General features: G+C 70.6%; 45 protein-coding genes and 3 rRNA genes (1 of these 48 running past the window's edge). 22 read left to right on the top strand and 26 right to left on the bottom strand.

The genetic code is table 11. The features are described 5' to 3' along the window. Both BMG523DRAFT_RS13465 and BMG523DRAFT_RS13460 read left to right on the top strand, forming a co-directional pair. Window positions 1-399: the 3' portion of a DUF3043 domain-containing protein gene (locus tag BMG523DRAFT_RS13465; protein WP_011437508.1), read on the top strand. The gene continues 231 nt to the left of window position 1, outside the view; only the last 399 of its 630 coding nucleotides appear in the window; its start codon lies beyond the left edge, outside the window; the stop codon is at window positions 397-399. Window positions 400-432: 33 nt separating this feature from the next. Then, window positions 433-1,398: an aldo/keto reductase family protein gene (locus BMG523DRAFT_RS13460; protein ID WP_011437509.1), complete on the top strand. Its 966-nt coding sequence runs from the start codon at window positions 433-435 to the stop codon at window positions 1,396-1,398. An 88-nt stretch (window positions 1,399-1,486) separates the two neighbouring features. On the opposite strand, the gene BMG523DRAFT_RS13455 is transcribed toward BMG523DRAFT_RS13460, so the two are convergent. From BMG523DRAFT_RS13455 to BMG523DRAFT_RS13445, 3 genes are all read right to left on the bottom strand, one after another. After that, on the bottom strand, window positions 1,487-2,095 hold the full coding sequence (locus tag BMG523DRAFT_RS13455) for a TetR/AcrR family transcriptional regulator (RefSeq protein WP_043591310.1): 609 nt from the start codon (window positions 2,093-2,095) through the stop codon (window positions 1,487-1,489). A 68-nt stretch (window positions 2,096-2,163) separates the two neighbouring features. Next, window positions 2,164-2,643, bottom strand: a complete 480-nt coding sequence (locus tag BMG523DRAFT_RS13450; RefSeq protein WP_011437511.1) for a nitroreductase family deazaflavin-dependent oxidoreductase — start codon at window positions 2,641-2,643, stop codon at window positions 2,164-2,166. 205 nt (window positions 2,644-2,848) lie between these two features. Then, window positions 2,849-3,061, bottom strand: a complete 213-nt coding sequence (locus BMG523DRAFT_RS13445) for a hypothetical protein (RefSeq protein ID WP_011437512.1) — start codon at window positions 3,059-3,061, stop codon at window positions 2,849-2,851. A gap of 426 nt (window positions 3,062-3,487) precedes the next feature. Here BMG523DRAFT_RS13445 and BMG523DRAFT_RS26500 point away from each other — a divergent pair, with 426 nt between their 5' ends. Then, entirely contained in the window at window positions 3,488-3,661 is a 174-nt protein-coding gene (locus BMG523DRAFT_RS26500) for a hypothetical protein (protein WP_011437513.1), read from the top strand. Window positions 3,662-3,757: 96 nt separating this feature from the next. Next, window positions 3,758-5,281 carry a bifunctional adenosylcobinamide kinase/adenosylcobinamide-phosphate guanylyltransferase gene (locus BMG523DRAFT_RS13435; RefSeq protein WP_011437514.1) on the top strand — a complete coding sequence of 508 codons (1,524 nt, stop codon included), beginning with the start codon at window positions 3,758-3,760 and terminating at the stop codon, window positions 5,279-5,281. Between the two features lie 5 nt (window positions 5,282-5,286). On the opposite strand, the gene BMG523DRAFT_RS13430 is transcribed toward BMG523DRAFT_RS13435, so the two are convergent. Next, window positions 5,287-5,478, bottom strand: a complete 192-nt coding sequence (locus BMG523DRAFT_RS13430) for a hypothetical protein (RefSeq protein ID WP_035731705.1) — start codon at window positions 5,476-5,478, stop codon at window positions 5,287-5,289. Window positions 5,479-5,596: 118 nt separating this feature from the next. Between BMG523DRAFT_RS13430 and cobT the strand changes: the two genes are divergently transcribed. After that, on the top strand, window positions 5,597-6,730 hold the full coding sequence (gene cobT, locus BMG523DRAFT_RS13425; RefSeq protein WP_023842026.1) for a nicotinate-nucleotide--dimethylbenzimidazole phosphoribosyltransferase: 1,134 nt from the start codon (window positions 5,597-5,599) through the stop codon (window positions 6,728-6,730). After that, on the top strand, window positions 6,730-7,563 hold the full coding sequence (locus BMG523DRAFT_RS13420) for an adenosylcobinamide-GDP ribazoletransferase (RefSeq protein ID WP_023842025.1): 834 nt from the start codon (window positions 6,730-6,732) through the stop codon (window positions 7,561-7,563). Before cobT ends, BMG523DRAFT_RS13420 begins: the two co-directional genes overlap by 1 nt. 70 nt (window positions 7,564-7,633) lie before the next feature. Here BMG523DRAFT_RS13420 and gcvT read toward each other — a convergent pair whose 3' ends face one another. Next, a complete protein-coding gene (gene gcvT / locus BMG523DRAFT_RS13415; RefSeq protein WP_011437517.1) occupies window positions 7,634-8,749 on the bottom strand; it encodes a glycine cleavage system aminomethyltransferase GcvT in 1,116 nt (371 codons plus the stop codon). A gap of 120 nt (window positions 8,750-8,869) precedes the next feature. On the opposite strand from gcvT, the gene BMG523DRAFT_RS13410 reads away from it, so the two are divergent. From BMG523DRAFT_RS13410 to sucB, 3 genes are all read left to right on the top strand, one after another. After that, the gene (locus BMG523DRAFT_RS13410; protein WP_023842024.1) at window positions 8,870-10,480 is read left to right on the top strand and encodes a leucyl aminopeptidase; all 1,611 of its coding nucleotides are present in this window, start codon (window positions 8,870-8,872) and stop codon (window positions 10,478-10,480) included. Window positions 10,481-10,776: 296 nt separating this feature from the next. Continuing rightward, a complete protein-coding gene (lpdA, locus tag BMG523DRAFT_RS13405) occupies window positions 10,777-12,159 on the top strand; it encodes a dihydrolipoyl dehydrogenase (protein WP_011437519.1) in 1,383 nt (460 codons plus the stop codon). Window positions 12,160-12,301: 142 nt separating this feature from the next. Continuing rightward, window positions 12,302-13,765, top strand: a complete 1,464-nt coding sequence (gene sucB / locus BMG523DRAFT_RS13400) for a 2-oxoglutarate dehydrogenase, E2 component, dihydrolipoamide succinyltransferase (protein ID WP_011437520.1) — start codon at window positions 12,302-12,304, stop codon at window positions 13,763-13,765. Window positions 13,766-13,792: 27 nt separating this feature from the next. On the opposite strand, the gene BMG523DRAFT_RS13395 is transcribed toward sucB, so the two are convergent. Then, window positions 13,793-15,586, bottom strand: coding sequence for a protein kinase (locus BMG523DRAFT_RS13395; protein WP_235463132.1), 1,794 nt, complete (start codon window positions 15,584-15,586; stop codon window positions 13,793-13,795). A gap of 135 nt (window positions 15,587-15,721) precedes the next feature. Between BMG523DRAFT_RS13395 and BMG523DRAFT_RS13390 the strand changes: the two genes are divergently transcribed. The 4 genes from BMG523DRAFT_RS13390 (at window position 15,722) to BMG523DRAFT_RS13375 (ending at window position 18,960) form a co-directional block, all read left to right on the top strand. Then, window positions 15,722-16,456 (top strand): peptidase E, encoded by a 735-nt coding sequence (locus BMG523DRAFT_RS13390; protein ID WP_023841807.1) that lies wholly within the window; start codon window positions 15,722-15,724, stop codon window positions 16,454-16,456. A 158-nt stretch (window positions 16,457-16,614) separates the two neighbouring features. Continuing rightward, window positions 16,615-17,616, top strand: coding sequence for a lipoyl synthase (gene lipA, locus BMG523DRAFT_RS13385; protein WP_011437523.1), 1,002 nt, complete (start codon window positions 16,615-16,617; stop codon window positions 17,614-17,616). Between the two features lie 117 nt (window positions 17,617-17,733). Next, complete coding sequence (locus BMG523DRAFT_RS13380) at window positions 17,734-17,991, top strand: hypothetical protein (RefSeq protein WP_023841806.1); 258 nt, start codon at window positions 17,734-17,736, stop codon at window positions 17,989-17,991. Window positions 17,992-18,093: 102 nt separating this feature from the next. Next, window positions 18,094-18,960, top strand: coding sequence for a DUF4191 domain-containing protein (locus BMG523DRAFT_RS13375; RefSeq protein ID WP_011437525.1), 867 nt, complete (start codon window positions 18,094-18,096; stop codon window positions 18,958-18,960). A gap of 75 nt (window positions 18,961-19,035) precedes the next feature. On the opposite strand, the gene BMG523DRAFT_RS13370 is transcribed toward BMG523DRAFT_RS13375, so the two are convergent. Then, window positions 19,036-19,515: an RDD family protein gene (locus BMG523DRAFT_RS13370; RefSeq protein ID WP_082456814.1), complete on the bottom strand. Its 480-nt coding sequence runs from the start codon at window positions 19,513-19,515 to the stop codon at window positions 19,036-19,038. Window positions 19,516-19,697: 182 nt separating this feature from the next. On the opposite strand from BMG523DRAFT_RS13370, the gene glnA reads away from it, so the two are divergent. Both glnA and glnII read left to right on the top strand, forming a co-directional pair. After that, complete coding sequence (glnA, locus tag BMG523DRAFT_RS13365) at window positions 19,698-21,122, top strand: type I glutamate--ammonia ligase (protein WP_011437527.1); 1,425 nt, start codon at window positions 19,698-19,700, stop codon at window positions 21,120-21,122. Window positions 21,123-21,850: 728 nt separating this feature from the next. Then, complete coding sequence (glnII, locus tag BMG523DRAFT_RS13360) at window positions 21,851-22,912, top strand: glutamine synthetase GlnII (protein WP_011437528.1); 1,062 nt, start codon at window positions 21,851-21,853, stop codon at window positions 22,910-22,912. Between the two features lie 107 nt (window positions 22,913-23,019). On the opposite strand, the gene BMG523DRAFT_RS13355 is transcribed toward glnII, so the two are convergent. Beyond that, entirely contained in the window at window positions 23,020-26,223 is a 3,204-nt protein-coding gene (locus BMG523DRAFT_RS13355) for a bifunctional [glutamine synthetase] adenylyltransferase/[glutamine synthetase]-adenylyl-L-tyrosine phosphorylase (protein WP_011437529.1), read from the bottom strand. Next, window positions 26,220-27,578 (bottom strand): glutamine synthetase family protein, encoded by a 1,359-nt coding sequence (locus tag BMG523DRAFT_RS13350; protein ID WP_011437530.1) that lies wholly within the window; start codon window positions 27,576-27,578, stop codon window positions 26,220-26,222. The genes BMG523DRAFT_RS13355 and BMG523DRAFT_RS13350 overlap by 4 nt, the downstream gene beginning before the upstream one ends. Before the next feature lie 187 nt (window positions 27,579-27,765). On the opposite strand from BMG523DRAFT_RS13350, the gene BMG523DRAFT_RS13345 reads away from it, so the two are divergent. Further along, complete coding sequence (locus BMG523DRAFT_RS13345; RefSeq protein ID WP_043591308.1) at window positions 27,766-29,601, top strand: NAD+ synthase; 1,836 nt, start codon at window positions 27,766-27,768, stop codon at window positions 29,599-29,601. 32 nt (window positions 29,602-29,633) lie between these two features. Here BMG523DRAFT_RS13345 and thrS read toward each other — a convergent pair whose 3' ends face one another. Further along, on the bottom strand, window positions 29,634-31,616 hold the full coding sequence (gene thrS, locus BMG523DRAFT_RS13340; protein ID WP_023841802.1) for a threonine--tRNA ligase: 1,983 nt from the start codon (window positions 31,614-31,616) through the stop codon (window positions 29,634-29,636). 190 nt (window positions 31,617-31,806) lie between these two features. Beyond that, entirely contained in the window at window positions 31,807-32,502 is a 696-nt protein-coding gene (locus tag BMG523DRAFT_RS13335) for a TetR/AcrR family transcriptional regulator (protein WP_023841801.1), read from the bottom strand. A gap of 350 nt (window positions 32,503-32,852) precedes the next feature. On the opposite strand from BMG523DRAFT_RS13335, the gene panB reads away from it, so the two are divergent. After that, window positions 32,853-33,743, top strand: a complete 891-nt coding sequence (gene panB / locus BMG523DRAFT_RS13330) for a 3-methyl-2-oxobutanoate hydroxymethyltransferase (protein ID WP_011437534.1) — start codon at window positions 32,853-32,855, stop codon at window positions 33,741-33,743. A 33-nt stretch (window positions 33,744-33,776) separates the two neighbouring features. Here panB and BMG523DRAFT_RS13325 read toward each other — a convergent pair whose 3' ends face one another. Continuing rightward, window positions 33,777-34,574, bottom strand: a complete 798-nt coding sequence (locus tag BMG523DRAFT_RS13325) for a helical backbone metal receptor (protein ID WP_235463130.1) — start codon at window positions 34,572-34,574, stop codon at window positions 33,777-33,779. Window positions 34,575-34,641: 67 nt separating this feature from the next. Continuing rightward, window positions 34,642-35,325, bottom strand: a complete 684-nt coding sequence (npdG, locus tag BMG523DRAFT_RS13320) for an NADPH-dependent F420 reductase (protein ID WP_023841798.1) — start codon at window positions 35,323-35,325, stop codon at window positions 34,642-34,644. Window positions 35,326-35,765: 440 nt separating this feature from the next. On the opposite strand from npdG, the gene BMG523DRAFT_RS13315 reads away from it, so the two are divergent. Further along, on the top strand, window positions 35,766-35,984 hold the full coding sequence (locus BMG523DRAFT_RS13315; protein WP_023841797.1) for a hypothetical protein: 219 nt from the start codon (window positions 35,766-35,768) through the stop codon (window positions 35,982-35,984). A 142-nt stretch (window positions 35,985-36,126) separates the two neighbouring features. On the opposite strand, the gene BMG523DRAFT_RS13310 is transcribed toward BMG523DRAFT_RS13315, so the two are convergent. Next, window positions 36,127-37,404, bottom strand: a complete 1,278-nt coding sequence (locus tag BMG523DRAFT_RS13310) for a site-specific tyrosine recombinase XerD (protein ID WP_043591307.1) — start codon at window positions 37,402-37,404, stop codon at window positions 36,127-36,129. Window positions 37,405-37,488: 84 nt separating this feature from the next. On the opposite strand from BMG523DRAFT_RS13310, the gene BMG523DRAFT_RS13305 reads away from it, so the two are divergent. Together BMG523DRAFT_RS13305 and BMG523DRAFT_RS13300 are read left to right on the top strand one after the other, a co-directional pair. Next, window positions 37,489-38,094 carry a hypothetical protein gene (locus tag BMG523DRAFT_RS13305; RefSeq protein ID WP_023841795.1) on the top strand — a complete coding sequence of 202 codons (606 nt, stop codon included), beginning with the start codon at window positions 37,489-37,491 and terminating at the stop codon, window positions 38,092-38,094. After that, window positions 38,091-39,062, top strand: coding sequence for a PKD domain-containing protein (locus tag BMG523DRAFT_RS13300; RefSeq protein ID WP_043591305.1), 972 nt, complete (start codon window positions 38,091-38,093; stop codon window positions 39,060-39,062). Before BMG523DRAFT_RS13305 ends, BMG523DRAFT_RS13300 begins: the two co-directional genes overlap by 4 nt. Window positions 39,063-39,119: 57 nt before the next feature. Here BMG523DRAFT_RS13300 and BMG523DRAFT_RS13295 read toward each other — a convergent pair whose 3' ends face one another. From BMG523DRAFT_RS13295 to BMG523DRAFT_RS13270, 6 genes are all read right to left on the bottom strand, one after another. Continuing rightward, window positions 39,120-39,743, bottom strand: a complete 624-nt coding sequence (locus tag BMG523DRAFT_RS13295) for an NUDIX domain-containing protein (RefSeq protein WP_011437541.1) — start codon at window positions 39,741-39,743, stop codon at window positions 39,120-39,122. Then, window positions 39,740-41,566: a CTP synthase gene (locus tag BMG523DRAFT_RS13290; protein WP_011437542.1), complete on the bottom strand. Its 1,827-nt coding sequence runs from the start codon at window positions 41,564-41,566 to the stop codon at window positions 39,740-39,742. Before BMG523DRAFT_RS13290 ends, BMG523DRAFT_RS13295 begins: the two co-directional genes overlap by 4 nt. Window positions 41,567-41,759: 193 nt before the next feature. Beyond that, complete coding sequence (gene recN / locus BMG523DRAFT_RS13285) at window positions 41,760-43,514, bottom strand: DNA repair protein RecN (protein ID WP_011437543.1); 1,755 nt, start codon at window positions 43,512-43,514, stop codon at window positions 41,760-41,762. Window positions 43,515-43,696: 182 nt separating this feature from the next. Further along, window positions 43,697-44,596, bottom strand: coding sequence for an NAD kinase (locus BMG523DRAFT_RS13280; protein ID WP_011437544.1), 900 nt, complete (start codon window positions 44,594-44,596; stop codon window positions 43,697-43,699). Further along, window positions 44,593-45,468: a TlyA family RNA methyltransferase gene (locus tag BMG523DRAFT_RS13275; protein WP_011437545.1), complete on the bottom strand. Its 876-nt coding sequence runs from the start codon at window positions 45,466-45,468 to the stop codon at window positions 44,593-44,595. The genes BMG523DRAFT_RS13280 and BMG523DRAFT_RS13275 overlap by 4 nt, the downstream gene beginning before the upstream one ends. Before the next feature lie 17 nt (window positions 45,469-45,485). Beyond that, window positions 45,486-45,773, bottom strand: a complete 288-nt coding sequence (locus BMG523DRAFT_RS13270) for a hypothetical protein (protein ID WP_011437546.1) — start codon at window positions 45,771-45,773, stop codon at window positions 45,486-45,488. 358 nt (window positions 45,774-46,131) lie between these two features. Between BMG523DRAFT_RS13270 and BMG523DRAFT_RS13265 the strand changes: the two genes are divergently transcribed. Then, window positions 46,132-46,470, top strand: coding sequence for an alkyl sulfatase C-terminal domain-containing protein (locus tag BMG523DRAFT_RS13265; RefSeq protein WP_011437547.1), 339 nt, complete (start codon window positions 46,132-46,134; stop codon window positions 46,468-46,470). A gap of 41 nt (window positions 46,471-46,511) precedes the next feature. Here the strand turns inward: BMG523DRAFT_RS13265 and BMG523DRAFT_RS13260 are convergent, their stop codons facing one another. After that, window positions 46,512-47,861 (bottom strand): HAD-IIA family hydrolase, encoded by a 1,350-nt coding sequence (locus BMG523DRAFT_RS13260; protein WP_043591304.1) that lies wholly within the window; start codon window positions 47,859-47,861, stop codon window positions 46,512-46,514. Then, window positions 47,858-48,376 carry a tetratricopeptide repeat protein gene (locus BMG523DRAFT_RS13255; protein ID WP_308726852.1) on the bottom strand — a complete coding sequence of 173 codons (519 nt, stop codon included), beginning with the start codon at window positions 48,374-48,376 and terminating at the stop codon, window positions 47,858-47,860. Before BMG523DRAFT_RS13255 ends, BMG523DRAFT_RS13260 begins: the two co-directional genes overlap by 4 nt. A gap of 448 nt (window positions 48,377-48,824) precedes the next feature. On the opposite strand from BMG523DRAFT_RS13255, the gene BMG523DRAFT_RS13250 reads away from it, so the two are divergent. Continuing rightward, a complete protein-coding gene (locus tag BMG523DRAFT_RS13250; protein ID WP_011437550.1) occupies window positions 48,825-50,156 on the top strand; it encodes a DUF1015 family protein in 1,332 nt (443 codons plus the stop codon). Between the two features lie 101 nt (window positions 50,157-50,257). Here BMG523DRAFT_RS13250 and BMG523DRAFT_RS13245 read toward each other — a convergent pair whose 3' ends face one another. The 4 genes from BMG523DRAFT_RS13245 to BMG523DRAFT_RS13230 form a co-directional block, all read right to left on the bottom strand. Then, a complete protein-coding gene (locus tag BMG523DRAFT_RS13245; protein WP_023842160.1) occupies window positions 50,258-51,121 on the bottom strand; it encodes a tetratricopeptide repeat protein in 864 nt (287 codons plus the stop codon). A gap of 1,437 nt (window positions 51,122-52,558) precedes the next feature. Continuing rightward, window positions 52,559-52,675, bottom strand: a 5S ribosomal RNA gene (gene rrf / locus BMG523DRAFT_RS13240). A 70-nt stretch (window positions 52,676-52,745) separates the two neighbouring features. Beyond that, window positions 52,746-55,850, bottom strand: a 23S ribosomal RNA gene (locus BMG523DRAFT_RS13235). A 413-nt stretch (window positions 55,851-56,263) separates the two neighbouring features. Then, window positions 56,264-57,671, bottom strand: a 16S ribosomal RNA gene (locus tag BMG523DRAFT_RS13230); the annotation flags it as partial.

The raw sequence follows: 57,671 nt of genomic DNA, 5'->3' as shown, positions 1-57,671 counted from the left end.
CGCAGGCAGAGCCAGGAGTACCGCGCGGCGATGATGTCCGGCGACGTCAGCCGGCTGCCAGCGCGTGAACGCGCGCCCGAGCGCGTACTGACCCGCGACTTCGTGGACACGCGGATCAACGTCGGATCGTTCTTCTTGCCGATCGCCGTCGTCTACTTCGTCGGCGGACTGGTCCCGAACGCATCGATCAGGCTGGCCGCGACCCTGCTGATGCTGCTCGGGATCGTCGCGGTCGTCATCGACTCGATCCTGCTCTCCTGGCAGGTGAGCCGGCGCGTCGCGGAGAAGTACCCGGACTCCCGGGTGCGGGTGCGGGCCTACGCCGCGCAGCGCGCGCTACTGCCGCGGCGCTGGCGACTCCCCCGCCCGCGGGTCTCCCGCTCCGACCCGCGCCCCTGATCGACGGTCAGGGCCGACGGCTAAGGTCGTCACGTGAAGCATCGACGTCTTGGGCGCAGCGGCCTGTCGGTCAGTGAGATCTCCTACGGCAACTGGATCACCCATGGTGACCAGATCGAGGCGGACGCGGCGACCGCCTGTGTGCGTGCCGCCCTCGACGAGGGCATCACCACATTCGACACCGCGGACGTCTACGCCGGTACCCGCGCCGAGAGCGTCCTGGGCGAAGCGCTGCAGGGCGTGCGCCGGGAGTCCTACGAGCTGTTCACCAAGGTCTACTGGCCCACCGGCCCGGGGGAGAACGACAAGGGCCTCGGTCGCAAGCACATCATCGAGTCCGCGCACGCCTCGCTGCGCCGTCTGCGCACCGACCATCTCGACCTCTACCAGGCACACCGGTACGACCCGACGGTGCCGATCGAAGAGACCCTGCGGGCCTTCGACGACCTCGTCCGCGCCGGCAAAGTGCTCTACGTCGGCGTGTCCGAGTGGAGCGCCGCGCAGATCAGCGACGCCGTCCGGCTGGCCAGCGAGCTGGGGCTGGACCGCATCATCTCCAACCAGCCGCAGTACTCGATGCTGTGGCGGACCATCGAGGCCGACATCGTGCCCGTCAGCCGGAAGGCCGGGATCTCCCAGATCGTCTGGTCGCCGATCGCCCAAGGCGTGCTCACCGGCAAGTACCCGCCCGGTCAGCCACCGCCGGCCGGCAGCCGGGCCACCGGTGAAACCGGTTCCACCTTCATCTCCCGGCTGCTGCGCGACGACGTGCTGACCGCGGTGCAGGAGCTGCGGCCGATCGCCGCGGACGCCGGGCTGTCGATGGCGCAGCTCGCCGTCGCCTGGGTGCTGCAGAACGACAACGTCGCCTCAGCGATCATCGGCGCGTCCCGGCCGGAGCAGGTACGGGAGAACGTCAAGGCTGCCGGCGTGACGCTCGACACGGCGCTGCTTGATCGGATCGACGACGTGCTCGCCGAGGTCGTCACCCGGGCCTGACCCGGGCCTGCCTCCAGGCCTGGCCCCGGGCCCGCCGGCTACCCCGAACCGAATCAGATCTGATCTGATCTGATCAGATCAGATCAGATCAGCCAGGATGGTCGCCAGCCGGGTCGGTTCGGCGGAAAGCGGAGGCCAGCGCCTGCCAGGTCCGGTCGAGATCGGATCCTGGCAGATAGCGGCCGTCCAGTTCGAGGATCATCGTGCCGTGCGCGGCGGCCCACAGGGCCTGCGCACGATAGGGTTCCCCGGCCGCCCGGTAGAATGGCTCCCCCGCCCAGTCCTCGACGTCGGCGCTCAGTAGCCGACGGTTCAGCGAACCGGCGGTGACCAGGCGGTAGAGGTTCGGATGGGCTTGGGCATAGCCCCGGTACGCGGCCAGCAGGGCCGGGACCACCTCCGCGGCACCGCCGCGGTCGACCACGTCGTGGAGCAGGTCCCCGATCTCCATGAGCATGGTCTCGATCAGCTTGGCCTCGAGCTGCGGCTTACCCGCGAGATGCTTGTACAGCGACGGCGCCCGGATACCGAGGAGATCACCGATCCGGCGCATCGTCAGCGCCCCCGCCCCCTCGGTCTCCAGCACCCCCCGCGCGACCGTGATGATCTCGGTGACCCGCGGCGAGACGAGGCCTAGGACCGGGCGGGGCGCGATCCTGGGCAATGGCGGCTCGCCGACCGGCCGCGCCTGCGCCACCGACCGTGCTCCCCGCACCGGCGCCGGCCCGGATTCCGCCCGCACCGGTGAGGTCGCCGCCCCCGTGTTCACGCCGGTGTGATCACGAAGACGGGGTGGCGGGGCGCGATCCGACGGATCTCCTCATCGGGCGAGTCCGGCCCGACCCCGTCGAAGAAGGCGCCGACCTCGGCCTTCCACCGCCGCAGGTAGGCCCGCAGCACGGCGACGCTCGCCGCCGGATCCAGCTCGGTCGCGGAGTAACGCGTGCGCGACCGGCCACGCAGCAGGCATAGCTCGCCTTGGGCCGCGCGCAGATTACGCACCCACTGGCCGTGCCCTCGCGCCGAGACCAGGTACTGCTGCCCGTCGAAGATGAGCAGGTTCACCGGGGTCCGGCGCGGCTCGCCGCTGATCCGGCCGCGTACCTCGAGGATCCGACTGCCCAGGAGGCTGATCCCCGCCCGGGTCAACGCCGCGACGGCGCGGTTGGCCACGTTACGGGTGAACCATCCGGGGGCGAGGTAATGCGCTTCGGCCGGAGTGGACGGGTTGTTGTGCTCGGTCAAGATCTGCACCCTCTCTGTCGACCGGAACGGCCCGGCGCCGGCCTGAGCGATCTCGATGGTTCGGCCGGCCGGACCACACCGGACAGGCCAACGTCGTCAGCCAACGCTGCCAGCTAACATCGTTAGCCGACCTCTCGTCAAGAGGCGGTTCGGTCGGCGCGAATCGGGACCGGCACCGGTCGGGACCGGCACGGGCGGAGGCGGCTCAGGTCACCGGGCGCAGGCTCATCGGCCCGTAGACGCGACGGCCGGCATCGAGGAGCGTCACCTGCGCCACCCCCGCATCGAGCAGGTCACGCCAGGTCTCCCCGAGCCACGTCTCAGCGTCTCCCTGGCTGGTGAACGACTCAGAGGTCGAGTCCCCGCCGACCATCGTGATCGTGCCGTCATCGCCTTCGTAGCGCCAGGTCCAGGTCATGAGTGTGTCCTTCCCACCCGGGCGGCCCGCGCTGGAGCCGCCGGCCGTGATCGGCCAGTGCGCCGGCCGGTCGTCCCATCCAACCGCGTGCACCCCGCCGACGCGGGACTCCCGGCCCCACGCCAGGGCCGATGATCCATCGTGGCACTGGTCGACCGGCCCGCGGGCCCGGGTCTGGTCGGCCCGTGCTACTGGCGCGGTCGGCGATACCCGCGCCAGGATGTCGTGAACGTCGGTAACGTCAGTTCCGGTGGATGCCCGGACAGCATCGCGACCACCACGATCGCGAAGCCGGCGTCACCGGTCATCGCCGGTCGTGCGAGCCGGCGGCATGTCCGCACGGTGAGCACAGCCGCGTCGAAGGCAGGTCCGCACGACAGGCACGTCTGCGTGAGCAGTACGTCGGTACAAGGAGGAAGAACCCGCGTGGGAACGACCGTCTACAACGCAGCGGCCATCGTGGCCGAGTCCGTGGAACACGAGGACGCTCCCCTGACCTGGTGGGCCGCCGCGCTCGTCACCTTCGCGGCAATCTTCCTGCTGGCGGTGGTGCTCACCCTCATGACCCTGTGGGAGCGCAAGCGCCACCCGCACGTCTGAGGTTCCGCGGGCCACGGAGCCTGGCAGGCTTGAGAACCCGGAGAGGCGGGATCCGGGGGGATCCGGGGCGCAACGGGATCCGGGAGACGGAACACGATGAAGGTGACGCTGCTCGGCACCGGCTCGGCGGACGGCTGGCCCAACCCGTGGTGCGACTGCGCATCCTGTGCCTGGGCCAGGGAACACGAAGTACGCGGGCAGACGGCCGTTCTGATCGACGACGCCCTGCTGATCGACTGTGGTCCCGACGTGCCCCGGACCGCTGCCCGGCTCGGAGTACGCCTATCGGGGCTGCGTCATCTGCTGATCAGTCACGCCCATCCCGATCATCTGGGGCCCGAGAGCCTGATGTGGCGCTCGTGGTCGACAGCCGCGGGACGGCCCCTCGACGTGGTCGGTCCGCCGGCGGCGCTGGCGGCGTGCCGGGAGTTCCTGGCTCGCTGGGAGCGCTCCGATCCGGACCGGGACGGCTCGCCGCTGCGGCTGATCGCCGTGGTGCCCGGGGGCACGCCGACGACACCCGGACCCCTGCGCCTCGGCGCGGACGATCGGCAGGCCGCGGAGGACCGGGGATCCCCGGAGGATCAGGAGTCCCCGAGCGATCGGGGTTATCTCGTTCGACCGGTCGCCGCCCAGCACGGTGACGCGAGCATCGGGCCGGCCGTGCTCTACGACGTGACGGCGCCGGACGGTGGACGTCTGCTGTACGGCTGCGACACCGCGGCGCCGCTGCCGGCGGAGACGCTCGAGGCGGTCACCGGCCGCGCCTACGACGTCGTGCTGCTGGAGGAGAACAACGGCGACCGGCCGGGGTTCGGCGAGCACCTTGACCTCGACACCTTCGGTCAGCTCGTGGCCGAGCTGCGCCGCCGCGGCGCCGTGGTGCCGAGCACCCTGGTACTGGCCGTCCATCTGAGTCACCGCAACCCGCCCGGCGACGAACTGGCCCGCCGGCTCCACCTCGTCGGCGCGCTGGCACCGGCGGACGGGACCGTCTATGACATCGTCCCGGCCGCCCGGCGGCAGCCATCACAGCCGTCGCAGCCGTCGCAGCCACCACGGGCACCAGGGCGGTGGCAGAGTCCGGTGCTCCCGGCACCACACCGGGTCCTGATCACGGGGGGTGCTCGGTCGGGGAAGTCGGCCGAGGCCGAACGCCGGCTGCTCGCCGAACCGGAGGTGGTCTACGTCGCGACGTCGGCGCCGCCTGATCCGGCCGACGCCGAGTGGTCCGAGCGGATCGCCGCACACCGGCGGCGGCGCCCGGCCGCCTGGACGACCGTGGAGACGGTCGACCTGGTTCCCCTGTTGCGCTCTCCCGGACCACCGCTGCTCATCGACGGTCTGGGGCTGTGGGTCGGCGCCTGGCTGGACCGTCCGGACGAGTTGCGCATCCGCGCGGAGGAGCTCGTTGACGCCTGGCGGGCCACCGGCCGTCGGGTCGTCGCGGTCACGGACGAGGTCGGTTCCGGGGTCGTTCCCCCGGCCGAGGCCGGCCGCCGGTTCCGCGACGTGCTCGGCCGTCTCAACGCCGATCTCGCGGCCGAGGCCGACGAGGTGTGGCAGGTGGTCGCGGGCATCCCCCTCCGGCTGCGACCGTTCCCGCACGAGCGGTCATAGCGTCCTCACGGGACGAATCCTCCCGTGACGAAGTCGTAGCGGTAGAGCCCGGCCGAGCAGGCCACGATGAGACCGGCCGGTTCGGTCGCGGGAAGCCACCGGCAGGACCGGGCCGCGCCGTCGCTCACCCGCCAGACCCGCACGGTGCGGTCATTGCCGCCCGAGGCCAGCCACCTGCCGGCCGGGCCGGCCGGCAAGGACCAACCGTCCCGGCCGCGCCGATCGGCACAATCATGCGGTACGGGGACCACTGGGAGATACCTTCGCGGGGATGTGGTGCGTTGCCGACCGAGCGGATCAGGTAGTAAGGATCCCGTGGATCCCGATGCGTCAGGCAGCGCCGTTCCCGCCGTTCCCCCGTTGGACTCCGACGCGATGGCGGCGGCTCGCCAGCGGCAGACCGAACTGACCAAGCCACCCGGGGCGCTGGGCCGGCTCGAGGATCTGTCCATCTGGCTCGCCGGCGCACAGGCGACCTGCCCACCCCGTCCCTTCGCCCGGATCCGGGCGGTCGTGATCGCCGGCGACCACGGTGTCGCCCAGGCCGGGGTGTCCGCCTTCCCCAGCGACGTGACCGCCCAGATGGTCTCGAACTTCGCCGCGGGCGGCGCGGCGGTCAACGTGCTGGCCCGCCAGGTCGGGGCCGCCGTGCGCGTGGTGGACGTGTCCGTGGACACCGCGCGGCCCCTCACGCCGGGCGGGGTGGATGGATCGGCCGCACCGGAGCGCTATCGGGTGCGACGGTCGAGCGGACGGATCGACCGCACCGACGCGCTGTCGGTCGCGGAGGCGGACGCCGCGTTCGCCGTCGGCCGACTCATCGCGGACGAGGAGATCGACGCGGGCGCGGACCTGCTTGTTCCCGGCGAGATGGGGATCGGCAACACAACCCCCGCAGCCACCATCGTGGCGCTGCTGTGCGACCGGGAGCCGATCGAGGTAGTCGGCCGCGGGACGGGGATCGACGACCAACGTTGGATGCTCAAGACGGCCGCGATCCGGGACGCGATGCGGCGCGGCCGGCCGTTCACCGGCGACGCGCATTCGGTGCTGCGGATCGTCGGTGGAGCCGATCTGCTCGCCCTGGCCGGGCTGCTGGCGCAGTCCGCCGTGCGACGGACGCCGGTCATCCTCGACGGTGTGATCGTCTGCGCGGCGGCACTGGCCGCAGAGCGGATCGCCCCAGGAGCAAGCCAGTGGTGGGTGGCCGGCACCCGGTCCACCGAGCCCGCCCAGGGAATCGCACTGGACGCACTCGGTCTGACCCCCCTGGTCGACGCCGGCCTGCGTCTCGGGGAGGGCACCGGTGCGCTCCTCGCCGTTCCGTTCCTGCGGGCGGCCCAGGCCACGCTGGCCGAGATGGCGACGTTCGACCAGGCCGGTGTCAGCGGGAAAGCCGAGGTCGGCGGCGGCCAAGGGGACTCGGGCCCCGCGGCCGGTGCCCCGTGATGCTCGAGGCAAGAACAGCATTCACGCTGCTCACCGTCCTGCCGCTGCGGGGCCCGGAGCACACCGACCGGCGGCTCGCGGGCCGGGCGATGGCCCTGGCGCCCTTCGTCGGCCTGGCCCTGGGGCTGCTCGCCGGCAGTGCGGTGTTCGCCACCCGGATCGTCACGGCGGTTCCCGGTCAGCGCGCCCAGACCCTGCTGCCGGCCGTCGTCGGCGTCACGGTGCTCGCTCTGGTCACCCGGGGCCTGCATCTCGACGGGCTGGCCGATCTCGGGGACGGGCTCGGCGCCTGGCGAGCGCGGGGCAGGGATCGCGCCTTGGAGATCATGCGCGAGTCGACCATCGGGGCCTTCGGAGCGATCATCGTCCTGTTCGTGGTGCTGCTCCAGGTCGGGGCCCTGAGCACGACGATCTCGGCGCACCGCGGCACGCTGTCGATTCTGGTCGCCGCGATGACCAGCAGGCTCGCGGCCACCCTGGCCTGTACCGGCGCCGTCCCGCCGGCTCGGCCGGATGGCCTCGGTGCGCTGGTCGCGGGAACCGTGCGGACCCGGGACGCGGCGCTGTCCTTCCTGGCAGTCTGCGCCGTCGCGGCGCTGGCCGGACTGCTGGACTTCGACGGCGGCGGCCCCGGCCGGGCGCTGCGAGCGGTCCTCGCGGTCTGGGTCGGGACAGGCGTCTCGTTTCTGCTCCGGCGGTATCTGCTCACGCGCTTCGGCGGGATCACCGGAGACATCCTCGGCGGACTCATCGAGATCACCGCGGCGGCGACCCTGCTCGTCATGGCCATGACGATCCCGACGCCCGTCCTGCACACCCTCGGCCTGCACTGACAGCGCGGCGGACGCCGCCCGCTGGCGTCCGCCCGGCGGGCCCGCCGGACAGGCCCGTCCGGCGGCTGGGCTACTTGGGCGAGGACCTGACGAACGGCGGCCGGACAACCGTCATGGGACTCGGACGGCCCCGGACGTCGACGTTCACCGTGTCGCCCCCCTGCACGGACCGGTCCAGCAGGGCGAGCCCGATCCCCTGGCGCAGCGTCGGAGAGAACGTGCCGCTGGTGACCTCACCGACCGTGGCACCAGCCGCGGAGGCCACGGTCATGTGCGGACGGGGAATCACCCGGCCGGTGGACCGCAGCCCCCACAGCAGGCGGGAGGCGCCGGCGGACCGCTCCGCGAGCAGGGCGTCGCGTCCCCAGAAGCGATCCTTGTCCCAGCCGACGGCCCACCCGGAGCGAGCCTGGACCGGCGTGATCGACAAAGAGAGGTCCTGGCCATGCAGCGGATACCCCATCTCGGTCCGCAGCGTGTCGCGGGCACCGAGGCCGACCGGCACGACGCCGAGCGGCCCACCCGCCGCGAACAGCGCATCCCACAGCGCAGGGGTGTCGTCCCAACGGGGCAACAGCTCGTAGCCTCGCTCTCCGGTGTAGCCCGACCGGCACACGATCACCGGGTGGCCCTTCCACTCCGCGTCGACGAAACTCATATACGTCCCGCCGGTGGGCAGGCCGAGGGCGCCGAGCAGGTCGGCGCAGGCCGGTCCCTGGACCGCTACCACGCCGTACCCGGTGTGCAGGTCGGTGACGGACACGCCCGCCGGCGCCGCCGCGGCGAGGCGAGCGACGACCTGTGCGGTGTTCGCGGCGTTCGGGACGAGGAAGACCTCCTCGTCGGAGTACAGGTAGGCGATCAGATCGTCGACGACCCCGCCGGTCTCCTCGCAGCACAAGGTGTACTGCGCCTGGCCGGGGCCGATCCGGCGCAGGTCGTTGGTCAGGCAGGCGTTGACGAAGGCGGCGGCGCCGGGGCCGGCGATCCTGGCCTTGCCGAGATGGCTGACGTCGAAGATCCCGACCGCGCCGCGGACCGCCTGGTGCTCGGCGAGCACCCCGCGGCCGGTGTACTCGATCGGCATCTCCCAGCCACCGAACCCGGCCATCTTCGCGCCCAGTTCGACGTGCCGGTCGTACAGCGGGGATCGACGCAGCTCTGGGGATCGACGCAGCTCTGCCATGGCCAGCAGCCTAGTGTCCGGCCGGCAGCGGTCGAAACGACCGCGGGCCTGGCCTCCGGCCACCCGCCGGTGGGGTCCGGCTCCCCGTCGGGAAGACCTCCCGTTCAATACGCTCACCGCATGACCACCATCGTGCCCAGTACCGCCGCTCTCGCCGATCTCGATGTGGACGCGGTGGTGATCGCCACCGCCACCGGCGACGAGGGGCTCCTCGTAGCCGGTGGCGCGGCGGACCTGGACGCCGCGCTCGGCGGCAGGCTGACGCAGGTGCTTGCCTCGCTGGGCGCGACCGGCAAGGCCGGCGAGACGGTCCGCTTCGCCACCCTCGGTACCGTGCCCTGCGCGACGGTTCTCGCGGTCGGGCTGGGCCCCCTCGCCACGTCGTCCACGCCGATGTCCTCCACGCCGATGTCGTCCACGCCGATCGGCACCGAGGCACTACGCCGGGCGGCCGGGGTCGCGGTGCGCTCCCTCGCCGGGACCGCGCGGGTGGCCGTCGCTCTGGCGGCCGCGCCGGGCGCGGTCACGTCGGAGTCGGTGCGGGCCGTGGCCGAAGGCGCGTTGCTCGGCACCTACTCCTACGACGGGCTGCGCACCACGTCGGCGAACGGCCGCCCCCGCCCCGTCGAGGAGCTGACGGTGCTCGTCGACGAGCAGAGCCTCCCGACAGCGGAAGAGGAACTGCGCCGGGCCACCGTCGTCACGGATGCGGTCACCCTGGTCCGCGATCTGGTGAACACGCCGCCGAGCCATCTGTCCCCCGCCCTGCTCGCCGACATCGCCGTCGAGCGGGCCACCGCCGCCGGCGTGACGGTCGAGGTCCTCGACGAGGTGACGCTCGCCGAGGGCGGCTTCGGAGGCCTGCTCGGTGTCGGCCAGGGATCCGCGAATCCACCGCGGCTGGTGCGGCTGGAATGGCGCGGCGGTGGATCCGAGCGGCCGGCGCTGGCGCTGGTCGGCAAGGGCATCACCTTCGATTCCGGGGGGTTGTCCCTGAAGCCGTCGACCTCCATGGAATGGATGAAGACCGACATGGCGGGCGCGGCCGCGGTGCTCGGCACCGTCATCGCCGCGGCCCGGCTCAAGCTCCCGATCACTCTCACCGGCTGGATGCCCTGCGCGGAGAACATGCCCTCGGGCGACGCGATCCGCCCCTCCGACGTTCTCACCCTGCGCGGCGGCACCCGGGTGGAGGTGCTCAACACCGACGCCGAGGGCCGGCTGGTGCTCGCCGACGCCCTCGTCCGCGCCAACGAGGAGTCACCGGACCTGATCGTGGACGTGGCCACCCTGACCGGCGCACAGATCGTCGCCCTCGGCCACCGGACGAGCGGACTGATGGGTCGTGCGGCCGCGGTGGACGCGGTCGCGTCGGCGGCGGCCGCCGCCGACGAGAGCGTCTGGCCGATGCCCCTTCCGCCCGATCTGCGCAAGGGACTGGACTCGACGGTGGCCGACATCGCCAACGTGCCACCGGGAGGCAACCGAGACGGCGGCATGCTGGTCGCCGCGCACTTCCTCGCCTCGTTCGTCCCCGAGAAGGTGTCCTGGGCGCACATCGACATCGCCGGTCCCTCCTGGAACGGTGGAGAGCCCTACGGCCACACCCCCAAGGGAGGCACCGGCATGATCGTACGCACGCTCGTCCAGCTGGCGCAGGACCGCGCGACGACGACGGCCTCCCCCGGTTCGGCCACCGGTTCCCCGGCTGAGTCCCCGGCCGAGGGCTGACCTGCGGGGGAAGGTAGGTACACAATGGTTGCTGGCGCCTCGCGCAATGCAGCACAGTCACGCCCATCCGAGCGGCAGTGGGCTCACGACGTGAAAGACTGGCATCCGGTTGCCGTGGCTAGGCGAGCCGTGGCCTGACGCTCCTGCTTCGGCTGCCGCGCTCAGCGGTGGGAACGCCGTCGGGGGCGGCGGCCAACCGCGTCACCGGCTTTGTCACTCGACGTAGCAGACGCTACTAGTAACGCTCTCGGCACCACCGGCAAGACCACAGGATTCAACGAGAAGGGACCCCTGGCGTGGCGAATTCAGCGGCCGGTCCCGTCGACCTGGTCATCCTCGGTGGCGGCAGCGGCGGATACGCCGCCGCGCTGCGCGCCGCGGAACTCGACCTGAGCGTCGTTCTGATCGAGAAGGACAAGCTCGGCGGCACCTGCCTGCACCGAGGTTGCATCCCGACCAAGGCGCTGCTGCATTCGGCGGAGATCGTTGACAACATCAACGAAAGCGAGGCCTTCGGGGTTCGCTCGACCCTCGACGGCATCGACATGGCCGCGGTCAACTCCTACAAGGACTCGGTCATCGCCGGGCTCTTCAAGGGGTTGACCGGCCTGATCAAGTCCCGGGGGATCGAGGTCGTCGAGGGATTCGGCCGGCTGGTCTCCCCGACCGCCGTGGCCGTCGGCGACCGGGTCATCGAGGGTCGGCACGTCCTGCTCGCGACCGGTTCCTATTCCAAGACCCTGCCCGGCCTGGACATCGACCACGACAAGGTCATCACCAGCGATGACGCCCTGACCCTCGACCATGTGCCGGCCTCCGCGGTGGTACTGGGCGCCGGGGCCATCGGATGCGAGTTCGCCTCCGTCTGGCGGTCCTACGGGGCCGAGGTGACCATCGTCGAGGCGCTGCCGCACCTCGTCCCGCTCGAGGACGAGTCCAGCTCCAAGCTGCTGGAGCGTGCCTTCCGCAAGCGCGGCATCAAGCAGCATCTCGGCGCGCGGTTCTCCGGGGTGAAGTCCACCGACCAGGGCGTGACGGTGTCCCTCGAGAACGGGACCACCATCGAGGCCGAACTGCTGCTCGTCGCGGTCGGTCGTGGACCGGTCTCGGAAGGTCTCGGCTACGAGGAGGTCGGCATCGCGACCGACCGCGGCTATGTGCTGGTCGACCGTCAGCTACGCACGAACATTCCGACCGTGTCCGCGCTGGGCGACCTGCGGCCCGGGCTCCAGCTCGCCCACGTCGGCTTCGCCGAGGGCATCTTCGTCGCCGAGCAGCTTGCCGGGCTGGGCCCGGTGCCGGTCGACTACGACAACGTTCCGCGGGTCACCTACTCCCACCCGGAGGTGGCCTCGGTCGGCCTGACCGCCGCGGTCGCCAGGGAGCGGTACGGCGAGATCAAGACGGTCACCTACAACCTGGCGGGCAACGGCAAGTCCCAGATCCTCAGGACCTCCGGTGCGGTCACTGTGATCGCGGTCCCCGATGGTCCGGTGGTGGGCGTGCACATGGTCGGCGACCGGGTCGGCGAGCTCATCGCCGAGGCTCAGCTCATCACCAACTGGGAGGCGTTCCCCGCCGAGGTCGCCCAGCTCATCCACCCGCATCCCACGCTGTCCGAGGCTCTCGGCGAGGCGCATCTGGCGCTGGCCGGCAAGCCCCTTCACGTCCACGGTTAGCGGGCACCGCCCTGGATCGTGCCTGCCCGTGCCACCCCCGCGGCCCGATCCGCCCAGGATTCAGGCCACGCCAAGCATGAGCGCCTCCGGCCGGCCGCCCGCGCGGTGCAGATGCCGGACGCGACAAAGGAGTCGTTCCAGCATGTCTGTATCTGTCACAATGCCCCGGCTCGGGGAGAGTGTCTCCGAGGGAACCGTCACGCGGTGGCTGAAGCAGGAGGGTGAACGCGTCGAGGCCGACGAGCCACTGCTCGAAGTCAGCACCGACAAGGTCGACACCGAGATCCCCGCCCCCGCCTCCGGTGTCGTCAGCTCGATCAAGGTCGCCGAGGATGAGACCGTCGAGGTCGGCGTCGAGCTCGCGGTGATCGACGACGGGTCCGCGGGTGGCGGCACCGCACCGGCGCAGGCCACGCAGGCGCCCGCCGCGCCGGAGCCGGAACCCGAACCGGCGCCGGAACCCGTGAAGCCGGCTGCCGCGGCACCGCCGCCTCCGCCCACTCCGACGCCCGCACCCGCGCCGACGCCCGCACCCGCGCCGACGCCCGCACCCGCGCCGACGCCCGCGCCGGCACCGGCGTTCGCTCGTCAGCCGGAGCTCACCCCGGTCCCGGCCCAGACCCCGGCCGCCGCCAACGGGAACGGCGGCGGCATCGGTCGCTACGTCACCCCGCTGGTGCGCAAGATGGCCGCCGAGCTCGGCGTGGACCTGGGAACCGTGGCGGGAACCGGGCCGGGTGGACGCGTCACCAAGCAGGACATCCAGGACGCCGCGCGGCCGCGGGACGCGGCTCCCGCGGCGCAGGAGACTCCCGCGACCCCCCCCACAGCCCCGACAGCCCCAGCCGTGGCGCCGACCGTGGCGCCGACCGGCGCTGCCCCCGTCCGCGGCCAGACCGAGAAGCTCTCCCGCCTGCGGGCGTTGGTCGCTCGCCGCATGGTCGAGTCGCTGCAGATCAGCGCGCAGCTCACCACCGTGGTGGAGGCCGACGTCACCCGGATCGCGCGGCTGCGGGACCGGGCGAAGAGCGGCTTCCAGGCTCGGGAGGGCATCAAGCTGTCATTCCTGCCGTTCTTCGCCTTGGCGACCTGTGCGGCGCTGCGTGAGTTCCCGCAGCTCAACTCCAGCATCGACGTCGAGGCGGGCACGGTCACCTACCACGGAGAGGAGAACCTCGGCATCGCCGTGGACTCCGAGCGTGGTCTGGTCGTGCCCGTCATCCACAACGCCGGCGATCTCAACCTCATCGGGCTGGCCCGCAAGATCGACGACCTGGCGAGCCGCACCCGGGCCAACCGAATCTCGCCCGACGAGCTCGGCGGCGGCACCTTCACCCTGACGAACACCGGCAGTCGAGGCGCCCTGTTCGACACGCCGATCATCAACCAGCCGCAGGTGGGCATCCTCGGCACCGGCATCGTGACGAAGAAGCCGGCCGTCGTCGACGATCCGGAGCTGGGCGAGATCATCGCGGTTCGTTCGACGGTGTACCTGTCCCTCACCTACGACCACCGCATCGTCGACGGTGCCGACGCGGCTCGCTTCCTGGCCTTCACCAAGCACCGGCTGGAAAACGGAGCCTTCGAAGCCGAACTCGGCCTGTAGCCCGGTCACGGCCGGCTGACCGTCCGGTCAGCCGGCCGTGACCGGGACGTTCTCCGAGACCCGCCAACCGGAGCCGGTACGGATCAGGGTGAGGTCACGCCGTTCCGGCGACTTCGCCGCCTGATGCGCCAGCACCTTCCCCCCGGCGTCGAGGAAGTCGTAGGCGTTCAGGCGTTGGGTGACCCGCAGCACGGTGCGGTCCGGTTCCTCGACCCGGACCTTGAGATCGAGGATGTCGCTGCGCAGTGCCGAGGCATGCGCCCCCCTCGCGACCACCTGCCTCATCAGCGCGATATCCGAAGCGTGCAACTCACTACCCGCGGCATCAGACTCCGTCAGGAGGCTCTCGTCAGCCCGCTCGAACGCACGGCTGCGCGCGGTGTTCAACTCGGCGAGTACCGAACGCCAGACCTGCTCGGGCGACTGATTGGCGACCGGCGACGCCGTCGGTCCCCGCCCGGCCGCGGAGGCTGCACCGGTTGGTGGCACGGACGTCCCGGCCGCGCCGGGTGCATCGTCCTTCTCCGGGCTGGCCAGCAGCAACGCGACGGCCGCCACGACCACCAGCAGGCCCAGCCCGGCGGTCACCGGGAACAGCAAGCGCTGGCGGCGGGCTCCCACCCGACGCGGTCGGCGCGCGGAGGTCGGCCGGGTGCTCCGGCCCGGGGAGCCGAGGCCCCCCGGGGGCCTCGCGGGACCCGGGGAGCCCGAGGCGGTCGTGTGCCCGCGCGGACCTCGCTGCGTCCCCTGGCCGCTTCCGGTGGATCCGCCGGAACGCGGTGACCGCGGCCCCGGAGCAGCCGCACCCGGGGTGGCCGACCCCTTGCCCCCGGAGCCCCGACCGCCACCGCGGGCGGCCTTCCGAGGGTTGGTCGTCGCACGGGTCGATCGTCGGGGCGGTGGCGGCAACGAGTCGAGCAGCTCCGCGGCGTTGACGGCCGTCGCTCCGGTGATGGCCCGGTCGGGCGGGGCCGGATCGTCGGGCGGGTCCACCCAGGGGATCGCCGGCAGGGTGTCGGTCGGCGAGGGACCGCGCCGCGCCGCGCCACCCGGCTCGCCGCCGCCCACCTCGCCGCCGCCCGCCAGGCGGACCGGGAGCGGAGTCGCGCTGCGGGCCAGCGACGCGGCGAGTTCCAGGGCGCTCGGTCGCCGACGCGGGTCGTCGATCATGGCGGTCGCCACCGCCACCGCCACCGCGGCCGCGTCTGGCCCGGTGGCCTCACGCATCGCCCCGAGCAGCAGAGTGGCCAGGTCATGGACGTCCGCGGACGCGGCCTCGGGTGGAATCGGATCCGGTCTGGCGGCGTCGGCCAGCGCCGCGACCCCGAGCCCGATCAGAACCGGACGACCGTTCGGCTCCAACAGGATGTCCGCACGCTCGAGCCGGCCATGCACGACGCCGACGGCGTGCGCGGCGGCCAGGGCCTGCGCGATCGGCAGACCGATCGTGACGACCTCACCGGGGTCCAGGTCCCCGCGGGCGGCGAGCAGCCGCGCGAGGCTGACACCGCCGACGACCGGCTCGGTGATCAACGCCAGGCCCTCCGCGGTCGGCAACACCGCCACGACCGGCACCAGATGGGGATGCTCCAGGTCCACGAGGGCCCGGGCCGCGATGACCGCCGCGGAACGCAGCACCGGGTCCGGCGCCAACCGCACCCGCCGCACCACGCACTCGATTCCGGACTGGTCGAACTGACCCGACCAGAGCTCTCCAGAGCCGGCGTCCCGCAGGCGGGAACGCATGCTCACCCCCGGGACCTCGGGTACGCCGCCGACGCGCCGGGCCGGCCTGTCCGCGGAATCGTCGGTGAAGGTCACAAGAAGCGACGCTAGGCTCAAACCGGTCCGGTCTGCCTACCTCTTCGTCCGGTTGTGGATAACTTTTTACGATCCACCGCGGGGTATGCGATCGACGACCGTCACATGCGACAGCCTTCAGAGAGCGACGAACCCGTGCAGATCCTCGCCACCAGCGGTGGCTTCCTTCCGGACGGCCGCTACGGAGCCAAGGTCGGTCCCATCCTCCATCACGCCATCAGTCTGTCCGCGGCGGGCGCACGGCCCCGGGTCTGCCTGCTGCAGACCGCCCTGGGCGACGACCAGGCCGCCTACGCCCGCGGGTACGCGGCGTTCAACCGCGACCGGCCCGACGTGCTGCTCTCCCATCTCACGCTGTTCCCGATGCCGAACATCGCCGACATCCGCGCCCATCTGCTGGCGCAGGACGTCGTCTGGGTCGGCGGGGGCAGCGTCGCCAACCTGCTCGCGGTCTGGGCCGTGCACGGGCTCGGTGAGATCTTCCGAGAGGCGTGGGAGGCGGGGGTCGTGCTCGGTGGAGTCTCCGCCGGTTCACTGTGCTGGCATGTGGGCGGCACCACCGACTCCTTCGGCCCGGCTCTCCGCCCGGTGACGAACGGCCTCGGCCTGCTGCCCTTCAGCAACACCCCGCACTACGACTCGGAGGCCAGCCGGCGGCCGCTGTTCCAGCGGCTGGTCGCCGAGGGCACGCTGCCGGCCGGATGGGCGACCGACGACGGAGTGGGTCTGCACTTCCACGGCACCGATCTCGTCGAGGCGGTGGCCGACCGGCCCGGGGTGCACGCCTGGCGGGTCGAACGCGGTCCGGACGGCACCGCCGTGGAGACCGCGGTGGTGCCCCGCCTGCTACCCGCGGTGCCCCGCGACTGAGCCGGCAGGCTTATGATTGTGGATGTTCTCGGCTTTCCGCGGCCTCCCACCGCGAAGCATGGGACAGACAGCGCTTCCTCGCCAAAATCCGCTTGGCCGCGGAGCCTCCCCTCCTTCGAACCGGTCGCCGAGCAAGCTGAGCAGATGGAGCTGGTGGTATGACCGCCGTCGCCCCCGAGGGTCGCCCGCTGCTGCGCATCGAGGCCCGTAATGCGCAGACGCCGATCGAACGCAAGCCATCGTGGATCAGGACTCGGCTGCGCACCGGTCCGCAGTACCAGGACGTCAAGGGGCTGGTCCAATCGGCCGGGCTGCACACGGTGTGCGAGGAAGCCGGCTGTCCCAACATCTACGAATGCTGGGAGGACCGCGAGGCGACCTTCCTGATCGGCGGGGAGGTCTGCACCCGCCGCTGCGACTTCTGCCAGATCGACTCCGGGCGGCCTGCCCCGCTCGACCATGACGAGCCGCGCCGGGTGGCGGAGTCCGTCGCCACCATGGGCCTGCGGTACGCGACGGTCACCGGAGTCGCTCGGGACGACCTCGCGGACGGCGGCTCGTGGCTGTACGCGGAGACGGTCCGCCAGATCCACGCACGCTCGGCCGATACCGGCGTGGAGGTCCTGATCCCGGACTTCGGCGGCCGGCCCGACCAGTTGGGCGAGGTGTTCGAGGCGGCGCCCGAGGTACTCGCCCACAACCTCGAAACCGTACCCCGGATCTTCAGGCGGATCCGGCCGGCGTTCCGGTACGAGCGCTCACTCGACGTGCTGCGCCAGGCCCGCCAGGCCGGGCTGGTCACGAAGTCGAACCTCATCCTGGGTCTGGGTGAGACGGCGGAGGAGATCCACACGGCCCTGCGGGATCTGCGGTCGGCGGGGTGTGAGCTGCTCACCGTGACCCAGTACCTGCGCCCGACGCCGCGGCACCATCCGGTCGAGCGGTGGGTGCGGCCGGAGGAGTTCCTCGACTGGGGACGTGTCGGCGCGGAGCTCGGGTTCTCCGGGGTGATGTCCGGTCCGCTCGTCCGGTCTTCCTACCGGGCCAGCCGCCTCTACCAGCAAGCGATGACGGCACGTGACCAGGACCGCAGCGAAATGTCCGTTCCCCCGGAAAGTGTGTCGGAGAACTCTCACGGGCAACGGCCGAGTCCGTGGTGACCATTCCTCGAAGCGGCTAGAATTAGCTTAGCGTTACCCCCTCGTTACATGGGGGTCATCCTCTTCGCCCATCATCGAGGTGTGTGCCCACGACCGTGCCGGGAGGTCGTTCCCATCGTGCTCCGTTCACTGCTCAGCGTTCTCGAAGAAGTGACCCTGCTGCTGCTGCCGCACGGAGGTCAGAAGACCGCGCGTCGTAACGCCTGGCGGGCGGCCACCGATCTGCACGTGACGACCGGCTATCGATGGATGGATACCACCGTGCCGCTTTCGGTCACGTCGGTCACGCCCGCGCCACCCCGAGTCACCACCCCGGGCCGCCGCCCCGCGTCCGCGCGCGGTCGCCGCCCAGCCCTGATCCGCGTCACGCCCTGATCACGCCCGACAGTCAGATCCGCCGGACTTCCCGCCGGCCAACGGCGATCAGCGGGCGCGGGACGAGCATGCCGCTGGCCAGGAGGCCGTAGGCTCGCGGTCATGGCACTGAAGAAGAAGCCGACGGACGCCCCGGGGCCGGCGGCCCCTGGGGCGGCGGGGAAGGACCAGTCGGCGGGCGCAGCCGACAAGAACGGCGCGGCTGGCAGACGCGGCACCAATCCTGGCGCCGCGGGGAAGACCCCCGGTGCGGCCGGCAAGGGTGGCGCGGCCGGTCGGAACGGCCGCAGCGGCGAGGCGGGACCGGGAAAGGGATTCACCACTCGGGTCGCCCAACTCCGGATGATCTACAAGGTCACCCGGCAACGCGATCCCCGGGCGCTCTGGATCACCCTGGCGGGCTTCCTCGCTCCGGTCGCCGTCGGCATTGTGCCCGCAATCTTCGTCGGTCCGCTGTACCTGTGGATTCCGATCGCCCTTCTGCTCGGGGTGGTCGTCTCCCTGAACCTGTTCAGCCGGCGGGTGCAGCGGACCGCCTACGCCGAGATGGAAGGCAAACCGGGCGCCGCCGCCGGAGTGATCGAACGGATGCGGGGAGAGTGGCGCCTCACCCCCGCCGTCGGCGTCAACCGGCATCAGGATGTGGTGCACCGTGTCGTCTGCCGGGCCGGGGTCGTGATCATCGCGGAGGGTCACGGGCGTGGCCCGCGGGAACTGCTCGCCGCCGAGAAGCGCCGGATCCGCAAGGCGGTCGGCGACACGCCGGTGACCGACATCATCATCGGTACCAGTGAGGGGGAGACTCCCCTACCCAAGCTGCAGAGCACCCTGATGCGGCTGCGGCGCACCCTGCGCCGCAGCGAGGTCGATGCCCTTGACCGTCGCCTGCGGGCGATGGGCGGCGCGGCGCTGCCGATCCCGAAGGGACCGATCCCCCGCAACATCCCGCGCGGCGGCCGCATCCGATAGCGCCGCCGCCAGGCGTGGTCCGCTGTGCGGCCCACGGTGGCCCACCCCGAAGCCCCGAAGTGGAGGGGATCCGCGCTACTTCTCGGGGCCGGGCTTCTCGGGGTCGCGCACCACCACGGTCCCGGCGGCGCGATCGTGAAGGCCGCGTAGGTCACGGTCCCAGATGAACACCGGGATGAACAGGCCCAGCAGAACGGTACGCACGACGATCCACGGCCAGGACTGCCGACCGCAGTCACGCAGCCGGATCACGCGGATGCCGGCCAGCCGCATGCCGATCGTCTGACCGGCCGTACCGACGAGGATCAGCTCCTCGAGCAGGAAGAGCGCGTAGATCGCGAGGCCACGCGCGTCTGCGGCGTAGCTCAGTCCGACGATGTACAGCACGCCGACGATCAGGTTCGCGACGACCGCGTCCACGAGGTAGGCCAGCAGACGCGGGCCGAACCCGACCACGGATCCTCGGCCGTCCCGCGGCAACCCGAGGCGTACCCCGGGCGGGGTGTCCCGTGGCAGACCTGGCCCGTCAAGCCAGCCTCCAAGTGCTCGTCCCACGACGCAAGCTTATGTGGCACCGCAACATGCACCCAACTCATCACGTTGAGTGATGAAGTGGGTTTCGGTAACGCTACGGAAACCATCCCGTGATGTCGTACACCGATGACCTGGTGACCGGAGACACGCCAACATGGCGTAACCTGTGGGCCTAAGAAGCGTGACGCGATGCTGGAGGACGAATGTTCACAAAAGCAGAAGACGTGCTTCGCTATATCCGGGACGAAGACGTTCAGTTCATCGATGTCAGGTTCTGCGATCTTCCCGGGATCATGCAGCACTTCACCATCCCGACCCAGGTCTTCGCGGAGTCGGTGTTCACCGAAGGCCTGATGTTCGACGGCTCGTCGATCCGCGGCTTCCAGGCCATCCACGAGTCCGACATGCTGCTGCTACCGGACCCGCACACCGCTTTCGTGGACCCCTTCCGCGAGCACAAGACCCTCGCCATGACGTTCTTCATCCATGACCCGATCACCAAGGAACAGTACTCCCGGGACCCGCGCAACATCGCCAAGAAGGCGGAGGCCTATCTCCGGGGCACCGGCGTCGCGGACACCGCGTATTTCGGTCCGGAGGCGGAGTTCTACATCTTCGACGATGTCCGTTATGACTACAACCCCTACGGGTCGATGCACCAGGTCGACTCGGTCGAGGCCGCCTGGAACACCGCCCGGAAGGAAGAGGGCGGAAACCTCGGGTACAAGCCGAGGTTCAAGGGCGGCTACTTCCCGGTGCCGCCCACGGACCACTTCACCGACCTGCGTTCCGAGATGACCCGGGTGCTCTACGAGACGGGTATCACCGTCGAGATGCAGCACCACGAGGTCGGCACCGCGGGCCAGGCGGAGATCGACATCAGGTACGACACGCTCCTGAAGACCGCCGACAACCTGATGCTCTACAAGTACGTCATCCGCAACGTCGCCCGCGGCCGCGGCAAGACCGTCACCTTCATGCCGAAGCCGCTGTTCGAGGACAACGGATCCGGTATGCACGTCCACTCCAGCCTGTGGAAGGACGGGGAGCCACTCTTCTACAGCCCGAACGGGTACGGCGGTCTCTCGGACACCGCCCGCTACTACATCGGGGGGCTGCTGCACCACGCCCCGGCGCTGCTGGCCTTCACCAACCCCACCACGAACTCCTACCGTCGGCTCGTGCCCGGCTACGAGGCACCCGTCAACCTGGTCTACTCGGCCCGCAACCGGTCAGCGTGCTGCCGCATCCCGCTCAGCGGTGACTCGCCGAAGGCCAAGCGGGTCGAGTTCCGCGTGCCGGATCCGAGCTGCAACCCGTATCTCGCCTTCGCCGCGATTCTGATGGCGGGACTCGACGGCGTGCGGAACAAGATTGATCCGCCGGACCCGATCGACAAGGATCTCTACGACCTCCCGCCGGACGAGTTGGCCGCGGTTCCCCAGGTCCCGGGTTCGCTGGAGAAGGTGCTCGATGCGCTGGAGGCGGACAACGAGTTCCTGCGGGAGGGCGACGTCTTCACCGCGGATCTGATCGAGACCTGGCTGGACTACAAGCGGGTCAACGAGGTCGACGCCATCCGCCTGCGGCCGCATCCATACGAGTTCACCCTCTACTACGACATCTGACGCCCAGCCGTAAGGTTCCGGCCATTGACCCATCGCCGGGCCTCGGGCGATCCGGCGGGCACCGAGGCGGTGACCGCGACCGGGTCCCGGACAGGTGCGGCACCGGTGAACCGCGGGGGTCGGTCACGCTCTTGAGGCGGGGAGCCCTGATTGACCCCTGCGGTTCGTCTGGGCCTTCGCCGCGGCGCCAGAAGGCCTCTTCGAGCCGGGGACGCGTGCGGAAACCAGGTCCCGCCGCCACCTCCGGGCGGAGACCGGCCGAAGGTCCGCCGCTGTCCACCAAGCGCCGGCGAGCGCCGGAAAGATCGCGAACAGGAGATGCCCGGACCCTTTCCCGGGATACCAGGCGAAACCCCGAACCCACATTGAAAATTAGTATACCAATTCCCCGAGGCCCTACTTCGACGACGTCGGAGGCGGGCCTCACGTATATGCGGAACGGCGCGGTCCAGAATACCGGCCATCTCCCTCCGCCGCCCGCCGGGACACCACGACACAAAAGCGGAGTCGGGGACCCCGAAAATCCCGGACGGCAGCCGGCCCCGATCGCCCAGAGCCAGCCTTTCGTGACATAGCAGAGACCAAAAATTAACAATCGCGGAACAGGAAGGTAACTGGGCACGACAAGGCTCCGGTCGAACCCTCCCGTCATTCGCGGCCTGGGTCGGCTGGCCAGGCCGATCACGAAGTCGCTCCGTAACGTGCAGGATCAACCACGGGGAGTATGAGTGAGTTATCAGGCCGAGTACATCTGGATCGACGGCACCGAGCCCGAGCCGCTGATGCGCAGCAAGACCCGCATCATCAGGGACGGTAAGGAACCGGAGATCTGGGGCTTCGACGGCTCGAGCACCAACCAGGCGCCCGGATCGAACTCGGACTGCGTGCTGCGGCCCGTCTTCGTCACGCCCGACCCGCTGCGGGGTGGCGACAACCTCCTGGTGCTCTGCGAGGTCGAGCTGACCGACTTCACGCCGCACCCGACGAACACCCGGGCCGCCGCCCGGACCGTCGCCGAGAAGTACGCCGACATGACGCCGATGTTCGGCATCGAGCAGGAGTACACCTTCTTCAAGGACGGCCGTCCCTACGGCTGGCCGGAGGTCGGCTACCCCGCGCCGCAGGGACCGTACTACTGTGGCGTCGGCGGCTCGAAGATGCCCGGCCGCCAGATCGTCGAGAGGCACGCGCAGGCCTGCCTCGACGCCGGTCTCGCCATCGAGGGCACCAACGCCGAGGTCATGATGGGCCAGTGGGAGTTCCAGATCGGCGTGCTCCCCGCCCCGGCGATCGGCGACCAGATCTGGTTGGGCCGCTGGCTGCTCCACCGGATCGCCGAGGACTACGGCGTCGAGGTGTCGTTCGCCGCCAAGCCGATCCCGGGCGACTGGAACGGCGCCGGCGCGCACACCAACTTCTCCACCAGGCAGACGATGGAGGGCTGGGACGCCATCGTCGCCTGCTGCGAGGCGCTCGGCACCCGGGTGCTGGAGCACGTGACCCACTACGGTCACGGCATCCAGGACCGGCTGACCGGTAAGCACGAGACAGCTCCGTGGAACAAGTTCTCCTGGGGCGCCTCCGACCGCGGCGCGTCGATCCGCATTCCGTGGGCTGTCGAGAAGGCCAAGAAGGGCTGGCTGGAAGACCGCCGCCCGAACGCGAACATGGACCCGTACCTGGTCTCCGCGCTCATGATCGACACCTGCTGCAGCGCCTTGGCCGGCGACAAGCCGACGCTGTTCGTGCCGTCCCAGACCACCCCGACCCCGGCCGAGGCGACCGTCTGACGAACGGTCACCATCCCGGAGTACAGGCGGCCGTGGCGGTGCTCCCGACGACACGACCGCCTGCCGCCCGGTCTTACGGTGGCGCGGTTCCGGCACCACCGGACGTACTAGCCGAAATCCGCGGTCCGCTCGCGCGCGAACACCTCCTCGACGACGGCGCGGGCCAGCGCCGCCGACCGGCGGTGCTCGGCGACGAGCTCGCCGGCCCGGTCGGAGGGGTATCCCGCCGCGCTCGCCATCGCCTCCAGACCGGGCGGGCGGTCGGGGACGACGTCCGGACGCGGCCAGCCGGCCAGCGTGCTCGCGTTGCGGATGCGGGAGGCGGACATCCAGGCCGCGCGCAGGATCTCCGCCTCGCTCGCGTCGAGCAGACCGGCGACGACCGCGGCCCCCAGGCCTTCGAGCGTCGACGTCGTGCGCAGCGTGGGAATCTGCCGGCCGTGGCGCAACTGGAGGATCTGCACCGCCCATTCCACGTCGGTCAGCCCCCCGGGGCCGAACTTCAGGTGCAGCGTACGATCGACTCCCCGTGGGATCCGTTCCCGCTCCATCCGCCCGCGCAGGCGGATGATCTCGTCCAGGGCGCCCGCGGGAAGCGTGGTCGGGTAACGCACCATGTCCGCCAGCCGGCAGAACCGGTAGGCGAGCCCGGGATCACCGGCCAGGGGCTCCGCCCGCAGCAGCGCCTGCGACTCCCACTCCTGCGACCACCGTTGGTAGTAGGCCGCGTACGCCTCCAGCGTGCGCGAGGCCGGGCCGCTGCGCCCCTCCGGACGCAGCGCCGTGTCCAGGCGCAGCGCCGGATCGGGTCCGGGAACGGCCAGCAGCCGGTGCAGCTCACCGACCACCTCGGCGACGGCCCTGCTCGCCCGGTCCGCCGACGCTCCTGGCCTGGCCTCGTGCACGAACAGCACGTCGGCGTCGCTGCCGTAGGACATCTCCGCGCCGCCGAGCCGGCCCATCGCGATCATCGAGATCCGCGCCGGCAACGACTCCGGGTCACCTCCGGCGACCCTGCGCTCGGCGACGAGCAGGGACGCGGCAATGGTGGCGGCCGCGGCGTCCGCCAGCGCCCGGCCCACGGCTGCGACGTCCTGCAGGCCGAGCAGGTCCGCGCAGGCGACCCGGACCAGTTCGACGCGGCGCACCGCCCGGGCCCGCCCGACGGCCTCCTCCCAGTCGGGGTTGCGGTGGGCGATCGCCACCATGGTCCGGACCAGTGCCTCCCGCGGCACCGGGACGAGATCGTCCTCGGTGCGCAGCAGCCGCACCGACTCCGGCGCACGGGCCATCAGGTCCGCCACGTACCGGCTGGTCGCGAGCACCCGGGCGAGCCGGTACGCGGCGCCGGCAGAGTCCCGCAGCAGCCGCATATACCACGGGGTACGCCCGAGTGCCTCGCTGACCCGCCGATAGGCCAGCAGCCCGGCGTCGGGATCGGGGGCGTCGGCGAAGGTGGGCAGCATCGTCGGCAACAGGTGGCGTTGGATCGCGGCCGTCCGGCTCACCCCGCTGGTCAGCGCCTCGATATGGCGCAACGACCGGTCCGGCGCGGCGAAGCCGAGCGCGGCCAGCCGGTCGGCCGCCTCCTGGGGGGTGAGGCGGATCTCCTCCGTCGACAGGCGGGCGACCGCCTCCAGCAACGGCTGGTAGAAGAGCTTCTCGTGCAGCGATCGGACGGATCGGACCACCCGAGCGTGGGCCTCCTCGAACGCCTCCGCCGTGCGCAACCCCATCGACCGGGCCAGCCAGCGCAGCTCGGTGGAATCCCGGGGCAGCGTGTGCACCCGGCGCAGCCGTTGCAGCTGAAGGCGGTGCTCGGCGTTACGGAGAAAACGGTAGGCGTCGGCGAGCCCGGCCGCGTCGCGCCGACCGACGTAGCCGCCGCGGGCCAGACCGTCGATGGCGCCCAGGGTGGAGGCGACCCGCAGCTTGGCATCCACCCGGCCGTGGACGAGTTGCAGCAGCTGGACGGCGAACTCGACGTCGCGCAGGCCGCCCGGGCCCAGCTTGAGATTGCGCTCCGCCTCCGCGCGGGACAGTGTCGACTCCACCCTGCGCCGCATCGCCCGCACGTCGGCCACGAAGCCGGGACGGGAGGCCGCCGTCCACACCATGGGCGCGACCATCGCGCAGAACTCGGCGCCCAACGCCAGGTCTCCCGCGATCGGGCGGGCCTTGAGTAACGCCTGGAACTCCCAGGTCCGGGCCCAGCGACGGTAGTAGGCGTGGTGGCTGGCGAGCGTGCGGACCAGGGCACCGTCCCGGCCCTCCGGGCGAAGCCCCACATCGACCTGGAACAGCGCACCGGCAGCGGTGACGGTGCCGGCGGCCCGGACCAGCCCCTCCGCCAGCCGCGTCGCCGCCGTCAGTACCGCCGGCCCGGCCGGTTCCGCCCCGCTCTTCCCCCCGTTCGCCGTACCGTTCGCCGCATCGCGCGGTGCCGTCGGCTCGGCGACGAACACAACATCGACGTCGCTGACGTAGTTCAGTTCCCGTCCGCCGCACTTGCCCATGCCGATCACGGCGAGCCGGACCGGGGGCAGCCGCGGGTCGAGCCCGGCACGGGCGACCGCCAGCGCCGCGTCCAGCGCGAATCCTGCCAGATCGGCGAGTTCGGCCGTGGCCTCGTCGAGTGGCACCGCGCCGGTCAGGTCCCGCGCCGCGAGGACCAGCAGCGCCCTGCGGTACGCGATCCGCAGGGCGTCGAGGATCTGGGGACCGTCGCCCGCCGCCCGGGGCGCCGGATCGTCCTGATCCGCGCCGACCGCGCGCAGCAGACCCGCCCGCACGCTCGCCGCATCCGGCGGGGTGGTGACCACCTCGTCGGCTTCCAGGATGCGCCAGTCCGCCGGATGGCGGGCAAGATGATCGCCAAGCGCGATGCTCGCGCCGAGCACGGCGGCGAGCCGGTCCCGCAGCCCCTCGTGGCGGGCCAGCGCGCCGACGAGGGCCGCGCCCCCGGCCGGGCCGAGGGCGTCCACGAGCCGGTCCAGCGCGGCGAGAGCCCGGTCCGGATCGGCCGCGGCCGCCAGCGAGCCGGCCACGACATTGGCCTCGAGCCGTTCCTCGCGCACGATTCCCACGGTGGCGGGACCGGGCAGGACATCCCTGCCGGCGGTGGGCGGCTGGACGGCCGGAGTGAGCAGGCCGAGGCGGCGCATCGTCGTCTCGACCCGGTCGACGTCGGTGAAGCCGAGCCGCGCGAGCTGCGCGGCGACCGAACTCCCCCGCGGATGGGCCGGGACCGATCCCGCCCCGACTGGTCCCGGCCCGACCGTGGGGGGCCGGGTGCCGGTCCGCCCGGTCATAGCACCGGCAGGTACCGGTCGATCTCGAACGGGGTCACCTGCCGACGGTATTCCAGCCACTCGGCCCGCTTGTTCCGCAGGAAGAAGTCGAACAACTCGTCGCCGAGGGTCTCCCGCACAAGCGCGGAATGCTCCATCACCTTGACCGCCTCGGCGAGCGAGCCGGGCAGGGCGGTGATCCCGCGCTCACGGCGCTGCGTGTCGGTGAGCGTCCAGACATCGTCCGCCGAAGCCGGTGGCAGCTCATAACCGCCCTGGACACCCCGCAGGCCGGCTGCCAGCACCAGGGCGAAGGTGAGATACGGGTTGCACGCGCTGTCCGGCAGCCGGAACTCCACCCGGGTGGCGTTGGATTTGTGGAGCTTGTAGAGCGGAACCCGCACGAGCGCCGAACGGTTGTTGTGGCCCCAGCACACATAGGCCGGCGCCTCCAGCACCTCGCCGACCCGCTGGTCGCCGATGAGCCGCTTGTAGGAGTTCACCCACTGGTTGGTCACCGCGGTGATTTCGGCGGCGTGCGCGAGGAGCCCGGCGATGAAGGCCTTCGCCACCTTGGACAGCTGATAGTCGTCGGTCGGGTCGTGAAAGGCGTTACGGTCGCCCTCGAAAAGGCTCAGATGGGTGTGCATCCCCGACCCGGCCTGGTTACCGAACGGCTTGGGCATGAAGGTGGCGTAAATACCCTGCCGCAACGCCACCTCCCTGACCACCTGGCGGAAGGTCATGATGTTGTCGGCGATGGTGAGGGCGTCGGCGTAGCGAAGATCGATCTCCTGCTGGCCGGGGGCCACCTCGTGGTGGCTGAACTCCACCGAGATGCCCAGCCGTTCGAGCATGCTGATGGCCTGTTGCCGGAAATCATGGCTGATGTCATTGGGGGTCAGGTCGAAGTAGCCTGATTCGTCCACCGGCGGGGGCACCGGGCCACCCCGCTTCGGCGGCTCCCTGAGCAGGAAGAACTCGATCTCCGGATGGGTGTAGAACGTGAACCCCGCGTCGGCCGCCCTGGCCAGCGCGCTCCGCAGCACCCAGCGCGAGTCGGCGGCGGCGGGCGTGCCGTCCGGCATCACGAGGTCGCAGAACATCCGGGCCGTAAGCGGATGTTCACCGCGCCAGGGAAGCACCTGGAAGGTGGAGGGGTCGGGCCGGGCCAGCATGTCGGCCTCGTGTACCCGCGCAAAGCCCTCAATGGCGGATCCGTCGAAACCGATACCCTCCGCCAGCGCCCCCTCCAGCTCCGCGGGGGCGATCTCCACCGACTTCAGGTACCCGAGTACGTCGGTGAACCAGAGCCGAACGAAGCGGATGTCCCGCTCCTCCAGAGTCCGGAGAACGAACTCCTGCTGTTTGTCCATAGTGCCTCCGCGCTGAGGATGTGGACTCGACGATACGGGCCACCCGATGTGCTTATCCCGACCCTAGCGACTACATCCGTTCATCGCCGTGATGTTGCCTGGTAGCAACCCGTCCGCCAACGGCGTGTTACCTACCCTCCCGACACGGGACCTAACGGCCCACGCCGCGACCACCTACGCTGCAACCATGGCCCAGCTGCGGATCGCCCTCGCCCAGGTGGACACGACCGTCGGGGACCTCGCCGGTAACGCCGACCTGGTCAGCACCTGGACGAAACGGGCCGTCGCCGACGGCGCTCATCTGATCGCCTTCGGTGAACTCACGTTGACCGGCTATCCGCCGGAGGACCTCGTCCTGCGCCGCTCCTTCGTCGCCGCGAGCCAGCGGGCGCTGGTAGCTCTGGCCCGCCGGCTGGCCGAGGAGGGGTGTGGCGAGATCGCCGTCGTCGTCGGCTACCTCGACGCATCCGCGCAACCCGCGCCGAATGTGGGACGCCCGGCCGGTGAACCGCAGAACGCCGCCGCGGTGCTCTGGGGCGGCGAGGTCGTCGCACGTTACGCCAAGCATCACCTGCCGAACTACGGCGTCTTCGACGAGTTCCGCTACTTCGTGCCCGGCATGGCCTTTCCGGTGCTGCGGCTGCACGGGATCGACGTGGGCCTGACGATCTGCGAGGACCTGTGGCAGCAGGGCGGGCCGATCACCGTGGCCCGCCGGTCCGGGGTCGGCCTCGTCCTGTGCATCAACGGCTCCCCTTACGAGCAGGGGAAGTCCTTCCAGCGCGACGCCCTGTGTGCCGAGCGCGCCCGGGAGGCCGCGGCCGCCCTGGCCTACGTCAACCTTGTCGGCGGGCAGGACGAGCTGGTCTTCGACGGGGACTCCCTCGTCGTCGACGCCGCGGGGGAACTCGTCGCGCGGGCGCCGGTCTTCAGCGAGGCGCTGCTGATCACCGACCTGGACCTGCCCGCGGCCGGTTCCGGCCCGGCGCGGGCGGTGTCCGGGGCCGTTGACGCCGGGGCCGTTGACGCCGGGGCCGTTGACGCCGGGGCCGTTGACGCCGAGGACGGCACGACGATGACGGTGACGCGCACGGTACTGGCCGCCGAGCCGCTGGCACCGTTCGCCCCCCTGCCGCCGGTCGTCGCCGACCGCCCCGAGCCCGCCGGGGAGCTGTACACCGCGCTGGTCACCGCCACCCGCGACTACATCCGTAAGAACGGCTTCTCCTCGGTGGCGCTCGGGCTGTCCGGCGGTATCGACTCCGCGCTCGTCGCGACCATCGCGGTCGACGCGATCGGCGCCGACGCCGTCCACACTGTCGCCCTGCCCTCGGGCTACTCGTCGGGGCATTCGGTGACCGACGCCGCCGAACTCGCCCGCCGCCAGGGCACGCGGCACGCCGTGGTGCCCATCGAGCCGATCGCCGCCGCGTTCCGCGCCGCCGCCGCCGCCCTCGGCGGGTTGCACGGCCTCGCGGACGAGAACCTGCAGGCCCGGGTACGCGGAACGCTGCTCATGGCGTTGTCGAACCAGCATGGGCACCTGATCCTCACCACCGGCAACAAAAGCGAGCTGGCAACGGGGTTCTCCACCCTCTACGGAGACAGCGCCGGCGGCTACGCCCCCATCAAGGACGTCTCGAAGACCCGCGTCTGGGGGCTGGCGCGCTGGCGCAACGCCGCCGCGGAGAAGCGTGGCGAGGTGCCACCCATTCCCGAGGAGATCATCGTCAAGGCGCCGTCCGCCGAGCTCGCCCCGGGTCAGCTCGACTCCGACCGGCTGCCCGACTACGGCATCCTCGATCCCGTCCTGGACGACTACGTCAGCCACGACCGGGGCCGGGCCGAGCTGATCGCGGCCGGGCACGATCCGGCCGTGGTGGACAAGGTGATCCGGCTCGTCGACCTCGCCGAGTACAAGCGCCGCCAGAACCCGCCCGGGCCGAAGGTGACCTCCAAGGCGTTCGGCCGCGACCGCCGACTGCCGATCACCTCCCGCTGGCGCGAGAACCCGCCGGCCTGACCAGCCGCGCGGGCCGGGGCCAGCCGCGCGGCTCAGACCTGGCGGCGGCGCTCCACCGCGTCGAGGATCTCCGCGACGGCCTCGTCCACCGGCACGCCATTACGCTGCGTCCCGTCTCGAAAACGGAACGACACCGCACCCTGGGCGACATCGGAATCTCCGGCCAGCAGCATGAACGGCACCTTCTGCTTCTGCGCCGTACGGATCTTCTTCTGCATCCGGTCGTCGGAGGAGTCGACCTCCACCCGAAGGCCGTGTGCGGCGAGCCGCCGGGCGACCTCGTCCAGGTACGGCACGTGCTCGTCGGTGATCGGGATGCCGACCACCTGCACCGGCGCGAGCCACGGCGGCAGTGCCCCGGCATAGTGCTCCAGCAGGATGGCGAAGAACCGCTCGATGGTGCCGAACAACGCCCGATGGATCATGAACGGCCGCTGCCGGGTCCCGTCCGCGGCCTGGTACTCCAGGCCGAAGCGCCGCGGCAGCTGGAAGTCCACCTGGATGGTGGACAGCTGCCAGGTCCGGCCGATGGCGTCACGGGCCTGCACGGAGATCTTCGGCCCGTAGAAGGCACCGCCGCCCGGGTCCATCACCAGTTCCAGGTCCTGCTTCTGCGCGGCCTCCCGCAGCAGTTCGGTGGCCTGCGCCCACTCCTCGTCGGTGCCGACGGCCTTGCCCGCCGGCCGGGTCGACAGCTCCAGGTAGAAGTCGGTCAGCCCGAAGTCGCGCAGCAGCCCGAGCACGAACGTCAGCACGCTGTCGAGCTCGGTGGGTAGCTGCTCGCGGGCGCAGAACAGGTGCGCGTCGTCCTGGGTGAGCCCGCGCACCCGGGTCAGGCCATGGACCACGCCGGACTTCTCGTAGCGGTAGACCGTGCCGAACTCGAACAGCCGCAGCGGCAGCTCCCGGTACGACCGGCCCCGCGACCGGAAGATCAGGATATGCATCGGGCAGTTCATCGGCTTGAGGTAGTAGTCGGTGCCGCCGTCGAGCTGCATGGGCGGGTACATGCCCTCGGCGAACCAGTCCAGGTGCCCGGAGATCTGGTAGAGCTCCGACTTGGTGATGTGCGGGGTGTTGACGAACGAGTACCCGGCCTCGATGTGCCGGCGCCGCGAGTAGTCCTCCATCGCGGTGCGGATCGCGCCGCCCCTGGGGTGGAAGACCGCCAGCCCCGGGCCGATCTCGGTCGGGAACGAGAACAGGTCAAGCTCCGCGCCGAGCTTGCGGTGATCGCGCTTCTCGGCCTCGGCCAGCCTGGTCTGGTAGGCCTTGAGCGCGTCGCGCGACTCCCACGCGGTGCCGTAGATGCGCTGCAGCTGCGGGTTCTTCTCGCTCCCCCGCCAGTAGGCCGCGGCGGAACGCAGGATCGCGAAGGCCGGGATGGCCCGGGTGGTGGGCACGTGCGGCCCGCGGCAGAGGTCCTTCCAGCACAGCTCGCCGGTCTTCGCGTCGAGGTTGTCGTAGATGGTCAGCTCGCCCGCCCCGACCTCGACACTCGCCTCGGCGTCGTCGGCCGCCGTGTCACTCGACTTCAGCCCGATCAACTCGATCTTGTACGGTTCGTCAGCGAGCTCCGCGCGGGCCTCGGGCTCGGTGACGACCCGCCGGGAGAAGCGCTGGCCGGCCCTGATGATCGCCTGCGCCCTCTTCTCGATGGCCCTGAGGTCGTCCGGGGTGAACGGGGACTCGACGTCGAAGTCGTAGTAGAAACCGTCGTCGATGGGCGGCCCGATGCCCAGGCGTGCCTTCGGGAAGAGCTCCTGGACCGCCTGGGCGACGACGTGCGCGGTGGAGTGCCGGACGATCGCCCGCCCGGCCGGCGAGTCGATCATGATCGGCTCGACGACGACCCCGTCGGCGAGAACATGAGCGAGATCACGCTGCTGACCGTCAACCAGAGCCGCGATCACGTTCCGGTCGTCGGCGAACAGCTCGGCGGCCGTCGTCCCGGTCGGCACCACCCGCGGATCGCTGCGCTGGGCGTGCTGAACGGTAACGCGGACGTCGGACACCGAATCTCTCCTGTTGCGCTGGGAACACGGATGCGGGGATCGCGTCGCCGGTGCGTCGCCGGCCGGCAGGCGGCCCCGCGGCGGGCCTTCCTGGCCCGTTCGCGATGCTACTCGCGGACGCATGGTGCCCCCGGCGAGCGGGATGCTCAGCGTGACGGGTGCGGCTCAGCGTGACGAGCGTGGCTCAGCGTCACGCGGGCGCCTCCGCCGTCGGCCGCGCACCCTGCCGGCAGCGGATGCCACCGAGGATGGTGTCGACGATCTTCGCGATCCGCGTTCCGCTCACCTCGCAGTCACCACTCATGTACTGCCGATAGGCGACCGGCCCGACCAGCATGTCGACGACGAGGTCGACGTCGACGTCCGCGGCGAGTTCCCCCGATTCGATGCCGCGCCGGAGCATGGCGGCCGCTTTCTCCCGCGACGGCTCGATCACCTTCTGCGAGTAGGTGGCGAACAACTCCGGGTGCGTGCTCCGCTCGGCGACGAGCTTCGGCATGATCCGCCCGGACAACGACTGGAGGTTGTGCCGGCGCAGCGCGTTCAGCCAGGCCACCAGGTCGTCGCGCAGGGAGCCGGTCTCGACCGCGTCGAGGCTGTCGGCCAGGGTGTCCAACGCGTCCCCGATCAGGGCGTCCTTCGTTGGCCACCGGCGATAGACCGTCGCCTTGCCGACCCCGGCGCTGGTCGCCACCGCCTCCATCGACAGGCTCGCGAAGCCGACCGTCGCGAGCTCGTGCAGCGCGGCATCGATGATCGCCTCATCGCAGCGGGTGTCCCTCGGACGACCGGGAGCGCGGGAGACGCGGACCCCGGAGGGCACCCGGTCGGACGGTCGCCGAGGATGCGCAGCGCGCACGTCCCGGGTGGCCATCAGGCGGGACACCGGCCTGATCCCCCGCCCGCTCCGTCGCCGCCGTGCCGATGCATCCGCATGGAAAGGCCACCCGCCACCTTGATCGCGCCGCACGTTCTCGCCGCACTTCAAGATCAGCATACGTCCCAGCCGGTCAAGACGCATCCGTTTGCCATGGCAGCGGCGTGGCGTGCGTCGCGTTCCACCCCGATCGGGCCACGGTCCACCACGAAACCACCGCCCGAACGCCCCAGCCCGAACAGCCACCTCGGGGCTGGGTGGATCTGCTCCACCACGGGCTCTCCGCGTGGCGGCCGTTGGTGGCAGCATGAGGGGGACGCCGGGACGCCCAGCGCCCGGACGGACGTACAGGAGCGCTCATGGATGCTTCAGACACACCCACCCACCCGGCGCCCCACCCGGCGGACCCGGCGGCGACGCCCTACGGCGCGCCGACCACGCCGCCGCGGCCGCTCCGGTCCCGTTTCACAGTGCGCGACGTCGCCGCGGCGAAGAACCGGGGCGAGAAGTGGTCGATGCTGACCGCGTACGACGCCACCACCGCCGCCGTCTTCGACGAGGCGGAGATCCCCGTCCTGCTGGTCGGGGACTCGGCCGCCAACGTCGTCTACGGCTACGACACGACCGTGCCGATCACCGTCGATGAGCTGCTGCCGCTGGTCCGGGCGGTGGTCCGCGGAGCACCGCACGCGATGGTCGTCGCCGATCTGCCCTTCGGGTCGTACCAGGGGGGGCCTGCCGAGGCACTGGCGAGCGCTACCCGCTTCCTCAAGGAGGGCGGGGCGCACGCGGTGAAACTCGAGGGCGGTTCCCGGGTGGTCCGGGCGGTGGACGCCCTGGTCGGCGCCGGCATCCCCGTTATCGGGCATCTGGGGCTGACCCCGCAGAGCATCCACACCATCGGGGGCTACCGGGTCCAGGGCCGCGACGAGGCCGGCGAGATCCTGCTGGCCGACGCGCTGGCGCTCGAGGCGGCCGGCGCGTTCGCGGTCGTGCTCGAGGTGGTTCCCGCCGATCTGGCCACCCGGGTGACGAAGGAGTTGCGCATCGCCACCGTAGGTATCGGAGCCGGCTCGGGATGCGATGCCCAGGTGCTGGTCTGGCAGGACATGGCCGGGCTGAGCGGCGGCCGCACGCCACGGTTCGTCAAGCGGTACGCGGATCTGCGCACGATTCTCGCGGACGCCGCCCGAGCCTACCGCGCGGACGTCCGGGACGGCAGGTACCCGACGATCGAGCACAGCTACTGATCAGTCACCCGGCCGGCGGTGCCGGCGGCGCTGTCACCCCGGTCCATCGCCGGTCCGGGCCAGCGCCGCCGCGAGCACGGACCACGCATCGACCAGGGACGGGCCGTACCAGGTCAGCAGGCGGCCGGACACGCAGACCGCGGGCGCGCTGAAGGTCTCGGGCCCGTCCGACGGGCTGAAGGGGTACGGCTCGTCGGGCAGGACCACCAGGTCATGGGGCGGGACGGCCGCGGGATCGATCCGAGGGTAGCGGTCCGGCGAGTCCGCCAGCACGTTGTCGACCCCCAGTCGGCGCAGCACGTCGCCGGTGAAGGTGTCCCGGCCGACCGCCATCCACGGCCGGCGCCAGATCGGCACCAACGCCCGCCGTCGCGGTCCGGCGGCCGGCACGGCCCAGGCCTGCCGGGCGACGTCGAGCCAGCCGGGACGAGCCAACCCGCAGGCCAGGCGCAGCATCCGGTCCAGGCTCACCAGAGCCTGATCGACCGTGGTGGGGGCGGTGACCCACACGGCGAACCCGGCCCGGCGCAGCGCGGCGAGGTCGGGTTCCCTGTTCTCCTCGGCGTTCGCGCAGACCAGGTCCGGGGCCAGGGAGACGATGGTGTCGAGGTCGGGGTTCTTCGTCCCCCGGACCCGAGCGACGGCCAGCCCCGCGGGATGGCTGCACCAGTCGGTGGCACCCACCAGCAGACCGGGCGCGGTGACGGCGATCGACTCGGTGAGGCTGGGAACGAGCGAGACGATCCGTTCCACCCGCGCCGGAACCGCCACCGGGTGGCCCAGGTCGTCCCGGGGGGCCGTCCCCGCCTCTCCTTCCCGCCCATTCGCCACCGCGGCCACATCCAAACGGGCCACATCCAAACGGGCCACGTCCGGACGTAGCCCGTCCGGACGCCGCTCAGACATCGGTGACCCGCAGGCCGGCGTGTGACTTGTACCGGCGATTGACCGAGATCAGGTTCGCGGTCAACGCCTCGACCTGACCGGCGTTGCGCAACGCGCCGGCGTAGATGCCCCGCATGCCGGGAATGCGCTCGGCGAGCGCGGCCACCAGATCGGTGGCGGCCCGATCGTCGCCGAGGACCAGGACGTCCGTGTCGATCTTCGTGACCGCGTCATCGGCCAGCAGCACCGCGGAGACGTGGTGGAAGGCCGCCACGATGGTGCTGTCCGGCAGGACGGCGGCCGCCTGCTGCGCGGCGCTGCCCTCGGGCACCGCGAGCGCGAAGGCACCCCCCTTGTCGAAGCCGAGGGGGTTGACGCAGTCGATCACGATCTTCCCGGCCAATGGCTCCCGCAGGGCGGCCAGGGTCTGGCGATGGCCCTCCCAGGGAACCGCGATGATGACGACATCGGCGCGCTCGGCGACCGTGGCGTTGCCCGCGCCCTCGATGCGCAGGCCGGGGCGCGCGAGCGCGGCCGCGGCCTGCTGGCCGCGTTCGGTCGAGCGGGACCCGATCAGTACGAGATGGCCGGCGGCGGCGAACCGCAGGCCGAGGCCCCCGCCCTGCGGACCCGAGCCGCCGAGGATACCGATGGTCAGCGCGGGGACGTCCGGCCGGACGCGGTCAGTCGAAGCCACCCTGCCATCCTGCCCGATCCGGGCTTTGGCCGCCCGGCTGCGTGACACCCGTGAAAGCGTTCCCAGAACGGTGGGAACCAACCCGTTCACCCTCCGACATGACGATGCATGACAAGTACACCCCCTTGCGGACAGCTCCTTGCAATGAGGGACTATGCAGAGACAACGGGACAGCTACGTGCCCGATTTTTCCGAGCTCGCCCCCCGCGGGGAGATCCGGATCGACCGGGTCCATACACGTCGCCACCGGCAGAGGAGCAGCCCACGTGACTGACAGCTACAGCTCTTGGACCGCGACACTTGGTGAGCGAGTAGACACGAAAAGCGAAACCGCCGGTACTTCCAGGAACCCCGCGCGCGCATTGGTCTCAGATGGGCCGTACCGTTCCGTTTCACACACATCGAGCAGATCTTCGGAGTCAGGCGAGAGAGGTCGAGCAATGGCGGACGTGTCGGTTCGCTTCGCGATGACAAACGACAGCGAAGTGGTGCTGAACCTGTCGCTGCCGCAGGCACTGCGCCTGATGGAAGCGATCGCCCGCAAGGTGGGCGAAACCCTGGCCGAGCGCAGCACGCAGACGGTCGGCGGTGTCGGCGGTGTTCCCGCCTCGGCCCCTTCCAACGGGATGCCCAGCCTGGGGCCGTACACCCCATCCTGAGCATCCACGTGCCGCGCCGGTCCACCTGTCCCCACGCGACGGCATCGCGCCACTTGGCGCGTTCTCACGGGGACAGTCCCGGGTGGACATCCGCCCGGGACACCGACCATCGCTCAGAACCGGGGCGGTGCCCCGGCGAAACTCACGGGTCCGTCATGCACGGGCCCGTCACGCACCGGTCCGTCCGCGGGCCCCAGGTCCGGGAGTGGTGACCGATCGAGCCCAGGGCCGCGCCCAAGGCGCGTGGATGCGAGGCCGCGTACACCTCGCGAAGCCGGTCCACCGTCACCAGGGTGTAGATCTGGGTGGTACTGACCGAGGCGTGTCCCAGCAGCTCCTGCACCACCCGGACGTCGGCGCCGCCGTCGAGCAGGTGGGTGGCGAAGGAATGGCGCAGCACATGGGGTGAGACCCCCTCCACACCGGCCGCGAGCGCCGCCGTACGCAGCACCGACCACGCGCTCTGCCGGGACAGGCGATTACCGCGGCGGGACAGGAAGACCGCGGGCCCCGAGCGGGGGGCGACCAGCGTCGGCCGCCCCACCCGCAGGTAGTCGGCCACCGCGGCGATGGCGTACCGACCGAGCGGGACGATCCGGTCACGTCCGCCCTTGCCATGCAGGCGCACGGAGGCGGCCTCCAGATCGAGATCGTCGACGTCGAGACCGACGGCCTCCGAGATCCGGGCCCCGGTGCCGTAGAGAAGCTCCAGCAACGCGGTCGCTCGCAGACGACGGACGGCCTCGGCCGGTTCCACCGGCTGCGGTCTCCCGGACGGCGGCGGGGATCCCGGCGGGGGCGCACCCGCGGCCGCGGCGAGGACGGCCACCACCTGGTCGATGCTCAGGGCCTTCGGTAGCCGCCGGGGAGGCGTCGGCGGTCGAACCGGCCGGGACACGTCCTCGGGGACGTCACCCTCGTCGGCCGCGAAGCGGTGCAGCGACCGGACGGCGACCAGCATCCTCGCGACCGACGCCGCGGCAAGCGGCGGGTGCGTGTCGTCACCGGTGCGCAGCACGGCGGCGAATCCGGCAACCTCCGCCTCACCGACCGCGTCCAACGAGGGCAGACCGCATGCGGAGAGATGATCACAATAGCGGCGCAGGTCGCGACGGTAGGCGAGTACCGAGTTGCGCGCGAGTCCGCGTTCGCCCTCCAGATGGTGGAGATAGCGCTCGATGACGCCGGCAGGCGTGCCACGCAGCTGGGACAGCTGGGACCCGGCTCGATGATCCGCAGGCCGGGGCGGGTCGTCCGGGCCAGCCAGGTCGTCCGGGCCAGCCAGGTCGTCCGGCCCAGCCAGGTCGTCCGGGCCGGGCCGAGGTGCCGACGGACGATGATCCGAGGACCCGCCGACGCCGGATGCCGAGGCCGCGGGGGGGCGCAGCCGGAATACCCGGTCGCCGTCGGTGACTCCCATCATCGAACTGATAGTAGGACCTGCCCCCCGTTCTCCGTTGGTGCCTATCCACATACCGCGTTTCCGCGGCTATCCTGGCGACTTGTGCGGGCGGGCAACGGGTCGTCACGGTACGCCGCACGGCTGGGGGTCGTCATCGCCATGCTCGTCATCCTCACGGGCGCGGGCTGCGGCGGCGACCAGCACGAGCCGTCCGGGGCCGCGATCCCGGCCCGCCCCGGTTCCCAGAACCGGGGCACGGCCGTCTCCGGCGGCCCTTCCGTCTCCGGTTCGGCCCCCGGTTCGGTCGATGACACGCCCGCAGCCGCCACCCGCACGGTCGAGGGCTACTTTCACGAGATCAACGAGGCCGCGCGGGCCGGTCGGGTCGCGGTTATCGCGCCGACGGCGCTCGGTGGCTGCCAGCCCTGCGCCCTCGACGTCGGGGTGACCCGCTCGCTCCAGCAGCGGGGGCTGCGCGCGGACGGGCCGGCCTATCAGCTGAGCGACGTGCTCGCCCGGCCGCGGGTCGGGCTCGTCACCGAGGTGGACTTCACCGTGCGGACCCGGGCGGTGGGGCTGCTGGACCCGGCGGGCCGGCGGGTCTCCGACGCCCCGGCCGTGCCGACCCGGGTCGGCACGGCCGAGCTGTCGCTCACCGACCACGGCTGGCGTATCCAGACCCTGCGCTACGCCCCGGCCCAGGCATGACCACCGGCCCGGGGACGACCGGCCCGCACGCGACCACCGCCGCCCGCACGACCACCGCCGCCCGCACGACCACCGCCGCCCGCACGACCACCGCCGCCCGGCGCCGCACGATCCCGCGCCCGGCGCTGATCGCGGTCGGCGCGCTGCTACTGGTCGGCCTGACCGGCCTCGCCGGCGGCGCGACGCCCGCCGCCGCGGCGCCCGGACGCACCGTCCCGGTGCCCTGCGTCGGCGCGCTGTGGGGTACCTGTGACACTCGGGCCACGGACAACGGCTACCAGTACCGCTACCACGACGGAGCGCTGGAGCGCGTCGGGATCCCGACCGGCTCGGGGGCCCGGCGGAGCGCGGCCTGCGGCCAGGACTGTCCGGACGACCCGGCGGCCGTCTGTGACCTGCTGACCGCGGTCGGGCCGGATCCGGCGATGGACGCGCAGGCGCGGGCCCAGTACGACCAGGCGGTGGCGGGCTGCTTCAACTACCTGCTGCCCGCCGGCGCGGTGCCGATCGCCCAGGTGCAGGCCGCGCTCGCCAACTACCTGCGCGAGAGACTCCTGCCGAAGCCGTCCATCGTCATTGCGCCGTCCGGCCGCAGCTTCGCGAACCTGGCCACGATCCTCTACACCCCGGTGCCCGACTCGTTCACGTTCAACGTCGACCAGCCGGTCGTGGCGACCATCAGTGCCGTTCCCCACTATCACTGGGAGTTCGGCGACGGCGAGACCGGCCCGGACGCTCCCGGCCGGCCCTACGACCCGGCGATCTCACCGCGCGATCATCCCGAGGCCTACGTGGCGCACGGCTACGCCCGGCCGGGCCGGTACCAGGTGACCCTCGCGGTGACCTGGGATGGCACGTTCACCGTTCCCGGGGTCGCGCAGGCGTTCCCGATCGCCGCGGTGACCCTCGCCGCCGCGGCGGGCCTCGTCGTCGACGAGGCCGCCGGCGTGCTGGTCCACAACGACTGACGCCACCGCGGGACCGACGCCACCGCGGAGAAACGGGGGCCGCGGCGCGGCGGTGGCTCAGCCGCGGTGGGCGGGACGAGCGGGCCAGGGTGCGTCGGGTGGGCGCAGACCGGCGTAGTTCTCGGCGCGTGCCCGGGCCGTGGCCAGCAGCCCGATGACCGCCATCGCGTTGGTGATCTCACCGCGCAGGACCCGTTCGACGGCGTCGGTGAAGTCGATGCGGGCGAGACCCATCTCGGCCTCCTCGTGCACCGGCACGTACCGCTCGGCGGCCGGGATCTCGTGCAGCCCGCGGGCCAGGAAGAGGCGGTAGGCCTCGTCGGTCATCCCTGGCGAGGCCCACACGTCAACCAGCAGATCGTAGCGGTCGGCGCGCAGCCCGGCCTCCTCGGCCAGCTCCCGCGCGGCGGCCGAGGACGCCGGCTCGCCCGGCACGTCGAGAATGCCGGCGGGCAGCTCCCACAGCGGACCACCGACGGGATGACGGTACTGATGGACCATCACCACCCGATCGGCCTCGTCGAGGGCGACCACCCCCACGGCGCCGGGATGCACCACCACATCACGCTGCGAGATGTCGCCATCCGGCATCCGCACCTGATCGCGGCGGACGGAGATGACCCTCCCCTGGTAGGCCAGGGTGCTCTCGGTGACCTCGTACCGGTGCGGGGTCGCCGTCACGGGGACACCAGCGCGGCGGTGCCGTTGGAGCTGACGCTCGGCCGGGACGCGCTCGCGCCCCGGCGGATACTCCCGCCGGATCGACCAGCCGTGACGCCGCGGGTCTGCGCGGCGCCGTTCTCCGGGACGCCGTTCTCCGGGGTGGGGGCGTCCTCGCTCGGCAGGTCCACCGGCAGCATCCCGCGGCGGCGGTCCGCATGCGCGACCGCCGCGGCGACGAGACCCCGGAACAACGGATGGGCCCGGGTCGGCCGGGACCGGAACTCCGGATGTGCCTGGGTGCCGACGTAGTACGGATGCACATCGGCGGGCAGTTCGACCACCTCGACCAGGCGGCCGTCCGGTGACGTCCCGGAGAAGACCAGCCCGGCGGCGGCCAGCCGGTGCCGATAGTCGTTGTTCACCTCGTACCGGTGCCGGTGGCGCTCGGCGACCTCGGCGGCGCCGTATTCACGCTGGGCGAGCGTGCCGGGCGCCAGCACGCACGAGTACAGGCCCAGTCTCATCGTGCCGCCCATGTCCCGGGTGCCGGCCACCACCTCGTGCTGGTCGGCCATCGTGGAGATCACCGGGTGGGGGGTCTCGGGGACGAACTCGGTGGAGTTCGCCGCCTCCAGGCCGGCGAGACTGCGGGCCGCCTCGATGACCATGCACTGCAGGCCGAGGCAGATACCGAGGGTCGGAATGCCGTTCTCGCGGGCGTGCCGCAGCGCGGTGAGCTTGCCCTCGATGCCCCGCACCCCGAAACCACCGGGAACGATGACCCCGTCGATCCCGTCGAGCAGGGTGGCCGTCGCATCCGGGGAAGAGCACTCGTCCGAGGTGACCCACCGCAGGTCCACCCGGGTGTCGGTGGCGAAGGCGCCGGCGCGCAGGGCCTCGGTCACCGAGAGGTAGGCGTCGGGGAGATCCACGTACTTGCCGACGATCGCGATCGTCGCCGTGTTGGCCGGGTGGTGCACCCGCCGCAGCAACGTGTCCCACTCCGTCCAGTCGACGTCGCGGAAGGACAGCCCGAGCCGACGCACCACGTAGGCGTCGAGGCCCTCGCGGTGCAGCACCCGGGGGATGTCGTAGATGGAACTCGCGTCCGGCGCCCCGACGACGGCCTCGTCATCGACGTCGCACATCATCGCGATCTTCTTCTTGAGCGAATCGGGCAGCGGCCGGTCGGACCGGCAGACCACGGCGTCGGGCTGCAGGCCGATGCTGCGCAACGCCGCGACCGAATGCTGGGTCGGCTTGGTCTTCAACTCTCCGGAGGGGGCGAGGTAGGGGACCAGGCTCACGTGCACCGTCAGGGCGTTGTCCCGACCGACCTCGTGGCGTACCTGACGGATCGCCTCCAGGTAGGGCAGCGATTCGATGTCCCCGACGGTCCCGCCGACCTCAGTGATCACCACGTCGACGGAGTCATCGGCCAGCCGCCGGATCCGGTCCTTGATTTCGTCGGTGATGTGCGGGACGACCTGGACGGTCTGGCCCAGATAGCCGCCGCGGCGTTCCCTGGCGATGACGGCCGAGTAGACCTGACCCGTCGTCACGTTGGCGCTGCCGTCGAGGCTGACGTCGAGGAACCGCTCGTAGTGGCCGATGTCGAGGTCGGTCTCGGCCCCGTCGTCGGTCACGAACACCTCACCGTGCTGAAACGGGTTCATCGTTCCCGGGTCCACGTTGAGGTAGGGGTCGAGCTTCTGCATCGTGACACGAAGTCCACGAGCCTTGAGTAGTCGACCAAGGCTCGACGCGGTCAGTCCCTTGCCGAGACTGGACGCAACCCCGCCGGTGACGAAGATGTGTTTGGTGATATGCGCCTGACCCACCCGAAGCTCCCGTGGTTACGCCGCCGGTCCGGCCCCGGCGCCTCCACGGGACTTCACGGTAACAGCTCCCCCGCGCGACGCCTCCAGCGCAATGCGGGGACTCTGCCATAAGGGTGAGTCATGGCCCTCGGTTATCACCTTCGGTGACTGCCTGGACCACCGCAGGATGTCCGACCTCCCGACCGCGGTGGCACTACGGCAGCGCCTTGTCGGCCTCCGCGGCGGCGAGCAGCTCCTCGGCGTGCCCACGGGCCAGCGGGCTCTCCTCCTGGCCGGCGAGCATCCGGGAGAGCTCCCGCACCCGGCCGGCGTCGTCGAGCGTGACGATCCCGCTACGGGTGACCGATCCGTCGTCGGCCTTGTGGACCACCAGATGACGGTCCGCGAAGGCGGCGACCTGCGGCAGATGAGTGATACAGATCACCTGATGGGTGCGGGCGAGGCGGGCGAGGCGCCGGCCGATCTCCACCGCGGCCCGGCCGCCGACCCCGGCGTCCACTTCGTCGAAGACCATGGTCGAACCGGTGTCGGCGGCGGCGAGGACGACCTCGATCGCGAGCATGACCCGGGACAGCTCACCGCCCGACGCGCCTTTCTGGACCGGCCGCGGCGGCGCCCCGGGATGCGGTATCAGCCGCAGCTCCACGTCGTCGACGCCGAACGGTCCGAACGCGACGACCCGCAGGCCGACCGGCAGACCGGCTGGATCGTCGCGCTGCGACACGGCGGCCTCCACCCGGGCCCGGGGCATCGCGAGCCCGGCGAGCTCGGCGGCGACCGCCGCACCGAACCGGGCCGCCGCCTTGGTCCGGGCCTCGCTGACCTCCTCGGCGAGCCGGGCCAGCTCGGCGGTCAGGCTGTCCCGCCGGGCGGTGAGCGCCTCGACGCTGTCCCCGGCGCCGTCGAGTTCCAGCAACCGGCGCCCGGCCTGGTCCGCCCAGGCCAGCACGCCGTCAATGCCGGTGCCGTGCGCCCGGGTCAGGCTGGTGAGGGCGGCCTTGCGCGCCTGGGCGTCGGCGAGGCGCACCGGGTCGGCATCGATGCCCTCCGCGTAGGAGGCGAGGTCCGCGGCGACGTCGGTGAGCAGCATCCCCACCTCCGTGAGCCGCGTGCCGAGGGCAGCGAGCTCGGCGTCAAGGGCGGACTCGCCGGCGATGACCCGCTGGGCCGCGGCCACCAGATCGACCGCACCGGGCTCGTCCGACCCGGTGGCCGGATCGCTCATCAGCGCGGCGTGCGCGGTCCGCGCCGCCCGCACCAGGGTCTCCGCGTGCTCCAGCTTGGTCAGCTCGGCGTCGAGGGTGACGTCCTCACCGGGGCTGGGGGCGATCCGTTCCACCTCGTCCAGGCCGATGCGCAGCAGCTCCGCCTCCTGCTCGCGTTCACGCACCCGGTCGGTGATCTCGGCGAGCTGCCGACTGACCCGGGTCAGCTCCCGGTACACACCGCCGTAGCGGGCCAACGGCCCGGCGACGGCGGAACCGGCGAACCGGTCCAACGCGTCACGCTGGGTGGACGGCTTGAGCAGGCGCTGCGCCTCGGACTGGCCGTGCACGGCGATCAGCTCCTCGGCGATCTCGGCGAGGACACTCGCCGGAACCGAGCGGCCCGCGACCTGCGCCCGGGACCGGCCCTCCGCGGTCAGGGTCCGACCGACGACGAGGACGGCGCCCCCCGGATCCTCGTCGAGGTCGCCGCCGACTTCGCGGACCCGGGCCGCGACAGCCGACTCGGCACCGATGACGAGCCGACCCTCGACAAAGGCGCGATCGACCCCGGGCCGGACCAGACCGTAATCCGCCCGCCCGCCGGTGAGCAGTCCCAGCCCCTGGACAATCATGGTCTTGCCGGCTCCGGTCTCGCCACTCACCACGGTGAGGCCGGGAGCGAGGTCGAGGGCGGCATCGTCGATGACCCCGAGGCCGCGGATGCGAATCTCCTCGAGCACGCCCCGAACTCTAGCGTCACCAGGACGGAGGCCGATATCGCAGAGGCGGAAGATCCGACATCGCTGTCCCCGCGTCGCGGCGAAGCCCCCCGACAATCACCCCAGGAAGCTCGCCGAAGGCGAGCTGACGGAAACCCCGAACGGCGCCCAGGGCCAGGGGTCCCCGCGTCGCGGCGAAGCCGCTACGCGGGGGAGGCACGCTGGTTGCGTCCCCGCCAACCTTCCACCGGAAGGCCGAACTTGGCAACAAGACGATCAGTGAACGGCAGCGGGTGCACCACGGCGAGCCGCACCGGTCGGCGGCCGCGGACCACCTCGACCCGCGACTCGGGGGGCACCTCGACGGACCGCCGGCCGTCACAGTAGAGGACCGCGGGCACCGGCGGCAGGATCTCCACGGCGACCGCGGAGGTCGGCGCCAGCACGAGCGGCCGGGCGAACAGCGCGTGCGCGCTGATCGGGGCGACCAGCAGGGCCTCGACGCCCGGCCACATCACCGGACCACCGACCGAGAAGGCGTAGGCGGTGGATCCGGTGGGCGTCGAACAGATCACCCCGTCGCAGCCCCACCGGGACAGCGGACGCCCGTCAATCTCCAACACGCATTCCAGCATCCGAGCGCGCTCGGCCTTCTCCAGGGACATCTCGTTGAGCGCCCAGCCGGTATAGGTGACCTCGCCACGCCGCCGGACCGTGACGTCTACCGTCATGCGTTCCTCGACCGTGTAGTCCTTGCGGACGACGTGCTCGATGGTGGATTCCAGCGCGTCGGGTTCGGCCTCGGCGAGGAACCCGACATGCCCGAGGTTCACGCCCAGCAGCGGGGCGTCAGCGGTGCGGGCCAGCTCCGCGCCGCGCAGCAGGCTGCCGTCGCCGCCGAGGACCAGCACCAGTTCCACCCCGACGGCCGCGTCGGCGTCGTGCGGCACGCTGTTGGCGGCGGTCAGGTCGAGCATCTCCGCCTCGTCCCGCAGCACCCGCGGCGACACCCCGGCGGCGGCCAGGCCCTCGATGACCCGATGGGCGCTCTCCCGGACCACCGAGCGGCGGGGATGGGTGACGACGAGGATCTCCCGCGTCATGCCCGGCGCCCCGGTCCCGCGGGGCCGGCGGCGATCGCCCCGGCCAGGACGTCCGCGTCGAGCGGTGGGGCCCCGGCGGCCAGCCACAGCAGGTACTCGACGTTGCCCGCCGGGCCGGGCAGCGGACTCGCCGTGACGCCACGCACGCCGAGATCCAGCATGGCCGCGGACGCCGCCACGTCGTGGACCGCCTCGGCGTGCAATGCGGTGTCACGCACCACCCCGCCGGGCCCGAGCCGCTCCCGGCCGACCTCGAACTGGGGCTTCACCAGCAGCACGAAATCGGCATCCGGGACCGCGCAGGCGCGCAGCGCGGGCAGCACCAGGGCCAGCGAGATGAACGACAGGTCCCCGACGACCAGGTCGACGCGGTCACCGATCTCGGCGGGCGTCAGGTTCCGGGCGTTGGTACGGTCGAGCACGCGGACCCGGGGGTCGCAGCGCAGCCGCCACAGCAACTGCCCGTAGCCGACGTCCACGGCCACGACGGTCCCCGCCCCGTACCGCAGCAGCACGTCGGTGAAGCCGCCGGTGGAGGCACCGACGTCCAGGCACCGACGACCGGCCACGACCAGCGTGGGGCCGGTCGAACGCGGGATTTCGGCACCCGGCCCCGGTTCCGGCCCCGGTGCGGGGACCCCGAAGGCCTCGAAGGCACCCAGAAGTTTGTGCGCGCCGCGGGAGGCGTAGCCGGGATCGTCCCCCTTCGTCACCGCGATGGAGGTGGATCCGTCGACCACCGTGGCAGCCTTCGTGGCAGGAATGCCGCCGACCAGCACCCGACCCGCGGTGATCGCCGCAACGGCCTGCTCCCGGGACCGGGCGAGACCACGACGGACAAGTTCGCTGTCCAGACGTGTCCGGCGGGACATCGCGACCCCGGAGCGACTCACCGCGCCGGCCGGATCATGCCCGGCCCGGGCCGCGGCCCTCCCGTGGGACGCGCCCCGCAACGCGCCGGAACGGGCACGCCCGGCCCGGCCGCGCCCCCGACGCCCTTGACCTGGTCAGCACCCTTGACCTGGTCAGCGCTCCCGTCCAGGTCCGCCAGTGCCCCGGCCAACCGGCGGTTTATCTCCTCGAAGACCTCGACATGCGCGGCCGTCGGTAGGACGTCGAGCATGTCCAGCCGGCCGAGGGCGCCGCGAACCTCGGCAGGCAGATTCTCGGTGTTCACGTTGTCAGCCTCCCGCACTCACGGCCGCTGACGCGACGGACCCTGGCGACGTGCGTCATGCGACGAATCTCATGTCCTGTCCACTCCTCGTCCGGCCGGATCCGCCCTCGGCCGGCCCGGGACCTCACCCCGGGTCCGTCAGGACCACCGGAGATCGGCTCGCAACCGGTGTAAACTCGCCCACCACGCGGGTCGTCCCGCCCGGAACACCTACTCTCACGCTAGTGTCCCGGCACGCCGGGCCGAGAGGGGCGCAGGTCGAACAGGCCGACCGGAACACCTACTCTCACGCTAGTGTCCCGGCACGCCGGGCCGAGAGGGGCGCAGGTCGAACAGGCCGAGAGGAGGACCGGCCGGGATGGCCGACAGGTCGCAGTGCGAGGCCGCGCTCCATGCTCTCGCCGCCCGCCTGGATGGGCTCTCCGCCGACGGCCGTCCCCCGCGCGCCCCGGATCGCGTCATCGTCTGTCGTATCCCCGATCTCGGCGCTGTCTTCTCCGGGGAGCTGCGCGACGGCTGCCTGCGGCACATTGGCGAAGGCAGCCGCGACGACGCCCAGATCACCCTGACGCTGGAGAGCGACGACCTGGTGGCGGTCGCCGAGGGAAGGCTTCCCGCGATGACCGCCTGGGCCAGTGGGCGGCTGAAGGTGGACGCGAGCGTGTGGGATCTGCTGCGGGTCCGCTCGCTGCTGTGACGATGCGCCTGTTCACCGACGATGCTCCAAGGCGCCGGGACTCAGGCGAGCGCCACGGGCTCCGGTGCCCGGGGCGCCGGAGCCATCAGGTCCTCGCAACCCGGTGGGCGTCGCGCCGCGATCGCGTGGACGGCGACGCCGCTGTCCAGGGCGGACCAGACCGTGGCGCAGGCGGCCCGCAGCCCGTCCAGCCCGTCGGTGCCGTCCCCGTTCCACGTGTCGTCACCCGACATATCCCGGTCTGACGCATCCCCACCGGAATGACCGCCGCCTGAACGATCGCCATCCGACGCGTCATCGCCCAGCCCGTAGCTTTCACCCGACCAGTGCAGCGTCCCCTCCTCGACCCGGCTGCTCCAGGCGCCGCAACGATAGGCGTGGTTCCCCAGCTCCGGGACGGCCTCCACCGGTGGCGCCGCCCGGAGCAGCCCGCGCAGGTCCGCGGCGAGGAAGTCGGGACGGTGCGGAGCGGGAGCTGCGAGCAGGTCTCCGGGGGTCGTCACCCCGGTGAAGACGAGCAGGGTCGGCGTCGACGTCCGGTGACCGGCCTCGATGTCGGTGTCGAGCCGGTCACCGACGATGAGGGGTGTCCGGGCTCCGCTGCGCCGCATCGACTCGCGGTGCATCGCCGACTCGGGCTTGCCGGTCACCACCGGCTCGCGGTCCGTAGCGGCCCGCAGGAAGGCGATGACGGATCCGTTACCAGGCGCGACGCCCCGCTCGGTTGGCACGGTGCGATCGGCGTTGCTGGCGATCCACAGTGCTCCGGCCCGGATGGCATAGGCCGCCTCGGCGAGGCGGGCATAGGTGAGATCCGGGTCGAACCCCTGGACCACCGCCGCCGGATCGTCCTCGGCCGAGTCCACCGGGACCAGGCCCTCCTCCATCACCGCCTGTCGAAGTCCCCGCCCTCCGGTAATGAGCACCCGGGATCCGGTGCCCAGCCGTTCGGCCAGGACGTGCGCCGCTGCCTGCGCCGAGGTGACGACGTCCTCGGTTTGCGCCGGCACGCCGAAGCCGCGCAGGCGGGCGGCGACCTCGGCCGGCGGGCGCAGTGCGTTGTTCGTGACGTACACCGTGCGCATCCCCCGGCGGCCCGCGGCTGCGATGGTGCCGGCCGCGTGTGGCACGGCGGCGGCCCCACGGTTGACGACACCGTCGAGATCCATCAGGGCGACGTCGAACAGGTCGGCCAGCGGCCGGTCCGTCCCGCGCAACGGCCCGGGGAAGCCGCCGGAAGACACGGAGAAACCAGAGGACACAGAGGACACAGAGGAACCGGACAAGCCGCAGGACGACGAAGCGGAGGAGACCGCGGAAGGGCTGACTGACGAAGGGCTGGTTGACGTGGTCTCGTGCGCCGGCGCGGGCACGGCGGCCGGCCGGGTCATGCTCGAGCCAACGCCGCGCGGGCGCCACGCAGCGCGACACCGTAGTGTCGGATGTCGGGACGCATCGCCACGGCCAGCGCCAGATGCTCCACGGCCGCCCGGAGATCACCGATCTTGCGGGCGGACAGCCCGAGGCCGAACTGGGCGTAGTCGTCGGTGGGATGCCGGTCCACGATCCAGGCGAAAGTCTCCCGGGCCGCGCCGTACTGACCGGCGGTGAACTGTGCCCGGGCCAGCGCCTCCCGCACGCTCGGTGAGGCGGGTTCGGCCGCGACGGCGTGGGCCAGCAGCTGCACCGCGGCATTGGCGTCCCCGTGGCCGAGCAGCGCCATCCCCCGGGTGTACCAGTCGTAGACCTCACCCGCCGGTCCCGGCCGGGACCGGTCCGCACTGTCATCCACCCAGGACGTCACATCGGACGGCACCGAGCTGGATCTATCACGTCGTCTGCGGGCGGGCAGCCCACCGGGCGTCTCGTCCGGTACATCCCCCGGAGGGCCGGTCTCCTCGGACATCTTCACCTCCACGACACGGACGATCATCTGTCTCCTCGCCACACCAATCCTGAGCACCGGGCACGGACCTCGCGCCAGGCCACGCGCCAGGCCACGCGCCGGACTCCGCCGCACCGTGGCGCCCTCGATGCGCATCACCGCCTCTCACCCGAGGAACACCGCCAGATCCGGAATCACTCCGTCCGGCTTCGCCACCGCGGGCGCCAAGCGCCAGGCACATCCTCGAGGTCCGCAGCTCCAGTGTCGCCGCAAAGCCGCCCAACGTACCTCGAGATCCCCATAACGATCAGGTGTGCGCTGTCCACCGTCCCGCCGCTCCGATGGCACGCTCGCACTACGGGAAGGTGGTGAAATGTTCCTCTCGCCCGGTCGGGCCGGCCGGAACACGGGCGGTCAGCAGCGAGGGCACTCCCGGGTCACACCGGGTCCGCACTCTCGGGGCCCTACGATGCGGCTCATGGTTGACGCCGATCGTCCCGTTCCCGCTCCGGCGGGTCTCGTGCTCGCCCCGTTCCGGGCCGCACGATTTCCGTCCTCCGGGCCGGACCTCGCCCCGCTGACCTCCCCGCCCTACGACGTCATCGACGACGCCGAACGGGCGGAGCTCCAAGCGCGCGACGAGCGCAACGTGGTCCGGCTCATCCTCCCCGGGGAGGACTACGACGGGGCCGCCCGCACGCTGCGGGCATGGCTGGACAGCGGAGTGCTGCGTCGCGACGAGAAGGCCTCCGTCTACGTCTACGAGGAGGAGCGGGCCGGCCACGCCCAGCGCGGGCTGATCGGGGCGGTCGCGCTGACCGATCCGGATGCGGGGATCATCCTCCCGCACGAGAACACCATGGCGGGCCCGGTCTCAGACCGGTTGGCGCTGACCCGCGCGACCCGCGCGAACCTGGAACCGATCTTCCTGCTCTACGCCGGCGGCGGCGAGACCAGCCGGGTGGTCTCGATGGTGATCGCCACGACGCCGCTGGTGGAGACGTCCACGGACGACGGGGTGACGCACCGGCTCTGGGCCATCGACGATCCGGCGGTCCTCACCGCCATCGCCGCGGACCTGTTGCCCCGGCGCGCGGTGATCGCGGACGGCCACCATCGGTACGCCACCTACCGCCAGTACCAGGCGGAACGGCACGCCGCCGGGGATGGTTCGGGCCCCTGGGACTTCGGTCTGGCCTTCCTCGTCGACGCGACCGTCTCGGGGCCCCAGGTGCACGCCATCCACCGGGTAGTGCGTGGTCTCGGGCTCACCGAGGCGGTGCGGCGGGCCGCCGAGGTGTTCACCGTGCGTCAGCTCGCCGGGCCCGGCGAGGGTGGTACCGCCGCCGGGGATGCCGGTGGCGTGGGGCCGGCAGGCGCGGACCCGGACGCGCTGGTGGAGGAACTGGCCAAGGCCGGGCAGGGCGGGCACGCGTTCGTGGTCACCAACGGCACCGCGGCCTACCTGCTCACCGAGCCCGACGCCGACCTGCTCACCCGTAGTCTGCCCCCCGAACGGTCGGCGGCCTTCCGTGGACTCGACGTCACCGTCGCTCATCTTGCGTTGATCGTGGACGTCTGGGGGTTGACGGACACGGTGGGCGTGGTCGACTACCACCACGACGCGCCGGCCGCGATCGCCGCGGCGGCTGCGGCGGGAGGTACCGCGCTGCTGCTCAACCCCACCCCGATCGCCGGTGTGACGGCCGTCGCCGAGGCCGGCGAGCGGATGCCGCGCAAGTCGACGTTGTTCACCCCGAAGCCGCGCACCGGACTCGTGCTGCGTCCACTCGACGACTGACCGGCGTACGTAGGACCGGCGTACGTAGGACCGGCGTACACACGGTCCGTCTCCCCGCGGACCCACGGATACCGGGCGGAGTGGTCCTCGGCCGAACGGTCCTACCTCCCGGTCTCCGTCGCCTCGGCCTCGGGAGCAGCCTCGGTGCCGGTGCCGGTGCCATGATCAGTAAGATCATGGCCGGTGATGTCCTGATCGACGTTCGCCTCGGTCCCGGCGTCCGCGTCGGGATCGGCCCGATCCGAGAGCAGGAGATCCGCGCCGTCCTGGGCAGCCTCCTCGTCCTCCTCGGGGAGAGGCCGACCAGTCATGATCAGATACGCACGGGCGTCGGCGTCGGTCTCTCCCTCGTCGATCGCAGCCGTGGAGGTGAACCAGCGTGCGGCCTCCTCTGGACGACCGGCGGCAAGCAGCGCCTCGGCATAGGCGTACCAGAGGCGGGCGGTCCACGGCGCGGGCGGCGTCTTGGCCGTGGCCAGATCCCGCAGCAACACGACGGCGGCCTCCGGCTGACCGAGGTCCCGGCGGGCCCCGGAGACGACGATGAGCATCTCCGCCCGAGCGGCCGGATCAAGCTGGTCGATCTGCGGATCCCGCAGGTAGGCGACGGTACGCTCCGGCCGGCCCAGTCCCCGTTCGCTGTCCGCCATCAGCGGCAGGTTGTGCGCGGAACCGTCCATCCGACGAGCGGCCCGAAGTTCCACCAGGGCCGTCGCGTACTCCCCCGCATGGTAGGCCGCGATACCGACCGCCTCGCGCACCGCGGGCAGGCGCGGCACCCGATCGGCGGCGGCGCGGGCGTGGGCGAGCGCGCGGGCGGGATCGTCGTCGAGCAGCAGGGCGGTCGCGACGAGATGGCGGGCGATCGTGTCGGCGAGCGACGATGGCAGCCCCCGAAGGGACCGGCGCACGTCGTGGTCCAGCAGGTCCGCGCGGGCCTCGTCGGGAAGTGGCGGAGCCGGCACCCGGGCCCGCCGGCTGCCCTGCTCAGTCTGATCAGTCCGGCCAGCCCGGTCGGTTCTGTCAGTCCGGCCAGGCCCGGTCGGACGGCCGCCGCGGGGGCCGCCGCGGGGGCCGCCGCCCCCGGGCCTGGAAGCCTCGGTGAACGGCCGGCCACGGCGCTCGGCGCGAGCGGCGCCGTCGCGGCGGTCCCCTCCACCGCTGGTGTCCCGGGGCCCCCGGGACTCCCGGCCTCGATCGCCGCCGGGCCGCGGGCCGGCCGAGCGCGTACCCGCGGGACGGTCGCCATCGGAACGCCAGACTCTGCCGTGAGTCGGCCGTTCAGGGCCGTCGTGCCGGGGCCGCGGGCCGTCGCTGCCGGCCCGGGCCTGCCCGGGCCGATGGGATACCGAGGAGTCGCGCCCCGGTCTGCCGTGGTCGGGACGGCTACTCGGCCTTCCGGACCGGCCGGTCTCCTCCGCTCCCGGCCGACCCCGACGCTCGCGCCAAGCCGCCTCGGCGGCGACCCGGTTGCGGGCGGAGGCTCCGCTCGCGCCCCGGTCACCGCTCGCGCCCCGGTCACCGCGCGGGCCGCCGGCTCGGGAAAAGCGCTCACCGCCAGCCGCCGGAGCACGCCCACCGCCGGTCCCCGTCCCCTCCGGACGCCGAGCCCCACCCGGGCGGCGGTCGACGAACGAGGCGGCCGAGGAGGAAGAGGAAGTGGCGGATCCCGCATCGCCCGCACGCGGCGATGCGCCGTACCGGGCGTTGCCGTACCGGGTGTTGGAGTCCGAACCCCTGGAGCGGTCCGGCCGGCCCTGGCCCTCCGGGCCGCGGCGGAACTGGCCCGCCCCGCCCCGCGTTCCTCCCCGCGCACCGCCCTGCCCGCCGCCGCGCGCACCCTGGCGCGCGCCCTGAGAGGGACCCCCCTGTCCGCGCGACGCGCCGGTCTCGGATCCGCCGCCCCGCCTTACGCCCGGGGCATCGCCACGCACCGGGCGCCCGGCGCGACGTCCCTCTGCCGGCGTGCCACGATCACCTGAAGCGTCCCGATCACGCCGCTGCGGGTGTGGGGACGTGAACGGCGTCGTCCCGCCTCGCTGACTGGATCTGTCTTCCCTCGGCATGACCGGCAACTTCCCTTTCATCCCGCAGGTACCGCGGTTGCGGCTGCGGGTCCCTCGTGATCCGGAGGCGCCCTCAGGCCGCCGGGCTTCCGACGCGGACACCACGGCGCCCGAGATCGTCGGCTGTGCTTCGGATGTTGCGTAGGTACGTCGGTCCGGGTTCACCCGGGTCCACGACGTTCACCCGGGTCCACGATGGTGCGGTGATGCCACAACCCTTAACGATACGACGTCCGGACCGGTGATGACCGGGTCCACCCGGTGACCATGCCGAAAAAGGGCGTGACAAAGGGTGTGGGGCTGTCTCCCTAGGGAGACAGCCCCACACTCGTATACGTCCGGCGGCGTCCTACTCTCCCACACAGTCCCCCATGCAGTACCATCGGCGCTGAAGAGCTTAGCTTCCGGGTTCGGAATGAGACCGGGCGTTTCCCCTTCGCCAAAACCACCGAAACACTATCCAGATATACCAGCCGAACCGGCCGTACACCCGAGAACCGCACAGTGGACGCGTAGCACCTTCGAAGACAAGCCCTCGGCCTATTAGTACCGGTCAGCTCCATGCGTCACCGCACTTCCACCTCCGGCCTATCAACCCGATCATCTAGTCGGGGGCCTTACCAGGCTACCCTGTGGGAGACCTCATCTCGAAGCAGGCTTCCCGCTTAGATGCTTTCAGCGGTTATCCCTTCCGAACGTAGCCAACCAGCCATGCCCTTGGCAGAACAACTGGCACACCAGAGGTTCGTCCGTCCCGGTCCTCTCGTACTAGGGACAGCCCTTCTCAAGTCTCCTGCGCGCGCGGCGGATAGGGACCGAACTGTCTCACGACGTTCTAAACCCAGCTCGCGTACCGCTTTAATGGGCGAACAGCCCAACCCTTGGGACCTACTCCAGCCCCAGGATGCGACGAGCCGACATCGAGGTGCCAAACCTTGCCGTCGATATGGACTCTTGGGCAAGATCAGCCTGTTATCCCCGGGGTACCTTTTATCCGTTGAGCGACGGCGCTTCCACAAGCCACCGCCGGATCACTAGTCCCTGCTTTCGCACCTGCTCGACATGTCTGTCTCACAGTCAAGCTCCCTTGTGCACTTGCACTCAACACCTGATTGCCAACCAGGCTGAGGGAACCTTTGGGCGCCTCCGTTACCCTTTAGGAGGCAACCGCCCCAGTTAAACTACCCACCTGACACTGTCCCTGATCCGGATCACGGACCCAGGTTAGACATCCAGTACGACCAGAGTGGTATTTCAACAACGACTCCACCAGAACTGGCGTCCTAGCTTCACAGTCTCCCACCTATCCTACACAAGCCGAACCGAACACCAATATCAAGCTATAGTAAAGGTCCCGGGGTCTTTCCGTCCTGCCGCGCGTAACGAGCATCTTTACTCGTAATGCAATTTCGCCGAGTCTGTGGTTGAGACAGTGGGAAAGTCGTTACGCCATTCGTGCAGGTCGGAACTTACCCGACAAGGAATTTCGCTACCTTAGGATGGTTATAGTTACCACCGCCGTTTACTGGCGCTTAAGTTCTGAGCTTCGCCCCGAAGAGCTAACCCGTCCCCTTAACGTTCCAGCACCGGGCAGGCGTCACTCCGTATACATCGTCTTACGACTTAGCACGGAGCTGTGTTTTTAGTAAACAGTCGCTTTCCCCTGGTCTCTGCGGCCACTCCCCGCTTCGGAGGTAAACCCCTACACGGAGAACGGCCCCCCTTCTCCCGAAGTTACGGGGGCATTTTGCCGAGTTCCTTAACCACAGTTCACTCGAACGCCTCGGTATTCTCTACCTGACCACCTGTGTCGGTTTAGGGTACGGGCGGCCCTGACACTCGCTAGAGGCTTTTCTCGGCAGCATAGGATCACCCACTTCGCCGCAATCGGCTCGGCATCAGGTCTCAGACACACAAGACGCGGATTTACCTACGCCTCGTCCTACACCCTTGCCCCAGGACAACCACCGCCTGGGCTGGACTACCTTCCTGCGTCACCCCATCGCTTGCCTACTACCAGCCGGGATCCCACCCTCCCGAACACACCTCCGAAGAGACACATCCGATCAGATGGTTAGCACAAACCAGGTTCAGCATGGCCGCGTCAACGCCGGTACGGGAATATCAACCCGTTATCCATCGACTACGCCTGTCGGCCTCGCCTTAGGTCCCGACTCACCCTGGGCGGATTAGCCTGCCCCAGGAACCCTTGGTCATCCGGCGGACGGGTTTCTCACCCGTCATTCGCTACTCATGCCTGCATTCTCACTCGTATGGCATCCACGGCTGGGTCACCCCGCCGCTTCACACGCCACACGACGCTCCCCTACCCACACACAAACCTGGACACCAAAGTGCCGGGAAATTTTGTGCATGCCGCAGCTTCGGCGGTGCGCTTGAGCCCCGCTACATTGTCGGCGCGGAATCACTTGACCAGTGAGCTATTACGCACTCTTTCAAGGGTGGCTGCTTCTAAGCCAACCTCCTGGTTGTCTATGCGACTCCACATCCTTTTCCACTTAGCGCACGCTTAGGGGCCTTAGCTGGCGATCTGGGCTGTTTCCCTCTCGACTACGAAGCTTATCCCCCGCAGTCTCACTGCCGCACTTCACTTACCGGCATTCGGAGTTTGGCTGACTTCAGTAAGCTTGTGGGCCCCCTAGGCCATCCAGTGCTCTACCTCCGGCAAGAAACATGCGACGCTGCACCTAAATGCATTTCGGGGAGAACCAGCTATCACCGAGTTTGATTGGCCTTTCACCCCTACCCACAGCTCATCCCCCAGGTTTTCAACCCTGGTGGGTTCGGTCCTCCACACGGTCTTACCCGCGCTTCAACCTGGCCATGGGTAGATCACTCGGCTTCGGGTCTTGGACATGCGACTCAACGCCCTCTTCGGACTCGCTTTCGCTACGGCTACCCCACACGGGTTAACCTCGCCACACACCGCAAACTCGCAGGCTCATTCTTCAAAAGGCACGCGGTCACCAGACCACAGTCCAGCTCCCACGGATTGTAGGCACACGGTTTCAGGTACTATTTCACTCCCCTCCCGGGGTACTTTTCACCTTTCCCTCACGGTACTAGTCCGCTATCGGTCACCAGGGAGTATTTAGGCTTAGCGGGTGGTCCCGCCAGATTCACACGGAATTACACGGGCTCCGTGCTACTTGGGAACACGTCCGGGAGGAACACTGCTTTCGGCTACAGGGCTATTACCCTCTATGGCGGCCCATTCGCATGACCTTCGCCTAACAATGCTCTTTCTGACTCCCCGATGGAACGGCAGCTCCACCTGGACGATCCCACAACCCCAGCATCGCAACACCTGCCGGCTCTCACACGACACTGGTTTAGCCTGTTCCGCTTTCGCTCACCACTACTCGCGGAATCACGGTTGTTTTCTCCTCCTGCGGGTAATGAGATGTTTCACTTCCCCGCGTTCCCTCCACATGCCCTATGTGTTCAGGCACGGGTGACAGGATTTAAAGCCCTGCCGGGTTTCCCCATTCGGAAATCCTCGGATCACAGCTCGGTTGACAGCTCCCCGAGGCATATCGCAGCCTCCCACGTCCTTCATCGGCTCCTGGTGCCAAGGCATCCACCGTGCGCCCTTAATAACTTGGCCACAAAGATGCTCGCGTCCACTGTGCAGTTCTCAACGTACGGACGGCCCCAGCCGACCCGGCGAAACCCACCCCCACCCAACGGGAAGGCAGTCCTCCACCACGACCGGTCCGTTCCACCAGCAGACCCCCCACCACGATCCCCACCAGGACCACAGCACAGGAACCCACCAGCCGAGAGAGCCTCACTCCCTCAGGACCCAACAGCGTGCCACGGACCCCAGCCACCCACCCGGACCGTTCCACCCCCCACCCCACCCGAAGATAAGGACAGAGGAGTACTAGACCCCGGACAACCAGCCGAAACCCCATCGTCAGCGTTCCACCCACGAGCAACCAGACCGGCATCCACAGCCGGCCCTGGCTCTGCACCAGCCCACCCCGCTACAGGACAGACCAGCCAGACGCTCCTTAGAAAGGAGGTGATCCAGCCGCACCTTCCGGTACGGCTACCTTGTTACGACTTCGTCCCAATCGCCGGTCCCACCTTCGACGGCTCCCCCCACAAGGGTTAGGCCACCGGCTTCGGGTGTTACCGACTTTCGTGACGTGACGGGCGGTGTGTACAAGGCCCGGGAACGTATTCACCGCAGCATTGCTGATCTGCGATTACTAGCGACTCCGACTTCACGGGGTCGAGTTGCAGACCCCGATCCGAACTGAGACCGGCTTTTTGGGATTCGCTCCACCTCACGGCATCGCAGCCCTTTGTACCGGCCATTGTAGCATGTGTGCAGCCCAGGACGTAAGGGGCATGATGACTTGACGTCATCCCCACCTTCCTCCGAGTTGACCCCGGCAGTCTCCTATGAGTCCCCGACACGACTCGCTGGCAACATAGGACGAGGGTTGCGCTCGTTGCGGGACTTAACCCAACATCTCACGACACGAGCTGACGACAGCCATGCACCACCTGTGCAGGACCCTTACGGACCCCGTATCTCTACGAGATTTCCCTGCATGTCAAGCCCTGGTAAGGTTCTTCGCGTTGCATCGAATTAAGCCACATGCTCCGCCGCTTGTGCGGGCCCCCGTCAATTCCTTTGAGTTTTAGCCTTGCGGCCGTACTCCCCAGGCGGGGCGCTTAATGCGTTAGCTGCGGCACGGAGGCCGTGGAAGGTCCCCCACACCTAGCGCCCAACGTTTACGGCGTGGACTACCAGGGTATCTAATCCTGTTCGCTCCCCACGCTTTCGCTCCTTAGCGTCAGTTCCGGCCCAGAGACCCGCCTTCGCCACCGGTGTTCCTCCTGATATCTGCGCATTTCACCGCTACACCAGGAATTCCAGTCTCCCCTGCCGGACTCTAGCCTGCCCGTATCGACTGCAGGCCCGGAGTTGAGCCCCGGGTTTTCACAGCCGACGCAACAGGCCGCCTACGAGCTCTTTACGCCCAATAATTCCGGACAACGCTTGCACCCTACGTATTACCGCGGCTGCTGGCACGTAGTTGGCCGGTGCTTCTTCTGCAGGTACCGTCACTCTCGCTTCGTCCCTGCTGAAAGAGGTTTACAACCCGAAGGCCGTCATCCCCCACGCGGCGTCGCTGCGTCAGGCTTCCGCCCATTGCGCAATATTCCCCACTGCTGCCTCCCGTAGGAGTCTGGGCCGTGTCTCAGTCCCAGTGTGGCCGGTCGCCCTCTCAGGCCGGCTACCCGTCGTCGCCTTGGTAGGCCATCCCCCCACCAACAAGCTGATAGGCCGCGGGCCCATCCCGAGCCGATAAATCTTTCCACACCACCAGATGCCCGGCAATGTCATATCCGGCATTAGCCCCGGTTTCCCGAGGTTATTCCAGAGCTCGGGGCAGGTTGCCCACGTGTT

Origin of the sequence: Frankia sp. BMG5.23 (assembly GCF_000685765.2) — a bacterium.
GTDB classification, from domain to species: Bacteria; Actinomycetota; Actinomycetes; order Frankiales; family Frankiaceae; genus Frankia; species Frankia casuarinae.
Note: the sequence above shows the minus strand (reverse complement) of the source record. Positions and strands in the feature narration are given on the sequence as shown.

What these genes read in the sequence shown, in the direction of transcription:
- BMG523DRAFT_RS13445 (WP_011437512.1), bottom strand. Translation starts at nt 3,061, where the DNA reads ATGACCTGGACCTGGCGCTACGAAGGCGATGACGGCACGATCACGATG.
- BMG523DRAFT_RS13435 (WP_011437514.1), top strand. Translation starts at nt 3,758, where the DNA reads ATGAAGGTGACGCTGCTCGGCACCGGCTCGGCGGACGGCTGGCCCAAC.
- BMG523DRAFT_RS13420 (WP_023842025.1), top strand. Translation starts at nt 6,730, where the DNA reads ATGCTCGAGGCAAGAACAGCATTCACGCTGCTCACCGTCCTGCCGCTG.
- gcvT (WP_011437517.1), bottom strand. Translation starts at nt 8,749, where the DNA reads ATGGCAGAGCTGCGTCGATCCCCAGAGCTGCGTCGATCCCCGCTGTAC.
- BMG523DRAFT_RS13410 (WP_023842024.1), top strand. Translation starts at nt 8,870, where the DNA reads ATGACCACCATCGTGCCCAGTACCGCCGCTCTCGCCGATCTCGATGTG.
- sucB (WP_011437520.1), top strand. Translation starts at nt 12,302, where the DNA reads ATGTCTGTATCTGTCACAATGCCCCGGCTCGGGGAGAGTGTCTCCGAG.
- lipA (WP_011437523.1), top strand. Translation starts at nt 16,615, where the DNA reads ATGACCGCCGTCGCCCCCGAGGGTCGCCCGCTGCTGCGCATCGAGGCC.
- BMG523DRAFT_RS13375 (WP_011437525.1), top strand. Translation starts at nt 18,094, where the DNA reads ATGGCACTGAAGAAGAAGCCGACGGACGCCCCGGGGCCGGCGGCCCCT.
- glnA (WP_011437527.1), top strand. Translation starts at nt 19,698, where the DNA reads ATGTTCACAAAAGCAGAAGACGTGCTTCGCTATATCCGGGACGAAGAC.
- BMG523DRAFT_RS13355 (WP_011437529.1), bottom strand. Translation starts at nt 26,223, where the DNA reads ATGACCGGGCGGACCGGCACCCGGCCCCCCACGGTCGGGCCGGGACCA.
- BMG523DRAFT_RS13350 (WP_011437530.1), bottom strand. Translation starts at nt 27,578, where the DNA reads ATGGACAAACAGCAGGAGTTCGTTCTCCGGACTCTGGAGGAGCGGGAC.
- BMG523DRAFT_RS13345 (WP_043591308.1), top strand. Translation starts at nt 27,766, where the DNA reads ATGGCCCAGCTGCGGATCGCCCTCGCCCAGGTGGACACGACCGTCGGG.
- panB (WP_011437534.1), top strand. Translation starts at nt 32,853, where the DNA reads ATGGATGCTTCAGACACACCCACCCACCCGGCGCCCCACCCGGCGGAC.
- BMG523DRAFT_RS13315 (WP_023841797.1), top strand. Translation starts at nt 35,766, where the DNA reads ATGGCGGACGTGTCGGTTCGCTTCGCGATGACAAACGACAGCGAAGTG.
- BMG523DRAFT_RS13310 (WP_043591307.1), bottom strand. Translation starts at nt 37,404, where the DNA reads ATGGGAGTCACCGACGGCGACCGGGTATTCCGGCTGCGCCCCCCCGCG.
- BMG523DRAFT_RS13300 (WP_043591305.1), top strand. Translation starts at nt 38,091, where the DNA reads ATGACCACCGGCCCGGGGACGACCGGCCCGCACGCGACCACCGCCGCC.
- BMG523DRAFT_RS13280 (WP_011437544.1), bottom strand. Translation starts at nt 44,596, where the DNA reads ATGACGCGGGAGATCCTCGTCGTCACCCATCCCCGCCGCTCGGTGGTC.
- BMG523DRAFT_RS13275 (WP_011437545.1), bottom strand. Translation starts at nt 45,468, where the DNA reads ATGTCCCGCCGGACACGTCTGGACAGCGAACTTGTCCGTCGTGGTCTC.
- BMG523DRAFT_RS13265 (WP_011437547.1), top strand. Translation starts at nt 46,132, where the DNA reads ATGGCCGACAGGTCGCAGTGCGAGGCCGCGCTCCATGCTCTCGCCGCC.
- BMG523DRAFT_RS13260 (WP_043591304.1), bottom strand. Translation starts at nt 47,861, where the DNA reads ATGACCCGGCCGGCCGCCGTGCCCGCGCCGGCGCACGAGACCACGTCA.
- BMG523DRAFT_RS13255 (WP_308726852.1), bottom strand. Translation starts at nt 48,376, where the DNA reads ATGTCCGAGGAGACCGGCCCTCCGGGGGATGTACCGGACGAGACGCCC.
- BMG523DRAFT_RS13250 (WP_011437550.1), top strand. Translation starts at nt 48,825, where the DNA reads ATGCGGCTCATGGTTGACGCCGATCGTCCCGTTCCCGCTCCGGCGGGT.